Consider the following 57,671-nt stretch of genomic DNA (forward strand, 5'->3'; position numbering starts at 1 on the left):
TAGCCCATGCCGGATTCAAACCCATCGAAATCAAGGACCAGGAGCTCGCCGAGCTGCGCGGTCGTTACGTCATGCCGGGGCGGATCATCAGCTTCGGCATTGTCATGAGCAGCACCTGGCGCAACGCCAGCGGCGATTTGATCGGGGCCGCGACCTCGATGCAGATCCAGGCTGCAACCGTCAAACCGGAATTCTATGTCTCGACCATCAAGGAGTCGGGCAACGGCAGCACCCCCACCTTGGGCACCGGCACTGTCATCGGTGGCGCCGGCCTCAACAGCAGCCAGGGTGTGACGCAAAGCGTACGCGCCGCCGGCGACGGCAATACCGCCAACAACAACGTCGCGATCAACGTCAGCGAAGCCAGTCAGGCCCCGGCACTGGTGCCGTCGCAGGGCCAGGCGCTCATCGCCGGGCAGACCATCAGCGGCAGCAACGGCGCCGGCAGTGTCGCGGTTTCGGCCAATGGCGGTGGCGTGCAAATGGCCATTCAGGCCAGCGGCAATCAAGGCACGGCGCTGCAACAGGTCGCCCAGGGCGGGCTGCTGCAGAACACCCGTTTGCTGGGCAGCGCCAACGTGGTCAACAACCTTACGCAACTCAACGTCGTACTTAACAATAACGGCAGAAGCGCCGGTGCACTGGATTGCAACCTGACCCAACTCGGGGCCCTACGCAATATCGGATATTGAACTACGCTGAGTCTCGATCATTGGGCTTAAAGGGACGGCTTATTCATGTATCGATCAGTATCACTGCGTGCTGCAGTGTGTTTGAGTACCCTTCTCCCGGCGGCAATGCTGCAAGCAGCACCCGACGCCGATGTAGAAGCCCTGAAACGGGAACTTCTGGAACTGAGACAACGATACGAACAACAACAACAAGCGCTGGCGGTACTTGAACAACGGGTCCGCCAGGTAGAAGAAACACCCGCCGCCCCACCGCCAAAACGGCTGGCCAAATCGCCGTCCGACATGAAAGGCAATCGCGTCGCCGGAGCCGCCACAGGCACCGGTGCGGCCGCTGCATCGGGAGGCGCCGCCGGGGGCAGTGGCGCTTCTTACGGTCAATCGCTGGCTGACGATTCGCAACCGGCGCAAAGTGTTTCCAACCTGTACGACGAGGCCAGCGGCTTTTTCGGTGGCGGCAAGTTCAGTTTCGAAACCGGTGTCACCTATTCACGCTATGACACCCGCCAGTTGATCCTGAACGGGTTCCTTGCGCTGGATTCGATCTTCCTGGGCAACATCAACCTCGACCGGATCAAGGCTGACACCTGGACCCTGGACCTCACCGGCCGCTACAACTTCGACAACCGCTGGCAGTTCGACCTGAACGTGCCGGTGGTGTATCGCGAGTCGACGTATCAGTCCGGCGGCGGCAACCAGGGCGCGGCTGGCGTAACAACAGAAGAAACCGTGACCAAGGATCCAACCATCGGCGACGTCAACTTCGGTATCGCCTACAAGTTCCTCGACGAGTCGGTCAACACCCCGGACGCCGTCGTCACCTTGCGCGTCAAGGCGCCGACCGGCAAAGACCCGTTCGGCATCAAACTGCGCCAGACCGACGCCAACTCCAACCTGTTCGTCCCCGACACCCTGCCCACCGGCAACGGCGTCTGGTCGATCACGCCGGGCATCTCGCTGGTCAAGACGTTTGACCCGGCGGTGCTGTTCGGCAGCCTCTCCTACACTCACAACCTGGAGGAGTCGTTTGACGACATCAGCTCTACGGTCAATCAGAAAAACCCGGGCAAAGTGCGCATCGGCGACAGCTTCCAGATCGGCGCCGGTATCGCCTTCGCGCTTAACGAGAAGATGAGTATGTCGTTCTCGGTCTCCGACCTGGTGCAACGCAAGAGCAAGCTGAAACAGGACGGCGGCGATTGGGAATCGGTGGTGTCCAGTGATGCCAACGCCGGTTACTTCAACGTCGGCATGACGATTGCTGCAACCGACAATCTGACGATCGTGCCGAACCTGTCGATCGGCATGACCGATGATGCGCCGGACTTTTCGTTCAGCCTGAAATTCCCGTATTACTTCTAAGCAAAAGCAAAAGATCGCAGCCTTCGGCGGCTCCTACAGTCTGGATTGAGTGAATCCATGTACGAGCCGCCGAAGGCTGCGATCTTTTGATCTTCAGGCTCTTTGCTCGCGACCATTCATCGGAAACAGGTCTGCACCTGTCAGATCTGACAGGTGCGCTTTTTGCCTAAATAACTTCTGATAGCTCGAGCGTCTGGTCGCCCGCGGCCAGCCCATATTCAGGAGCATCGCCATGGATATTCTTACCACCGCCAATTTGTATCCGCCCCGTATTCCCTCGGCCACCAACCTCGAAACGCCGGAGCATTATCACGGCGGCATCGCCATTGATTCCATTGAAAAGGGAGTATTGAAAATCGTCGTGGACGCCTGGCTGAACATGGCCCTTGACGATAAATGTGAGCTGTATTGGGATGACGATGATAACCCGGTGGATTTTACTGTAATCGATGATCTCAGCACTCAAAAAGTGGAGTTTTACGTCCCCGTCGGATTCATCACCAATGGCTCCGCCAAAGTGTTTTATCGAGTCACTCGTTTTCCTCAGGAACCGGTCAAATCCACTGAGCTACTGATGTGGGTGAAGCTCACCCGGCCCGCAGATGTTGACGACGACGGCGAACCGGGGCACTCCGGCCTCAGCTACACCTTGGTCCCGGATCCGTCGAACGGAGTCGATAGCGAGATGGCCAAGGGAGGGATCCGAATGTACATCGATCACTACCGATACATCGCCACCTACGACCAAATCATTGGCAAGTGGGGAGACCAGGTCGTGTTTTTCTATCCGGTGACGCAGCAGCAGATTGATGATCCGCACAACAATCGGATCTTCGTCACCTTCACCGAGGACGTCATCAGGAAACAGGGTAGCGGCCGCGATATACCGGTGTCCTTCCGCGTGGTTGACCGTGTAGGCAATCTAACTGACCCAAAAGATCCTTGGGCGCGGCTCACTGAAGTCCACGTCGACCTGAGCATCAGCCGCCTGCCAGCACCAACAATCTGGGTCAACAACCAAAACGTCACCACCATCGACCTGAAGGTGCTGGGCACGAGCGATGCTGCTGCCCGGGTGTACTTCACAGCCCCGGACTACCAGCCCGGTGACAAGGTTGTCTTGACCTGGGCTGGCACGACATCAGCGGGAGCGCCCGTCATCGTCGGTCCTTTGGAAAAAACCATCGACAGCGTGCCCGGCCACCACGACTTCCCGATCCCGAACGGCAAGATCGCAGCAATCGCCAACGGTTCGGCCAAGATCGACTATCAGCTGCTAAGCGCCAACGTGCCCGCGCGCCCGTCCAATAACGTTGTCGTCACGGTCACTGGCGAAGTCAGTCAGTTGAAACCGCCAACGGTTGTCGAGGCGCCGGATTACAAACTTGACCCGAACCGGCATCAGAATGGATTTACCGTGGTGTTTGACACCGCCGCGTTTGGCGCAAATCACGAGGTGAACCTGGAAATCGCCGGCAGACCCGGCGCCGGCTCAGTACCTCCCCAGCAAAAACCGGTGGCGGGACAGTCGAAAGTGCAATTCGACATTGATTTCTCCGTCACGGGGGCAAATCTGCAGCGCAGTGTGGAGTTGATATACAGCCTGATCGTTAATGGACAGCCGACGCCTGTGCAGAGTGTGACGTTGATGATTGGTGAGTTGCTGCAGTCGAGCATGCCAATGCCGAAGCTTGAGGGGTTTGATGACGAAGTGCTGGATGTTGGGTTGATCAAGGATGATACGAAGGTGCTGTGCGGAGCTTGGCCGTTTCAGTGCGCCGGGTGTCCGATTTGGTTGGAGTATGTGGAGACGTTTGCGGGTGGTGGGGAGCGGGTGAAGCGGCAGTTTGTGGGGGCAGCGAATGATCAGGGGGTGGGGTTAAGTTATCTGGCTGAGGTGGAGTGGTTGCGGGGGTGTAAGGCGGATTCGAGGTTGGTTGTTGTTTTGAAGGTGGGGTTGTATGCGGGGGCGGTTGAGAGTGAGGCGGTTGGGTGTCGGGTGAGGAGTTATGGGGTTAAGGCTGGGTTGGATGATTTGACTACGTTTGAGAACTATGACTGGAATCATTGGGCACAAAGTACTGATTACAGACTATCAAATATCGTTCTTTCTTCAGGCGAGTACTACTTGGAAACAATATTTGCGAGCGGGTACAAATTCGGCATATACCTTTCCAAATGCTTTCAAGGCATCGAGACGGGCACTCAGCTTGAATTCAGTTTCAACTTCAGATCAGCAGCTTCGACACAATGTTTTCTTGCTCAAAACAATGTAAGAGAGTATTTCGATTTACCTGCTAGCGGGTCATGGCAACCAATGACACTCCGCTTTCGCTCGGCGGCGTCCTCTACGCCGAAGACACTTATGCTGCTTATGTTCGGGAATGCAACCCAAAGTTTATCTATCAAAAACATTAGACTAAAAAAATATGATTAGAACTTTAATTATGGATTAGCGGCGGATTGAAACACTCACCTAATCTGATGCTTATGCAACAACCGATAAAAAGTAGGCCGCGAAACCCCTAAAACTTTCGCGGCCACACTCAAATTATCACTATGCCGATTCAACACATCACACAACGCTTGGCGTTCCGCTCGGGTCTTGTAATCCTCCAGCGTGCCCATCGGCGTGGCGATCGAATGCTGGCTGATCAACCCCAAGTCCCGCGCCTCGATCTGCCTCCCCTCCGCCAACACCAACCCGCGTCTGACCCGGTTGGCCAGCTCGCGCACATTCCCCGGCCAGTCGTGCTTGCCCATCGCGATCAGCGCATCCTCGCTAAAACTACGAGGCCGGCGCCCGGTTTCGTGGCTGTAGAAGTGCGAAAAGTGGTTGGCCAGCATCGACAGGTCGCCATGGCGTTCACGCAATGGCGCGGTCACCACTTGCAGAACGTTGAGCCGGTAATACAGGTCTTCACGAAAACGCTTCTTCTCGATTGCCGCTTCCAGGTCGACGTGGGTTGCGGCCAGAACGCGGACGTCCACCGGGATCGGCTGACTGCCGCCTACCCGCTCGATGTGTTTCTCCTGAAGAAAGCGCAGCAGATTGGCCTGGAGTTCCAGCGGCAGGTCGCCGATTTCATCGAGGAACAATGTGCCGCCATTGGCCGCTTCGATGCGTCCGACCTTGCGCTGATGAGCGCCAGTGAACGCGCCTTTCTCGTGACCAAACAGTTCGGATTGAATCAAATGTTCTGGAATTGCCCCGCAGTTGATCGCTACAAACGGTTTGTTGTGACGCTGGGATTGTCGGTGCAGGGTGCGCGCGACCAGCTCTTTGCCGGTGCCGCTTTCGCCGCGAATCAGCACGGGCGATTCGGTCGGGGCCAGTTTGCTCAACAGTTTGCGCAGTTCGCGGATCGGCTTGCTGTCGCCGAGCAGTTCGTGCTCCGGCTGATCAACATGGATTGTGCCCTGCCCGCGCAGGCGCGCCATGCCGAAGGCGCGGCCGAGGGTGACCTGGACGCGGGAGACGTCGAACGGCAAGGTGTGGAAGTCGAAGAACCATTCACAAACGAAGTCACCGACGTTCTGTAAGCGCAGGACTTCCTGATTGAGCACGGCAATCCATTCGGTGCCGCTGCGGCTGATCAGTTCTTTGACCGCTTCTGGACGTTCCAGGTGGTAAGGCTGCAAGCGTAGCAGGCCGACGTCACAGGCGCGGGATGCGGCGTTCTCCAGATTACAGCTGTCGACATCCCAACCGACGGCGCGCAATCCGGGCAACAGGCGATGGCAGTCGTCGCAGGGATCGACCACCAGTAAACGTCTCGACGCAGGCGCTTCGCTCATGACTGTTCCTTGGCGCCAAATTTGATAAATGATCGTAAAAACAGTCATTTGGCAGACCCGGTTGTAACACTAGCAAGATTTTGACGGGGGCTTGTACCGATTGCTTATAGGGCGGTTATTAAAAGAGTTATAAGAACGTTGGTTGTTAGTTAGCTATCGACTATTTGCGCTGAGTCAAAGAGCGGCCCCTCACCCTAGCCCTCTCCCGAGGGAGAGGGGACTGACCGCGGTGTTTACGCGAGGTCAGCCGATCTGAAAGACCGAGCCGAACTCGAGTTTGAAAAGCCCTCAACTCGGCTCCCTCTCCTCGGGGAGAGGGCTGGGGTGAGGGGTGAATTCAGCGCGGTGTTCGGACATGTGCAGGATTAACGAAACGAACTTACGTTATGTAAAGAACCTGAAATTTCTTTGTTTCATGTGTGACCTACCCCCCTGTTGCGTGCATCAGTACAAGTAACCCGCCGCACGGTAAGCCCAACCGACGGCACATCACTTGATTGGGCGCCAATAGAGAGACGACCCCATGACTGCCCCGCTGCGTATCAACGAAGCACTTTTGATTGCCAACCACGCCTTCAAGCCTTTTCAATGCGTGGCCTGGGCGCCACAAGACGGCAATGGCGAACTGAGCCTGACCGTCGTCGACCGCACCAACTCACACATCGGTCGCAAACAGATCCCGAGCAGCGCCTACTCTGACCCGGCGCAACTCGAACAACTGCTGCAACAGGCCCGCGCCGAGCTGAGCGAAGACGGCCACAAGTTGCAATCGTGGTCGATGCCACACTGATAATCGAACAAGGGCGGATGACATAAAGTCATCCGCCCTTTTCTTATGGGAAAACCGTTAGTTAGCGGTTCAGGTCTTGCCTGAATGCTTGGCTCGCTTGCGACTGGTTCAACAAGACACTGTTCTGGCACAGTGCGACCGTCGTTCTGTTGATTCGTCCAGTTGTACTTCTCGCGGTTCAGGGATTGAATGTTTCGCTCGTGCAGTCAGCCTCCCAATCACTGGGATATCGGCTACTCGCAAGGAGACGCGTGCATGTCGACCCTGAACACTTATGCGCTGCCCACGGTATGGAACAACCCCGGTTCGCTCGACTCGACCTTCGCCATTGGCGGTGTTGCGCAGGTGTACTTTGCCGGTAGCCTGTCCAGCCAGACACAACATGTCGCGCTCGATCCGCAGGGTCGGATTCTGGTCGCCGCCAAGGTCGGTACATCCAAGGGAAGTCGTTTTGGCCTGGCGCGGCTGCTGGGCGATGGTTCGGCGGATTTGTCGTTCGGCATTCAGGGCAGCGTGATCGGCAGTTTCGTCGAGGGTTTCGAAGCCAAGGCCGGCAAGGTTCAGGTGCTAGCCGACGGCAAGATTCTGCTGGCCGGCCTGCATTATGAAGATACCCAACGCACCCTGCCCGCCCTGGCCCTGTTCGATGCCAACGGCCAGCCAGACCGATTCTTCGGCGATGACGGTTTCCAGGTGGTGCGACTGCCCGGCGAGCTGTCCATGGGCACCCGCGACAACTGGTTGCCGCCGGGCGTGCCTGGCGTCGAAGCCTGTGACTTTGTGGTGCAGGAAGACGGTCGCATTGTGCTGATCGCCAACCATCATTTCAGCCTCGCCGACCACGCAGGGATGCTGATTCGTCTGCAGCCTGACGGCCAACTGGACGAATCCTTCAACGGGCGCGGCTTCGTCATGGTTCGCCACCTGCTGCTCAACACCTGGCTGAGCACCCTGTTGTTGAAGGCGGATGGGCGAATTGTCGTCGCAGGTTCCATCGACTTTCCGCAGCAAGGGCTGCTGGCGGTTTACCAGTCCGATGGGCGTCTGGACGGGCGTTTTGCCGTGGACGGTTTCATGGCGTTCAGGGCTCACGGCAACAGCGCTCAGGTCAGCCAGATCATCGAGTCCGCCGACAGGCTCTATTGCTTCGGCAGCAGCCGCGATCCAATCCGCTGTCTGACGTTTGTCCTGCACGGCAACGGTCGACCGGACCTGCACTGTCACCATGGTCAACCACAGGTGGTGGACATCGGCTCCAGCGGTTGCCAATGGAACGCCGCCCGGTTGATGAGCGACGGCCGCATCGTTGCCGTAGGCGCGACCATCGGCGGGGTTGAAGCCGACTTCATGGTCGCCCGTTATCAAGCTGACGGCAGCCTCGATCCAGCGTTCGGCCAGGGCCACGGTTGGTTGCGCACGCGACTGGGGCGAAGTCTCGATACAGCCAATTCTCTGGCCGTACAAACTGACGGGGCTATCGTGGTGGGGGGCTATTCACTGGATGGCAACTACCGGGCGATGGTTGCGCGCTATCTGAATCCATAGTCGGCATGCACGCGGACCTTTACCGTCCGTCGGTTATATAGCTGCACCTGTAATTTCTGACAGTTGACGGTCGCTCCCATCGGACATCAGATAACGGGGCGCGCAGATGGCTGCGTGTACAACCGAAAAAGGGAATTTCAGAATGTCTGATCAAGAGAAGTTATCTGCACCGCTGACGCCTGCCGATGCTACGACCCACTCCGCGACAGCCAATGCTCCCGTGATACGCGAGGTCACCAACGGTAAAGGCGAATCCATACCGAACGGCGGCATCAGCAATGACAGCAAGCTGAAGATCAGCGGCTCGGCCCATCCGGGAGAACTTGTCTATGTATCGGATACGGGGCAACTGGCTGGCGTGGTAAGTGCTGATGTCCAAGGCAACTTCATCGTGGCGCTGGCCAAGTTGCAAACGGGTCGGCATATGTACACAGCGAGGAATGCCGCCGGGGCCGTTTCGCTTCCATGGTTAATCACAGTCTCCGACGATGTGCAGAACGCGCCGGTAATTGAAACGGTATACGAACCTGACGGACAATTCGTCCCCCGCGGTCAGAGAACATTCAGTAACGAACTGGACTTCATTGGCTACGGCACACCTGGCCGAATCGTTGAGCTATTGAACAACAGTACAGTGGTTCGACTGCTGAATATCGATTCAGACGGGTATTGGAACGCCAATGTCTCAGGCCTTCAACCGGGTATTCAGCGCTTCGTCGCGAGGGACCCCAACGGGCACGAGTCAAGTTCGTGGCAGGTTGAGGTAATCAAACCGACGGCGTTGACGATCAAGTTTGTTCTCGGTCAAGAGCGGTTTCAGGAGATCGGTAATCAGGGCGTCACGACTGACAGATCCGTCACAATTACCGGCACGGGCATTCCTGGCGAGACGGGATGGATTGTCGACAACCAAAACAACCTTGTTAATTTTGTCGTCGACGAACATGGCGTTTACAGCGCAACTATCACGGATCTGGCCGTAAGCCATGTGCACACTTTCCGCTGTAAATCCGATTCGGGCCGACTGTCTGCGCCTTGGGCTATAAGAGTGACCTCGTCAGAAATCTAAGCGCCGAGGTCACTGCATCCACGCCGCAATATCAGGGACCCACGACGTCACGGCGCCGCGGGTCTTCTGTACAGCAACCGCCAGGGATCGGATGCGCTTGATTGTTATCAAGCAATTGCATTCTCAAACCTTGATCTTCCTTGAAACATCCGGCAACTTTCGCGCTTCTAAATAAAAGGAGCAGCCGATGTCCGGTTCAATCGCCCAGGCGTTCGCGCACAACTTCCTCGGGCAATCGCCACGCTGGTACAAGGCGACCATCGTCGGTTTTCTCATTCTCAACGCCGTGGTGCTATTCACCATCGGCCCGGTCGCCGCAGGCTGGTTGCTGGTGATCGAATTCATCTTCACCCTAGCCATGGCGCTCAAGTGTTATCCGTTGATGCCCGGCGGCCTGCTGTTGATTGAAGCGTTGCTGTTGAAGATGACCACGCCGCAAGCGCTGTACGATGAGTTGCTGCACAACTTTCCGGTGATCCTGCTGCTGATGTTCATGGTTGCCGGCATCTACTTCATGAAAGATCTGCTGCTGTTTCTATTCTCGCGGCTGCTGTTGGGCGTGCGCTCGAAAGCGATTCTGGCGCTGATGTTCTGCTTCTTGTCGGCGTTCCTCTCTGCGTTCCTTGATGCGCTGACCGTGACGGCGGTGATCATCAGTGCGGCTGTCGGCTTTTACTCGGTGTATCACCGGGTCGCGTCTGGCAATGATCCACGTAAGGACAGCGAATTCGCTGACGATGAGCATTTACCGTCGCGACACCATGAGGACTTGAATCAATTCCGCGCTTTCCTGCGCAGCCTGTTGATGCACGGCGCGGTCGGCACGGCGCTCGGTGGCGTCTGCACCTTGGTCGGTGAGCCGCAGAACCTGTTGATCGGCCATGAGATGGGCTGGCATTTCGGCGAGTTCTTCCAGAAGGTAGCCCCGGTGTCGCTGCCGGTACTGGTCGCGGGTCTGGTTACTTGCGTGCTGTTGGAGAAGCTGCGCTGGTTCGGATACGGCACGCTGCTGCCGGACAACGTCCGCGCTGTGTTGGCCAACTACGCTGCCGAGGACAACGCCAAACGCACGCCTCGTCAGACGGCGGCGCTGCTGGTGCAAGGCGCGGCGGCACTGATTCTGATTGGTTGCCTGGCGTTTCACCTGGCTGAGGTCGGCCTGATCGGATTGATGGTGATCATATTGATCACCGCGTTTACCGGCATCACCGACGAGCATCGCCTGGGCAGCGCGTTCAAGGACGCCATGCCGTTTACCGCGCTGCTGGTGGTGTTTTTTGCCGTAGTGGCAGTCATTCACGATCAGCATCTGTTCGTTCCACTCATCGAGTGGGTCTTGGCGCTGCCGATGGATCAACAGCCGGGCATGTTGTTCATCGCCAATGGTCTGCTCTCGGCGATCAGCGACAACGTATTTGTCGCGACCATTTACATCACTGAGGTGAAACAGGCTTTTCTGGCCGGGCACATGACTCGCGAGCACTTCGAAACGCTGGCGATTGCGATCAACACCGGCACCAATCTGCCGAGTGTGGCGACACCGAATGGTCAGGCAGCGTTTCTGTTCCTGCTGACCTCAGCGATCGCGCCGCTGGTACGTTTGTCGTACGGGCGCATGGTGTGGATGGCGGTGCCGTATACCGTGGTGATGGGTTTGTTGGGCTGGTATGCGGTGAGCTATTGGCTCTAAGCAACACTGAATAAACCTGTGGGTTACCGGGGTTTGCACGCGCCGCGAAAACCTGTGGGAGCGAGCCTGCTCGCGAAGAGGTCGTGTCAGGCAACGAATCTGTTGAATGACACACCGCCTTCGCGAGCAGGCTCGCTCCCACATTGGTTTTGGTGTTGGGTCAGTGCGTGAGGATATATTTCTTGATCGCCAGGACCACACCGTCTTCGGTGTTTGACGCTGTAACGACATCGGCCTGACGCTTCACCGCCTCTTCCGCCTGCCCCATGGCAATCGACAAACCTGCGCATTTGAACATCGCCGGGTCGTTGCCGCCGTCGCCGATGACAGCGGTTTGCTCAAGCGGCACACCGAGGTATTCGGCAATCGTTGTCAACGCGGTGCCTTTGTTGGCCTCAAGCGCAGTAACGTCGAGATACACCGGCTGCGAGCGCGACACTTGCGCCATGCCGTTGACCTTGGGCAACAGCTGCGCCTCCAGCTCAATCAACAAATCTGTGTTGTTGCTGGTGGCGACGATCTTGTCGATGCGCTCCAGATACGGTTCAAAACTCTCGACCACCACTGGCGGGTAACCGAGGCCACTTTGCTCACGCGGGACCATCGGCCCGTGCGGGTCCTTGAGCAGCCAGTCGCCGCCACTGAACACCCAGATTTCCACCTCCGGTTGATCGGCAAACAGTGCCAGAGCAATCAGCGCGGTCGTGGCCGGCAGATAATGCGCGGCCAACAGTGTGCCGTCCGGTTTAACGATGGTGCCGCCATTGAACGCCGCTGTCGGCAGATCAACGCCTAGCGCCTCAATCTGCTGCAACATGGCTTTCGGCGGGCGGCCGCTGGCGAGGCTGAACAGCACGCCGGCCTCGCGCAACGAGCGAACGGCGTCGATGGTGCGTTGATTCAGTGTGTGATCCGGCAATAACAGCGTGCCGTCCATGTCGCTGAGCAGAAAACGTATCGGTTGCTTTGCCAAATCACTCATCCCAGGCTGTGCCAGACGCGACCATCGCGAGTCAGCAGATCTTCGGCAGCTTGCGGGCCATCTTCGCCGGCCGCATACGTTTCGACGCTGGCATCCTGCTGCCAGGCATCAAGGAAAGGCTGCACGGCTCGCCAGCCGTTCTCGATGTTGTCGGCACGCTGGAACAGTGTCTGATCGCCGGTCAGGCAGTCGTAGATCAAGGTTTCGTAGCCAGTCGACGGCTGCATCTCGAAAAAATCCTTGTAGGCAAAGCCCAGTTCGATGTTGGCCATGTTCAGCGCCGGCCCCGGGCGCTTGGCCAGGAGGTCGAACCACATGCCTTCATTTGGCTGGATCTGAATACGCAGATAAGTCGGCTGCAACTCGTCGACTTCGGTGTCGCGGAACTGCGCGTACGGCGCCGGTTTGAAGCAGATGACGATCTCGGTGTCGCGCACGCTCATGCGCTTGCCGGTGCGCAGATAGAACGGCACGCCGACCCAGCGCCAGTTATCGATCATCACCTTGAGCGCCACGTAGGTTTCCGTGGTGCTGTCGGGCGACACGTTGGCTTCTTCGCGATAACCCTTCAACGGCTGGCCGCGCTCGCCAGCGCTGTACTGGCCGCGCACCGAGTTGGCCCGGGCTTCTTCCGTCGACCAGGGACGAATCGCCCCCACCACTTTGGCTTTCTCGCCGCGCACCGCGTCAGCGCCGAAAGCAGCCGGCGGCTCCATCGCGACCATGGCCAGCAGCTGGAACAGGTGATTGGGCACCATGTCGCGCAGTGCGCCGGTGTGTTCGTAAAAACTGCCACGGGTTTCGACACCGACGGTTTCCGCCGCGGTGATTTGCACGTGGTCGATGTAATGGTTGTTCCAGAACGCTTCGAACAGGCTGTTGGAGAACCGGCTGACCAGGATGTTCTGCACGGTTTCCTTGCCCAGATAGTGGTCGATGCGATAGATCTGCTTCTCGCTCATGACCTTGAGCAGACAAGCGTTCAGGGCTTCGGCGGTGTGCAGGTCGGAGCCGAACGGCTTCTCGATCACCACCCTTCTGAACGCTTCCGGGGTTTCTTCAAGCAAACCGGCGCTGCCGAGACGGCGCACCACTTCACTGAAGAAGCGCGGCGCGGTGGCCAGATAGAACACCGCATTGCCAGTGCCGCTGTCGGCGATTTTCGCCGCCAGGGCTGAATAAGTGCTGTCGTCGAGGAAATCGCCCTGGACGTAGCTGATGCCTTTGGCGAGCTTGGCCCACAAGACCGGATCAAGCATCTGATCGCCCTTGCCGACCTTCGCCGCCACTTCGGTGCGGATGAAGTCTTCGAGCTTTTGCGCGAAGGCTTCATCGGTAATGGCGTTGTGATCAACGCCGACGATCCGCAGATTCTCGTCGAGCAGGCCGTCGCGACTGAGGTTGTACAGCGCCGGCATGAGCAAGCGCTTGACCAGGTCGCCGTGGGCACCGAACAAAAAAAGCGTGGTCGGTGGTGCGGGTTCTGCCTTGGATTTTCTGCGGATCGTACGGGTCATTTTTTCGCGGTCTCCACGTGGCCGCCGAAGCCGAAGCGTTGTGCCGACAGGATCTTGTCACCAAAGGTGCCCTGCCCGCGCGAGCGGTAACGGGAGAACAGCGAGTTGGACAGCACCGGTACTGGCACTGCTTGCTCCATGGCCGCTTCGATGGTCCATTGACCCTCGCCACTGTCGGCGACCGAGCCGGAGAAACCGTCAAGCTTCGGATCGCTGGCCAGCGCATCGGCAGTCAGGTCCAGCAGCCACGACGAAACCACGCTGCCACGACGCCAGACCTCAGCGATATCGGCCACGTTCAGATCAAATCGCTGATCTTCCGGCAGGCGTTCGCTGGATTTGGTCTTGAGAATGTCGAAGCCCTCGGCAAACGCGGCCATCATGCCGTACTCGATGCCGTTGTGAATCATCTTCACGAAGTGCCCGGCACCGGCGGGACCGGCGTGGATGTAGCCGTGCTCGGCACGGTGGTCATCGGACTTGCGATCCCTGGTGCGCGGAATGTCGCCCATGCCGGGCGCCAGTGCGGCAAACAGCGGGTCGAGACGCTGCACGGTTTCAGCGTCGCCACCGATCATCATGCAATAACCACGTTCCAGGCCCCAGACGCCGCCGGAGGTGCCAACGTCGATGTAGTGCAGGCCCTTCTCGTTCAGCGTCTTTGCGCGGCGAATGTCGTCCTTGTAGTTGGTGTTGCCGCCGTCGATGATCGTATCGCCGGGTTCAAGCAGTTCGCTCAGGGTGTTGATGGTGTCTTCGGTCGGTGCGCCGGCCGGCAGCATGACCCAGACAGCGCGCGGCTTGTCGAGGCCGGCAACCAGTGCAGGCAAGTCGGCGACGCCGGTGGAGCCCTCGGCGACCAGGTTATCGATGAAAGCGGTATTGCGGTCGTAAACAACGGTGGTGTGCCCGTTGAGCATCAGACGTCGCGCAATATTGCCGCCCATGCGGCCCAGTCCAATAATCCCGAGTTGCATGTGCTGATGCTCCTTACTACAAATAAATGTGTGTCATTGGTTATAGCCCAACGCGACTGATGGAGGTTAGTCCAGAGCGTTGCGATGAAGTTTCCGGGCATTGTGCCCGATCCAGAGTGATAACGCCCCGAATCCTGCCGAAGACACACCGACCATGAAAAATAAAAAAGTTCCCTTCCAGGGCAAAAGAAATCAAAATTGGCGCCGATAGTAAGTCAAGCGCCTCAAAACGAGGAGTGACTTACAGTTGATGCACGCCATTTGCGAGGTGAGCAATGGGCACAGTACACACAGCAATGCCGCCACAAACCCTCTACGTTACGGTCCGTCGCGATGAATTGCGCCAGTTGAAAGACGAGCGCGACCAGTTGAAGCACGAATTGGCGCAATTGCGCGCATTGACCCAAGGCTCGCAGCCGCAACCGCGTCCGGTTGTGCAGCGCGCACCCCACGCCTGATCCCCGCCTGCTTCGGGAACGGCCCCCGTCGTTCCCGACACGTTGCACCTCTGACCGCCCGATACTCATCAAACGCGGCGCTTAACAAATCTTTCACATGCCCTTGGGGATACTCCGCCCCATTCTGGCCGTACCTGCGCGTACGGCCTCTGTTCGTCGGTGTCATGGAAGCGTTCCGGCGTGGGATTGATGATTGAGCTGGAGCACTGAATGGCATTGTTCAAACGCAGCAAAACGACTGCGACGGGTTTTGACTGGGCTGGATTTATCTGGCTGTTCGTTTTCTTCTGGTACTTCTCGGGTATCACCCAACTGCTGATCCAGCTGACCGGCACATCCGGCTTCACCGGATTCCGCCAAGCCTTCGTCATGAGCGCGCTGTGGCTGGCGCCGATGCTGCTGTTCCCCAAACAGACCCGCCTGCTCGCCGCCATCATCGGCGTGGTGCTGTGGGCCTGCTCGATGGCCAGCCTCGGCTACTTCTTCATTTATCAGCAGGAATTCTCGCAGAGCGTCATCTTCATCATGTTCGAATCGAACGTGTCGGAAGCCGGCGAGTACATGACGCAGTATTTCGCCTGGTGGATGATCCCGGCGTTCCTCGCCCATACCGCGTTCGCTTACTTTTTATGGACGCGTCTGCGCCCGGTTTACATGCCACGTGGTCGCGCGCTGGTAGCGGCGACGGCAATTGTCGTCGCCGTGGTCGGCTATCCGCTGGTCAAGCAAACCATGCGCATGGGCACCTTCGCCCAAGGCTTCGAGAAATTCGAAACCCGTATCGAGCCCGCCGTCCCTTGGCAGATGGCTGTGGCCTATCACCGCTATCAGGAAACCCTCGCCGACATGCAAGGCATGCTCGACAGTGCGAGCAAGATCCCGCCGCTGAAAAACCTCAAGGACGCCTCGGCGGGGCAACCGGCGACTTTGGTGCTGGTGATCGGTGAGTCGACCAACCGTCAACGCATGAGTCTCTACGGATACCCGCGCAACACCACGCCGGAACTGGACAAGCTCAAGGATCAACTGGCGATCTTCGACAACGTCATCACTCCGCGCCCCTACACCATCGAAGCGTTGCAGCAAGTGCTGACCTTCGCCGATGAGCAGAACCCGGATCTGTACCTGTCGACGCCATCGCTGGTCAGCGTGATGAAACAGGCCGGTTACAAGACCTTCTGGATCACCAACCAGCAGACCATGACCAAGCGCAACACCATGCTCACGACTTTCTCCGAACAGGCTGACGAGCAGGTGTACCTGAACAACAACCGCAACCAGAACGCCGCGCAGTACGACGGTGACGTTATCGAGCCGTTCAACAAGGCCCTGACTGATCCGGCTGAACGCAAACTTATCGTCGTGCACCTGCTCGGTACGCACATGAGCTACCAGTACCGCTATCCGCCGACGTTCGACAAGTTCCAGGATCGCCAGGGTGTCCCTGCCGGAGTGCGCGATGACCAATTGCCGACTTACAACAGCTACGACAACGCGGTGCTGTACAACGATTTCGTGGTTTCAAGCCTGATCAAGGACTACGCCAAATCCGACCCGAACGGCTTTTTGCTGTACCTGTCCGACCACGGCGAAGACGTCTTTGACTCGGCCGGCCACAGCACCTTGGGCCGCAACGAGAACAAACCGACCGCGCCGATGTACACCATCCCGTTCATGGCCTGGGCCTCGCCGAAGTGGAAGCAAAACCACGACTGGAATTTCGCTGGCGACCTCAGCCGCCCGTACAGTAGCTCGCAGTTCATCCACACCTGGGCGGATCTGGTCGGATTGAGCTCGGATGAACTGGATCGCAGCAAGAGTCTGGTCAGCGACAGCTTTGTGCCGCGCAAACTGCTGATTGGTGATCCGTATCAGACGGCGAAACGGTCACTGATCGATTTCAGCTTGATGAAACCCAAACAGCCTGCCTCGGCAGAGGTGGCGAAGAAGTAAGACGACAAAGGGCCTGCGAGGGCCCTTTTTTGTGCCTGCTGATTGGTGTGCTGCTGCGGTAATCCGCTCTGAAATACCCAGCAATAGTTGCCCTGAACCAGCGTTAACCCATTGTTAATGGCGGCGACACAGACTCTTTTCTGCGGTCTGCTTCACGGACGAACCGACTCCCACTTGTTCAGTAGGAGGCACCATGAAAACCACCACTATCATCCTCACCACTCTGCTCGCCCTCGGCTCCACCAGCGCCTTCGCTGAAGGTGGTGCCGAACGTATGCGTTATTACTACGACAACTTCCCAGTCCAGCACGCGCAAAGCGAGCAAAAGGCCGACTCCAGTGCGAAAGAAATTCGCGTCCCTGCTGACCAGACGGCGCAGGTGACCGAGTCTTATCGCGACTGAGCTTTACCGAGCAACCGATGGACCTTCCGTGGCTCCGCTCTGGCCCGGGAGATGACAGTTAGGCGCCCTGCTTGGGGCGCCTTTTTTTATGTTGGTGATTTGCGGTGAGAAGCCTTCAGGCCTGAAAATCCTTTATCCAGAACAACATCCGCCCGTGATCTGGATTGAACATCCCCGGTGCAAAGCCGAATTTGCGATACGAACCCTGCGCCACCGCATTGCCTTCCAGCACTTCCAGGGTGATCTTGCAGCAACCGCGCTGACGGGCGATGTCTTCTACCTTCTGCAGCATTTTCTGACTGAGCCCCAGGCCGCGAAATTTGCCGACCACGGCGACATCGTGGACGTTGACCAGCGGTTTGCAAGCGAAGGTCGAGAAGCCTTCGAAACAGTTAACCAGCCCGGCCGGTTCGCCGCCGACGAAGGCCAGCACACTGAAAGCATGCGGGCGGCGGGCGAGTTCTTCGGGCAGGCGTTGCAGCAGTTCGGGCGCGATCGGGTGACCACCGCCCATGGGATCTTCGGCGTAGTGGTTGAGCACGATGCCGATGGCTTCGGCGTGCACCGGGTTGCTGTAACTGGCCTGAAGCACAAGTATTTCTGCGAAATCCATTTCCATCCCCGATAAACAAAAAGCCCCGGCACGCAAGGTGCTTGCTGGAAGGCCTGGGGACATTAGCTTGGGTGTGCCGGAGAGGGCAACTTGAAAAGCTGAAGATCAAAAGATCGCAGCCTCGTTGCACTCGTCAGCTCCTACGGTCCGATATGTGTAGGAGTTGACGAGTGCAACGAGGCTGCGATCTTTCGCGGTCAGTGGCCCCAGATGAGCTCTTCGGTCCAGCCAAGTTCGGCGAAGTCTTCAGCACGCAATGCGCTTTCGCCGACACAGAAAAATTCATCCAGTTGCGGTGGCTTCACCGTCGTGCCGCTGAGCATGGCATGCACCTGGCCGCGATGATGGATCTGGTGTTCGAACAGGTGCGAGAGCATGCGCAGTCGACTTTCATGTTGCGGTGTGTCGCGGGCGATGGTGACGATTCTCGGCAGATCGGCATCGCGCAGTTGCTCGCAATAAGCAATCAGCCGGCGATCGACGCGGGCCTGTTCTGCACGCAGCGCCGCAGCATCGGTAAAAGGCTCGTCTGCATTGAAGAATACGTAGCAATCCGGGTGCGGCTCGTCCCCGCGCAATTCGCGCTCCAGCGCGTCGACGTAGAACCAGTCGCAAGTGAGGATGTGATTAAGCGTGAGGCGGATGCCGGGGAAAAAGCTCACCCGTGGCGCGGCCAACTCAGTGGCGTCGAGCCGGGTCCAGGCCTTGGCCAGGCGGTGGTTGGCCCAGGCGTTCTGGTAAGCCATGGTCAGCAAATGATGGGACAACGGTTGACTCATGTCGGCGCCCTCTTTTTTCAGGCTTCAGCGAAGCGCTGCAATTGCATCTCCTGCAAACGGCTGAGGGTGCGGCGGAACGGGAATTCCAGATAACCCTCGGTGTACAAGGCCTCCATCGGTACAGCCGCCTCGACGTACAGCGGCACCTTGCGGTCGTAGCATTCGTCGACCAGCGCGATAAAGCGGCGAACGCCGTCGTCGTGCACCGATAACTGCGGCAGTTCGCGGTCGCCGGCGACCACGCGCTCAGGACCGTCTTCGGTACCGCGTGCAATACGTCCTTCGCGTTTTTGTGCGCTGAGGTTCGGCACTTCGCTCAACAGAATAGCCCGGTAGCGATCACACAGGGCAATGAAGTCCATGGCGGAGAAAGGTTGCTCGCACAGATCGCTGTAGCGGCACCACAGCACGGATTCGCTGGCTTGCACCACGTTGAGCGTGCGGTGGCCCACGGCCACTGGCTCCTCGCTGACAGTCTCATCTGCAGCCAGCGATTTGAACACGGCCTCCAGTGCGCTCAGTAAATCATCCGCGCGAAAAAAATAACGCTGCTCGATCGTGCCCGGATGCAAGCGATGATCCTCGGCGCCATTCACCGCGACCACGGTCATATGCGCCTTGATCGCCGCAATCGCCGGCGTGAAACGGTCGCGGTTGAAGCCGTCGGCGTATAGATCATCGGGCGGCAGATTGGAGGTGCAGACGATCACCACACCTTCATCGAACATCACCTGAAACAGCCGGCCGAGAATAATCGCGTCGCCGATGTCATTGACGAACAGTTCATCGAAGCACAGCACGCGCACTTCGTCGGCCAGCTCTTTCGCCAAGGCGCGCAACGGATCGGCGATGCCACTGAGTTGAAACGAACGCTGATGCACCCAGCCCATGAAGTGATGAAAGTGTTGACGCCGCGCCGGCACGCGCAGGCTCTGATAGAACTGATCCATCAGCCAGGTCTTGCCACGACCGACCGGCCCCCACAGGTACACGCCGCTGACCGAACGGGCGCCGGCGTGCAAGGCTTCATGGCATTTTTGCAAGGCCCAGACTGCGTGCTCCTGGGCTTCATCCTGGATGAAACCCTTGTGGTCGACCGCGTATTGCCAGGCACTGAGGGGGGAGTCGAAAGTCATGCGCGGTAGTATGCCACGGGCGATTGGCCATTGTTGATTAACGCGCGTGGACGATCACTGTGGGAGCGAGCCTGCTCGCGAAGGCGGCTCGTCAGTGACCGAGATGCAGACTGAGCCGCCGCTTTCTCGAGCAGTCTCGCTCCCACAGAGCCCAAAAACCTGACCTTTCAGGCAGTTATTGCTCGTTGCCCTCGCCGCCCGCTTGCGGCATTCTGCGCACCCATTTTCTGACCCGGCCCCGCCTTGCGGCGCGCACCTCACCATGACCGCCTCTGAAAAAACCCCGCGCAACAATGACCTGATCTACGGCCTCAACGACCGTCCGCACCTCACCGCCACGGTGTTCGCCGCGTTGCAGCACGTGCTGGCGAGTTTCGTCGGCATCATCACCCCGACCCTGATCATGGGCGGCGCCCTCGGTCTGCACAGTGAAATCCCCTACCTGATCAGCATGGCGCTGTTCGTCTCCGGCCTCGGCACCTTTGTCCAGGCCAAGCGCTTCGGTCCGGTGGGTTCCGGTCTGCTTTGTCTGCAAGGCACCAGTTTCTCCTTTATCAGTGTGATTCTCAGCGCCGGGTTCATGGTCAAGGCGCGCGGCGGCGGCACTGATGAAATCCTCTCGACGATCTTCGGCGTGTGCTTCTTCGCCGCGTTCATCGAAGTGGTGCTCAGCCAGTTCATCGGCAAACTGCGCATGCTGATCACGCCGGTGGTGACCGGCACGATCATCACGCTGATGGGCCTGTCGCTGATCAAAGTGGCGATGACCGACATCGCCGGCGGCTTCGGTGCGCCAGATCTTGGCGCGGCCAGCCATGTGTTTCTCGCGGCGCTGGTGATCGGCACCATCGTTGTGCTGAACCGTGTCGACGTGCCGTTTCTGCGCCTGGGCGCGATCGTCATCGGCCTGACCCTCGGCTACGTGGTGGCCTGGCTGATGGGCACGGTGGATTTCGCTTCGATGCCCGAGGTGCCGCTGGTCAGCGTGCCGGTGCCGTTCAAGTACGGTTTCAACTTCGATTGGGTGGCGTTCGTGCCGGTGGCGGTGATTTTCCTCGTGTCGCCACTGGAAGCTGCCGGTGACCTGACCGCCAACTCAATGATCTCGCGACAACCGGTGAAAGGCCCGCTGTACATCCGCCGAATCAAATCCGGCCTGCTCGCCGATGGTCTCAACTCGGCCATGGCGGCAGTGTTCAACAGCATGCCGATGGTGACCTTTGCGCAGAACAACGGCGTGATCCAGTTGACCGGGGTGGCCAGCCGTTACGTGGCGTTTTTTATCGCCGGGCTGCTGGTGTTGCTCGGTTTGTTCCCGATGATCGGCGCGGTGCTGCAATTGATGCCGAAACCGGTGCTGGGCGGCGCCGAGCTGGTGATGTTCGGCACCGTCGCCGTGGCCGGAATCAAGATCCTCGCCGAGGCCGGCCTGCATCGACGCAACATGCTGATCGTGGCGATCTCGCTGGGCATGGGCCTGGGCATCGCAGCGGTGCCGGAAGTCCTGCGCGAACTGCCGCAAGCGCTGCGCAACATCTTCGAATCGCCAATCACTGTCGGTGCGTTGTGCGCTATCGTGCTGAACATCTTCCTGCCGGAAGAATTCATCGAGCTGGAAGAAGATGATTTCGACCCGGAAGCTTCGATTCTGCAGGTCATGGAAAACCCCGACGTCGCCGCCAAAGGTGAACCCGGCCAAGCGGCGGCTGTCGCACAGTTGAACCGCTGACGTCACGCCTCGAAAAAAAGGGCTGCACCGGCGACGGGTCAGCCCTTTTTTTGTCGAGAGATTTTTATGCGCCGCGTCCACGCCGTCATCCTGTCGCTTCTGCTGTTGTCGCTCAGCGCCTGCGCACTGTTTCCCAACCGCGATCCGGTGAACATCAACGTGGTCGGCCTCGAACCGTTGCCCAGTCAGGAGCTGGAAGTACGCTTCGCGATCAAGCTGCGCGTGCAGAACCCCAATGAAACGGCGATCGATTACAACGGCATCGCCCTGGATCTGGAGGTCAATGGTCATTCGCTGGCTTCGGGTGTGAGCGATCAGAGCGGCTCGATCCCGCGTTTCTCTGAAGCCATTGTCACGGTACCGGTCAGCGTCTCGGCGTTCTCGTTCCTGCGCCAGACCTTGGGCCTGAGCCAGACGCAAAGCCTCGATAACCTGCCCTACGTGCTGCGCGGCAAACTCGCCGGTGGACTGTTTGGCACGATGCGCTTTACCGACAGCGGCAAGTTGAGCCTGCCCAAGGCGAGCGCGGCGACCTGGTAGTCAGCGGTCTCAATCGGCAGAACAACACACAACCCCTGTGGGAGCGAGCCTGCTCGCGAAGGCGGTGCTTCAGGCAACTGCGATATTCATGGTGCCTACGTCTTCGCGAGCAGGCTCGCTCCCACAGGTTCTCTACAAGTTTCAAGGTCAGGAGTTGAACCGCACCCCCGGCTTCGCGCGCTCATCAACGGTCAACTCGAACACATCCGGCCGCGCATAGTGGCCGACCACATCGTAGTCATACCGCGCGCGGATCAGTTCATCGGTGTCGATCTGCGCCGTAAGCAAGCCCGCTCCCCCACGCAACGGTCCAGCCAGCACATCGCCCATCGGTCCGACGATCACGCTGCCACCGGCAATCAACGGCCGATCACTTGGCCAATTGGCAATCTCCACACCCAAATCATCCGGCGAGGCCTGCACCTGACAAGCACTGACCACGAAGCAGCGGCCTTCATGGGCGATGTGGCGCATGCTGACCTGCCACATCTCACGCTCGTCCACGGTCGGCGCGCACCAGACCTCTACGCCCTTGGCATACATCGCCGTGCGCAGCAGCGGCATCATGTTTTCCCAGCAGACCACCGCGCCAAGCTTGCCGACCTGGGTGTCGAACACTGGCAGCGTCGAGCCGTCACCCTTGCCCCAGATCAGTCGCTCGGTGCCGGTGGGCATGAGCTTACGGTGTTTGCCAATCAGCCCGGCCTGCGGATCGAAATACAGCACCGTGCAATACAACGTGCTGCCGGCGCGCTCGATCACGCCGATCACCAGATTGGCCCCGGTGCGCGCTGACAATCCGGCCAGGGCGTCGGTTTCGGCGCCGGGCACATCAATGGCGTTGGCAAAATACCGCGCAAAGGCCTCACGCCCCTCGGGCAGTCGATAGCCCAACTGGGTGCCGAAACCCTCGCCTTTCGGGTAACCACCGAGCAAGGCTTCCGGCATCACCACCAGCGCAGCACCGGATTCGCTGATTTCGTCTTCCCAGCTCAGGATCTGTTCAAGGGTTTCGTCTTTGCCACCAGGCAAGGCGCCGATCTGCAACGCCGCCACTATGGATTTGGCCATCGTGTTTACTCCATCAGGTTCAGGTGTTGCCGATTCTCCAGCGTCACGCGATCATGAATAAAGCCCTGCCCACTGCTGAATGATATGAGCCAAATGAATATCGCCGACATCGACCTCAACCTGCTGAAAGTCTTCGAAGCGCTGCACGAGGAATCCAGCGCCAGCCGCGCCGCCCTGCGTCTTGGCGTAACGCAGTCGGCGGTCAGCGCGGCGTTGCGTCGCTTGCGGGAGGTGTATGGCGATCAGTTGTTCGTGCGCACCGGGCGTGGTCTGGCGCCGACGCTGCAAGCCAATCAGCTGAAACCGGTGATCAGCGATGCCCTGAACAAATGCCGGCAAAGTCTGGCCATGCTTGATCCTGCGGCCAATCAATACGACGGTCGCTCGGTAGCGATCGGTCTGTCAGATGATTTTGAAATTGCCTACGGCCGCCGCCTGATAGAGGAAATCGCCCGTCGTGCGCCGAAGCTGCGGCTGATCTTTCGCCAGACCCATAGCCAGATCGTCGCTCGCGCGTTGATGGAGCGCAGCATTGACCTGGCGATCACTGCCGGAGGATTTGCCGAGCGCCTGCTCAGTCGTCAGGTTTTGGGCGAAGGCGGCTATGCGTGTCTGGTAGACGCAGCCAGTCTCGCCCCGGGCCAACAGCAGATCGCGTTGCAGGAGTTCGTTGAACGCGAGCACATTCTGGTGTCGTCGGGCGGTTTTATCGGCATTACCGACGAAGGATTGGCGGCAGTGGGTTTGAGCCGCCGGGTCTGCGCGTCGACCACGCATTTTGCTGCACTGCCGTTTTTGCTCAAGGGCAGTCAGGCGGTGGCGACGATCCCGGCCCACGCCGCCGCAAGTATCGCGGCGCTGAGCGGGCTGGCGTTGCTGCCCTGCCCTCTGGCTCTGCCGCGCTACCCGGTGGAGCTGGGCTGGCGTACCAGCACACAGATCGATCCGGTGCTGGTCAAGGTTCGTGAGGCGATTGCCGCCACGTTCAGCCAGGGGTGAAACGGATTATTTGTTCGCCGCCATCAGGCGATTGACTTCACTGCGCACCATGTTGGCGAACTCCGGCGGCGACATGCCGTCCAGCTCGGCGCGGACCCACTCGGCCCATTTGCCCTTGCGCTTGGAGCGCTCCCCAAACAGGCGCGCGGCTTCGCCTTTGGCTTTGCCCAGATTGTTCTGCCAGAGTTCGAACAGACGGGATTTCTCGTCTTCCAGCGCTGCGCGCTCTGCGAGGGATTTGTCGGCCAGATTGAAACTCATGGGGATATATCCTGCTGCGTAAAATGGCGACATCTTACACGCTCGACACAAATCTCCGGTGCAGGTTTTTCCCTTGTCCACGAATGACATGCAACTTTTCGCCTGCCGCTACACTCCATTGGTCACTGTCCATTCACCTGCAAGGAGTCACCCAATGGCCCGTAAAACCGCCTCGCAAGCTGCCGAAGAGCAAATCAAGGATCAAGCTTTCAGCGAGCTTCAGGCTCTGATCGAAGAATCGGACAAACTGCTCAAGAGCAGCGCTTCACTGGTAGGCGAAGAAGCAGAAACGCTGCGCGCACAAATCGCCCAGAAGCTGCAGCTGGCACTGGATTCGGTGTCCAGCGTGCGCGACCGTACCAAACCCGCCGTTGAAGCCACCGAGAACTACATCGGTGGCCACCCTTGGCAAACCGTGGCAGTCTCCGCCGGTTTCGGCCTGGTGGTGGGCCTGCTGCTCGGTCGTCGCTGAGTCAGGCGCACAGAAAAAGGCGAACCTCAGGGTTCGCTTTTTTTATGCCCACCGCTTTGCTTTTCCATTACTGAATTCACCTCGGTATCCCAAGTCGGCGTACCTCGCCCAAACCACGCGGTCAGTCCCCTCTCCCCCCGGGAGAGGGCTAGGGTGAGGGGCTTTTGACCTTGTCACTGCAATCGTCAGAACAACAAGAGACTCACTCCCCCGCCAATTGCCGCAACTGCCCCAACGTCTGCTCATCCAGCGCAATCCCTTGCACCATCGACCGACTGCGCTGCAAATGCCGCCGATCCCCCGGCAAACGCTTGAGCCCGACTCCGTGCATCTGCCGCACCAGTTCCTCGCTGCGCTGGGCGAAGTTCTGCCCCGCCGCTTTGCTCGGATCGATGACGATCAACAGCTGACCGGTCCATGGCGTCTTCGCGCCAGGATGGTTGGACCAGTCAAACTCGAATGAGAAATTGCCGCCGGTCAATGCCGCCGCCAGCAACTCGACCATCATCGACAGCGCCGAGCCTTTGTGCCCGCCGAACGGCAACAATGCGCCGCCTTCCAGAATCGCCTTGGGGTCCTGGGTCGGTTGGCCGAGGCTGTCCACCCCCATGCCGACCGGGAGTTTTTCACCTTTGCGCGCGGCGATCTGCACATCGCCATGGGCGATGGCGCTGGTGGCAAGGTCGAACACAATCGGCGCGGCGTTGGCCCTTGGCGCGGCGAAGGCAATCGGATTGGTGCCGAACAATGGCCGATCAGCGCCATGGGGCACCACGCAGGTCATGCTGTTGACCACGCTCAGCGCGACCAGACCTTCGTCGGCGAAGGGCTCGACATCCGGCCACAAAGCGGCGAAATGATGCGAGTTGCGTATCGCCAGCACCGCGATCCCGGCATGACGCGCCTTCTCGATCAGCAAAGGTCGGGCCGCTGCCAACGCTGGCTGGGCAAAACCGTTGCCGGCGTCAACCCGGACAAACCCCGGCGCGACGTCTTCAACCTGGGGCACCGCATGGCCATTGACCCAACCACTTTTCAGCGTCGAGACATAACCGGGGATGCGAAACACGCCATGACTGTGAGCGCCGTCGCGTTCGGCGTTGGCGCAGTTGGCGGCCAGCACCCGGGCGACTTCGCTGGACGTGCCGTGGCGCAGAAAAATCGTTTCAAGCAGTTGCGTCAGTGCCTCGAGGGACACTGTGGACGAAGCATGATCGTGTGGCGCAGACATCTGAAGCTCCAGAATGATTATTGGAGGGAACAACAGCGTACGGTCGATTTTGCCCACCGATTAACCGCGCCCGAGCTGCCAGCTGTCAACCCTTCGATTGATGGGCATCCGCTGGCGCGCCGTGATGCACATTTCACTGTCAGCGTGTGCGGTAACTATCTACCGCAAGTGCTCCAGCCTGCGCATCTACTGTTGAGTTCCAGCCCGATGGCGCCCGTTCAGAGTTGCAATGATGTCCACCCCGACTGCCCCGCTGTTGTTTCCAGTGATATTCGATTCACCCGGCCTGCACGTTGACCTCGGCCCAGCACACGGTCTCAACAGCAAAGACTTCGACTGGCTTGCCCATGCGCAACTGGCGACGCAATCGCTGCGCAACAAGCAGACCCCGCCGATGCTGGCCGAACGCATCCTGCTCAACGCCGACAAGCAACAGGCCGTGCCGCTGGCGGGCAGCTTCATGCTCAGCGCAGGGCCGGATGACAACGGCGTGTTTCTCTATACGCCCTACGATGGCCTGAAAAAATTCGCTGACCGCCAAGCACTGACGGACGCACTGCAGACACGCCTCGACAATGCCGGGGAAGCTGATGATCTGCTGGCTTTCCTCTCGGTTTCGCTGCGCAAGGAACTGGTGGAAAAACGCGGGATTACCCTGACCTGCGAAACCATCGAAGGTGATGTGTTCGAGGACCAGCAAGCGGCAATCGGCGAATCCCTGGACAGGTGCGCCCGTGACCTGCTGGACGAGCTCAAACGCCTGCCATCCCTTGCAACGTTGCTGGAAAAGATTCTCGATGAACTGCTCGAACCACATTTTGCCGCGTTGCAACAGTCGCTTACCCGGGTCGGTTTCTATTCGGCGACCTCCTCTGAGGGCAAACAGTGGGTCGACTCGCTATCGCTGACTCAAGCGCTGCTGCTGCACTTTCATCGCCAGGGCTGGCCGCACGGTCAGACCGTGGAATTTACCCATCCCGCTCGTTCGGTAAGCGAGGACGATCAGTCTGCCTGGACAAATGCGATCAAGTCCGCATCGGGAAAGTTGACCATGCTGTTGTTTCGGCAGCTTGAGATCTACTGGAATGGCGCTTCATTCGAGGGTTCGCCCAGACGTACTTTCTTCAGCCAGACGCTACAGGATCAAGCGCGAGCGGATCTGATGATCAAGCGCGAAACGCAGATCCTCACCGCCAGCGAGTTCGACGCCCTGCACAGCCTGGTACGTGAGCCAACCGTTGCGGTACGGCGGCCAACGTTCGAAACCGTGTGCCTGAGCGAAGAGACAGCCTGTGTCGAGCTGGCCGGCTCGCTGATGATCAATCATGACAAGGCTTATCTCTATACGCCCAGCCAGGGCCTGCAGGTGCTCACCGACTACGCCGACCTCAAACAGACACTGACCGCCAAGCTGAGGGCTGCCGGGCACGAAGATGAACTCTACGGGCTGATGAATCTGCAAGAGCGCAATCGTTACCTCGGCTTCGCTAACGCCCAGGTATCTGGCGAAAACATCGGCGGTGAGATCATGACGACGCTGTTCGAGGCGATCCTCACCAAGCAACGTCAGAACATTGAATTCGTTCTGCAGCGTTTTCGCCAGAGCGCGCGCAGCACCGACGTCCATGCGCTCTTCGACAAGGCGTTGGATATCCGCTCGATGATTCATGAACGGTTGCTCAAGCTCGACGTCAATCAGCGCTGGAGCACGCGGCCGCTATTTACCAGTACGCCGCCATCGTCACTCGTGCAGGCGGACAAGGCTGCGCAGCAGGCGACTCGTCTGGGGCGAACGCTGGATAATCTGACCAGCCACTTCAAAGATCAGCCGACCGGTAACGGCGCCGAACAGCGCGCTTTTCTCGAAGGCATTCTGTGGAAACTGGCGCAGGCGTTCGAAGATGGCCTGCGTGGTGAGGCGTACATGCGCAGTCTCAGCGGCTCATGGCTGGAGGCGGAACGCAAGATCGTCGACACCGTGTTCGATTCCAGGCATCCCACACGCAGGGACCGTCACTCACTCAATGGTTTTCGCCCCGATGCCTGGTCCCTCACCCTCAATGGTCCCAAGTTCAAAGGTGCGCTGCCGCTCGCTCACTGCGTGCTGCTGACCGAGCGCGGCGGCATGGACGTAAAACATTCAGGGCGCGCCATCCTCTGGACACCGGCCATGGGGCTGGAACTGTTCGACGATATCGACAGTGTGCAAAAGCAACTGCAACAAAGGCTGGACGACAATAACCAGAGTTACGCGCTGCTGGAAAATCTGCCAAAGGCGCAACATCGATTCGACCAGCAATACACCTTGGGCGAGTTTCAATTGATTGACGGCAGTGTCTCCCGAGACCGCATGCAATCGGCCATTGAGCAGTTCCTCGCTGAATGCGCAGTGCTGCGAGTGTGTATCAAGGAACCGAAGACATTGGCGACGTTCCTTGGTGAAATGAAAAACGCTGTCATCGATACCAATCTGCAACGCGCGATTGATCTTGCACGAACTCTTTCGCGTCATCTGGACTATCCCGACTGGTTGCGCATGGCCTCGGCGACGGAGCAACGCACGCAACTCGCTCTGCTGGATGAACTGCGGCACGCGTTCATCGATGGCAAGGATTTCCTCGATGACGTCCCGGCGCTGGCCACTCATATCGAGCAGACCCTCAAGACACTGCTCGACGCCCGATTTCCAGGCAACGGGCTCAAGCCACAGGACATCCGGATTACCCCCAACCTGACACTGGCAGGCCCTGCCTGCAACCTGCTGGAGTTTGCCTTGCATCACTACAACGTCGTGCAGGGCACCGGTTTCAAAGTCGCATCGACAACAGCCACAGCATTGCCAAAGGATTTTGCCCAGTCCGCGGTACGGCAATTACTGCAATCTCTTGACGTCACCACCACCTACACGGAGAAAGTGACCGAAGCGCTGTCCGCCGACAGCGCGTCCGCACGTGCCAGCAAAAAGCGTTTTTTACGCCAATTACCCTGGCAATTGATGCAACACGCCCACTCGATGAAATTGCAACAGCAGCTTTCGGATACCGGTTATGACTACATTTGCCAGGTCCTCGACATGCCGGACGGGATAGCGCGGGCTATGGTCGAGGGTGCCGATGCCATCGCTTGTCCGCTATCGTTGATCAAGACTGCAGGCGCTGATTGCGTTGACGCGCTCGGATTGTATGTCCTCGGTCCGGGCGCAGGGCGAACAGGCCCCCGGGTTATCTATGCGCCTTACTCCAGGTATGTATTTCGCGAGTTCGAAAACGAAGCGCAGTTGATCGAAGCACTGAATACCCCCGGGCACTTCCAGGATTTGATCATCCGGCGTCTGCCTGAGGCCCAGCAGGCGGTCTTCAAGAGTCTGTTGAAAACAACGATTGGTAAAAAAAGTGAAATCACCCTTCATGACACGCCCATCAATGACAACCTGCTTGAACGGTTTCACCAGGATACTCTGAGCCTTCTGCCGCAACTGCTGCGTAGCCAGCCACAGATCAACGCCCAAGCGGATTGGGAAGCGGTGAAGTCTCTGTTCAGTCACGGCGTGCGTCTGGTGCCACATTTGCTACCGGGCAAACTCGCATCCGTTTTTTTCCTCTGGCGAAGCTACCAGGACTTCAAGGCGTCCGCCGAAGGCCTTCAGGATCACCACTGGGCAAACGCCCTGAAAAGCTTCATCGCAGGGGCCATTACACTCTTCAGCCTGGGACGTCTGTCCTGGGAAAGCGAGGCAGAAACGGTCAGTTCCGAATTCGCCGCAGAGGCGCACGCACCAGCCTCTACAGCCACGACGGTGCAAGTAGCCTCTCGCTGGGCAAAAGTGCCACCCGTCACCCCCGCTCGTATCGATTTGCAAACCTTTGAAACCAGCACTGCGCTGCAAAGCCTCAAGCTCGATGCCAATAAGCTGGTCTACGGAGATTCTTCGACGACGCAGAAATACGCCGCCATTGCCGGCAAGGTGTATCCGGCGGTGCAGATCGAAAAAGCCTGGTATTTGCGCAAAGAAGACGGCAGCCAGGGGCCGTCACTCGAGGAGAAGAATTCCCGTCTGGTCGTTGCGAGCACCAGCCAGCCGGTTTATCGCTGCCGATCAAAACAACGTGACGCCGCTCAACACGAAGTGGAGGAAAACCGTTCAATCGAGATGTACGTTCAAGCGAGAGGCATGACCCAGATCAACCGTCGCTATCCCGCCAGAGCGTTTGTGATACAGCAAGCCGTAAATCGTGCCAGGGAATACGCGGTCAATTGTCTGCATAACTACGTTACACGGCGCGACAACTTCGAGGGCAAACGATTGGAGACGGTATTAAAGAATTTCTTCGAGGTGACTGACATAACGCCCTCGCTGCTCAGCAAGCTCGAGAAGGTGATAATTCCTGTTTGCCAGGAACTGACGAACCCTAAAGATGATTTGCTCTACACCGAACGCTTTTTGGCGGGTCTGAACGCGAAAGGTCGGGCGAATGTCGTTGCATTCGTTTTCAAACAGGACAAACAAAAAATAATTCATCTCACTGAGGTATTTTTCAATCCCGGAATGGACAGATACACCGCCCATTTGCCTCCTCGGTTCAATGTCGATTCTCACGCACGTGCTGTAACGCTTATCCATGAGCTCTCGCATCTGGTTTGCGACAGCGATGATCTTGAGGTCGTGCAAGCCATGGCGCCTTATCTGGACCTCATCGATACGACGACGGACGCGGGGAAACATGCCAAGGAATCCCTTGAGCGTCATCGCAGCTTGTTGTCGCGCTACGGCCAGCACTTGTTTGCAGTGAAGACCGGCCATCAGGTCTGGACCGACCTGGATCAGATGCCGACGCATGCAGGGAATTACAACAAAATACTCAGCCTTACCAAAACCACAAACCTTGCCGATGCACGCCTGGCGTTTTGCAGCTCTCAGTCTGCGGATGCGCGGATTGACGTCATGCTCGCCAACGCCGACTCGATCGCGTTGCTTATCAGCGAAATGGGCCGCCAGCTCGACCCGCTTCCCGCCCTTTCATCATTGAGTTCGAGTTCGGATCAGGCAGGATCCTCGCAAGCGCTGCCGTGAAGACAAAAAAATGCGCTGACGTCGCGCCAGCGCATTGCTCAACACAAGAATCAGTGAGTGCTTAAAGTGGGTTAGTCCTTCTGGTCCCGCAGCACATTGCCGGAAGCGCCATCAATGCGAAATTCGTAAACAGCGCCGTCGGCCTTGCGCCCTTCGCCTTCCCAGTAGCCGTCATTGTCGGCGCCGATCTCATAGACCTCGACATAACCGGCTTTGGTCTTGGCGACCTCAATGGCTTTCTCGATGGTGATCCAGCCTGCGCCCGGCTTGTCCGCCAGAGCGGCACCGGCGCTGAGCAAACCAGCAGTGGCGATCAGGGCTGCGAATGTCTTTTTGATCATTTTTTCACTCCATTTATGGATAGTAGGCAGTTGCTTCCTGTTTTTTTGGGCGCCACAGGGAAAAATAAGTTCCACGTTGATGGGTAAATGCCATGACGGATGTTCTCGGCAGCCTGCCGGCGAGGTTAGAATGAGCGAAATCAGGACGAGTCAATGACCCAAGACACTCTCTCGGAAGCCGAATACGATGCGATCACCGATGCCGCCGCGCACTGGTGCATGCGTTTGCACGCCGCTGACTGCACGGACGAGGAGCGTCGCGCATTTGAAATCTGGCACGCTGCGCATCCTTTGCACGCTTTCGAATACGAAGCCATGCAGGAGATCTGGGAGGTCGCCGGAGATTTGCCTCGAACCGAGCCCGAAGCACTCGCGGCGCAGCGCAAACCCTTGCGTTCGTGGCGCAAGTTCGCAGTCATTGCCGGTGCCTGCGCCCTCGCCTTGCCGCTCGCGGCTTACAGCGGCTGGAGTATGGGCTGGGTGCCCAACAGTTATCAGCATTACGCCGCCGCCGACACTGTGCGTCAGATCACCCTGAGTGACGGCAGCCAACTCGAACTCAACCTGCACACCGACCTGACCTTCAGCAACTACAAACATGAACGTCGCGTAACCCTGAACAAGGGCGAGGCGTTTTTTAATGTCAGCCATGACGCGTCTCATCCGTTTGTGGTTCGCGCCGGCGACGGCAAAATCCGCGTGACCGGTACGCGGTTCAATGTGTGGATGTACGAGGACCAGGTGCGGGTCAATCTGGTCGAAGGTTCGGTGTTGGTCAGCAGCAATCGCGATCTGCCGGGCGACGGCCTGCGTTTGAGTCCATCGATGCAGGCACGCTACCGACATGGCGATTACGCACCGCAAATCAGCCAGACCTACCCCGGCGATACCTCGCTGGCGTGGCGCAGCGGCCGACTGATACTGGACAACCTTGCGCTGCACGACGCCCTGCCTTTGATCAACCGTTACCTCGACAAGCCGTTGATGCTGGCCGACACCAGTACCGGCGCGATCCGCGTGGGCGGTGTCTACAACATCAAAGAGATGAACAACCTCGCCAACAGCCTGCCCAAAGTGCTGCCGGTCTACCTGACCCGGAACAAGGAAGGCAATCCGGTGATCAATTCGATGCCGCAACGCCCGCCGAAAAGCTGAAGGCCGCGTCCCTTGCGGGAGGCGGCCTTCATTTGTTTCAGGGGGTGACTGTTTACTGCGCTGCCACCTTCCCTGCCTGATCCTGCTTGATCGTCTGCACCTGATATTGCGGATCCGCCTGGATCTGCTGTTCGGTGAACGGCAGGACACTCCACTGTTTCTTCGAAAACGCTGCAGTCTGATCCCGCGAGTACATTGACATCGGATCACTGGATAACGAGAACGCCAGCAGCCCTTGGGCATGCGGGCCTTTTTCGTCGAAGCTCACCACTTGCAGATAGCTGGTGCCGCTGACCACTTCAAGTTTGCCATCCTCACGGGGCACGCTCTGCATCGCGTTGTAAATGCCCAGCGTCCCCAGCCCGCCATGAATCGGCGTTTGCTGCCCGCCACTGCTGACTACCTGGATGTCACCCCAGCGCGTGTCGGGTTTCAGGCCCATTTTGCCGACCCGCTCGACCGACGCCAGCATCGCTTCACGCAGTGCTTTGGCGACGGCAGGCTGCTCGATGGCCAGGCCGCGAGGAGTGTTTTGCGCATCTGCCGGATTGAATGCAACACGCCAGATATCGGCTGATTCAAGCAGCGCCTGCATGATGTTCTGAAAATGCACCAGACCGAGCCCGGAATCCAGATTGGCGCGGCCGTCCCACGCCTTGAGGCTGGCGCACGCAGACTTGAGTGACGCGGTATCGCTGCCCAGGTCGGCGCCGCAGAACTTCAGCAGATCGGGCATGACCTGCGTGGCCAGATAGACCTGATCGTCCATGACCATGCGCTGCAGATCCTTGATCGCCAGTGGGCCTTTTTTGCTCAGCTCACCCAAACGATCAAGCGCGAACCGTGAGCGCAGGCCCAGCGGTTGTCCTTCCTGACTGATCAGCGGTGAATAGCCGGTGAGCGGTTGAGCCGGATTGGCCAGCCATGCCGAGTCGTTGGAGTGCTGAACGAAATCCCTGCGCAGCAATTGCGGCAACTGGCTGGAGGCGAAGATGCCCTGCTGCGCGGCTTGCGGATCGACATCCCAGGCACAGCCGCTGTTGGCACCGTCCAGGACAATCATGCGCAGACCGAGGCGTGGGTCGCTGCACTTGGCCAGTTTTTCCGCGCTGACATTCGGCACCACCGACAGGTTCATGTAAAGCGTCTGGCCCTTGTCATCCACCGCCAGAGTATTGACCCACGGGATGCCCTGAATCTTGTGCACTGCGTCTTGCAAATCCTTGAGACTGCCGGCCCGGTTCATTGCGTACCACTGTTTGAGCACGCGATCGTTGTCGAGGTTGGCATCGCGCAAGCTGTAGGCGTATTGCTTGTCCCAGTCGAGCTTGCCCGGCCATTGCACGATCGGACCGAACTGCGAGCTGTAGATGTCGCGCGCAACCGGTACGACCTGTCCGTCAGCCTGCTTGACCTGCACGGTAACCGTCTGTTTGCTCAGTGGCAGCGACTTGCCGTCGAGCAGGTAGCGGGTCGGATCCTTTGGATCGAGTTGCAGGCGATACAAGGTGAAGTGTTTCGACGAGTCGACAGTGTGGGTCCAGGCCAGATGCTGGTTGAAACCGATGTTGATCATTGGCAGACCCGGCAAAGCCGCGCCCATCACATCGAGCTTGCCGGGGATGGTCAGGTGCATCTGATAGAAACGCATGCCGCCGACCCACGGGAAATGCGGGTTGGCCAGCAACATGCCACGGCCGTTGAACGAACGCTCGCTGCCGACTGCCACGGCATTGCTGCCGCGATCCAGGGCGAAACGTTGCTGGCGGGCGTCGGCCAACTGGAACGCCTCGGCATCGTGCTTGACCTGTGCGGTGGCTTGCGGCGGCGTGGCGCCGGCCAGAGCCTCGGCGAACTGCCCTACCCCGCCTTCCACCAACAGGCGCCGCGTCAGTTTGACCAGATCCTCGGCACTGATACCACGTACCCACTCGCCCTGGCATTGCTGCGGCAATCCTTGCTGGCGCCGTTCGGCCAGATAGCGGTTGTATCCGGCGGCATAACCCTCGACCAGCTCGCGGATCTGCGTCGGTTGCGCCTGCCAGAAGGTTTCGACCGCTTCTGGAGTGTTGAGCCAGGTGAAAAACACATCACTGACGCGGTTTTCCCGTTGTTCGACAGTGAACTGCTCCGGGCCGAAGTAGCGTGAGCGCTCGCCGTTGACCGTGACAATCTCGTTGGCCAGCAAGCACAGGTTGTCCTGGGCGTAGGCGTAACCGATGCCGAAGCCCAGCCCGCGTTCGTTCTCGGCACGAATGTGCGGCACGCCGAAACTGGTGCGGCGAATGTCCGCGCTGGTTTGTGCATCCGGACTGAGTGCATGGGCCGACAGGCTCAGTCCGAACAAGGTGCTGGCGAGGGCCAGCCCGGTGAGTTGCCTGGAAATAATCACGCTTGCTCCTGATCGAAAGGTCGATTGCCCCTGCGTCCACGCGCAATGAGCCTGTCGAAGAAACGAAGCTGAGGAAAAAAATTTAGCGGGCAATCCTTCGGGACGAGGCCGGCATCACAAGGCCGAGACGAATTTGCGACGAAATTTCTACATCTTTTCTTTCATGATTTGTCGTGCTGAAACGTCTTGTTTAGAGAGCGCAACAAAACCTTTCCCGATCTGGCTCTGAAAAGGAGTAATCGCATGTACAACTCGCAACTACCATCGGACGGTAGCCAGACGCCACAAGGCGTATCCATGAGTTCGCACAACGGCAATTTCACCCAGCGCGGCGAGCGTCCGGGCAATGAGCGCATTCGTGTGCTACTGAAGAGTTTCGGCCTGCGCACCAGCCTGATTCGCCTGAAAGTCATCGACGCCCTGCTGGTGGCGGCACAAAGCAATCGCCGCCTGGGCGTACGTGGCGTGCACAGCCAGTTGCTCGATCTGGACGTGCCGTTGTCGTTTCTCAGCGTGCGCGAAGTACTGAAACGCTTGTGCGCCGAAGGCGTGATCACCTTCAACGCCGACAAGAGTTACAGCCTGCATCCACAGGCTGCGGCGGTCCTCAACCACGAATGAGGCACCGGGTGCTCGCCGTTACGGCTTGACCTTGCGGCGCATCACGCCATTGATCACCACCACAACCACCGCCACGCCGATCGCGACATTCTGGAAAGTTTTCTCGGTGATCATGCCGGCGTTTTGCAGCCAGGACAGGCCCAGCATGATCGCCAGTACGGACAGGGCGATCAGAATCGAATAAATCAAGCGTTGCTTCTGGGTCATTGCGGTTTCCTGAAACGTTGGAATGTATGCGTTTGCAAGCCATACGCTTGCCGAATTACGGGGACGTGCCGGGGCGAACGGAGTGCCATGTTACAGCTGCGGAAGATTTTTCGCTGCATGGCCGCCCAACCCGGAAGCGCGGCCCGCCCGGTCGATTTACCGCAAACAATGCCCGCCCTGTCGCGGGCATTGTTGTTTCTGCCGCAATGGCAGCCAGGTAAACATGTTTGCCTTCCGCCCGCCCTTTAAACATGCCGTAAGTTTTTGAAATCTGCTGACGCAGCAAACGGCTAGGTCGGCTGTGCGTCTGCGCCTAGGCTCTGCGAACTTCCTACCACTCTTAAAACAGGGATGTTCATGCAGAGAACACTTATAGATATCGGCCCCAGGCAGGTTGCGGGTTTCTGTCTGGCGCTGACCGCTTTCGAACTGCTCACTTACATGGCCAGCGACGTGATCATGCCAGCGATGCTGGACGTCACTACCGACCTCGAAGCGGACGCGCGGCATGTACCCCATGCATTCAATCTTTATCTGTTGGGTGGCGTCTGCCTGCAATGGCTACTGGGTCCCTTGTCCGATCAATTCGGGCGAAGGCCACTGTTATTGATCGGTAGTGCGCTGTTCGGTGTGTCGTGCGCGGCAGCTTTCAGCACCGACAGCATTGAAGCGTTCAACCTGTTGCGTCTGTTGCAGGGCATGGGGCTGGGATTCGTCGTCGCCGTGAGCTACCCGGCATTGCAGGAGGTTTTTTGCGAAGCCGACGCCGTCAGGCTGATGGCGTTGCTCGGCAATGTTGCGTTGTTATCGCCGTTGCTCGGGCCGCTGCTTGGCATCCTGCTGCTGGAATGGCTGAGCTGGCGGGAAATTTTTCTGCTGCTGGGATGCACAGCAGCGCTGGTCTGGCTCGGCCTGTTGCTGTGGATGCCGGAAACCGTGGGCGTCGAGCGCCGCGACGGTCAACAAACTCGCCGGGTGCCCTTCTCCTGGCGCCTCACTTGTCGGCGCTACGGTGCGCTGTTGGGCAATCCGCGTTTCCTCTGTGCCAGCCTGGCGCTCGGCCTGATGAGTCTGCCGCTGATCGCCTGGATAGGCCTGGCGCCATTGCTGCTGGTGCGGGTGCTGGACATGCCGCCGCTGGAATATGGCCTGTGGCAGATACCGGTGTTCTCGGCAGTCATCGCCGGCAATCTGATTCTCGACCGCTTGCTGCAGACTCATTCGCTGACGCAATTGATTCAACTGGCGCTCTGGCCGTTCTGTCTGGGCCTTCTGTTTCTGGCCGCGTGCGCATTGCTCGGTGCGGGGCTTGGACCGGTGGTGGCGAGTCTGTCGCTGTACGCCGTCGGGCTGGGCATGAGCAATGCGGCGGTGTATCGCCTGGCGCTGTTTTCCAGTGACGACAGCAAAGGCCTGGTATCGGCGCTGACCGGCATGATTTCGATCGCCGTCATGGGCCTTGGCGGTTCGCTGATTGCTGCCATCGGTGGCGGCAGCCGTCTTGAATACTTCGCTCTCTGGGCCGCATTCGGCGGGCTGATGTGCCTGCCCATGGTTTACCGGCTCCTGCAAACCACCACCGCTGATGTGGCCTCGCCTCAATAAGGAACATGGATGACTCACCTACCCTATGCCGACGCGCTGTGCGCGTTGACGCAACCCTATTGCGCGGATTCAGTCCCGCCCGCTCTGTTTGATCGGGCGATGGCTGAAATCACCCGCTTTCATTGTGAGCACACTCCGGGTTACGCCCATTGGCTCAACGCCCATGGACTGGCACCGCAAGAGCTCGACAGCCTTGATGACTGGTCGCGTCTGCCGCCGATCTTTGCCAGTTTCTTCAAGCAACACCTGCTGCTGAGCAGCACGGGGACGAACGCTTTGGAACTGACTTCGTCGGGCACCAGCGGGCAGAAAAGCCGGATGCGTTACGACGAACGCAGCCTGGCTCGGGCGCAGTTCATGGTTGCGCAGATCTTTCGCCATTACGCCTGGGACACTCCAGATAGTCCGTGCAACTACCTGCTGTTGAGCTACGAACCCGAAGGACGCATCACCTTGGGCACCTCGTTTACCGACCAGTTTCTCTGTCGGTTTGCCCCGGTCAATCGCGTGGTCTACGCCTTGCGTAACACTGGTCGCGGCCATCAGTTCGATGGATTCGGCGTGATCGCCGCCTTGCAGTCTTTCGCTGAAGAAGGTTTGCCGGTACGGATTTTCGGCTTCCCGGCGTTTCTCTGGCAGACCCTGCAACGCATGCAGGCTACCGCTGTGCAGGACGTGCAATTGCCCGCCGGTTCGCTGGCCTTTTTTGGCGGTGGCTGGAAAACCCAGGCCGCGGAGGAAATTCCCAAACAACAGTTTTACGCCCATATCCATCGGCAACTGGGCATCGAACCGGCCCGCTGCCGCGACGGTTACGGTGCTGTCGAGCACGCGGTGCCTTACATCGAATGCGCCCGTCACCGCTTTCATGTGCCGGTGTATTCGCGAGTGCTGATTCGCGATCCGGCGGATCTTTCCCTGCTGCCCTATGGCCAACAAGGCCTGCTCGGCTTCGTCTCGCCTTACATCTCATCGAGCCCGGCCCACGCCGTGGTCATGAGCGACCTTGCCACGCTGCACCCGGGCGCAAGTTGCGGCTGTGGATTGACCAGCGACTGGTTCGAACTGCACGGCCGCGCCGGGACCACAGCGGGCAGAAGCTGCGCAATGGCCGCCGCCGAATTACTGGGAAGTCACTGATATGTATTTGATCAATGGACAACTGCACCACGCTTATAGCCTCGACCAAGCGCTGCAAGACCTACAACAGGCGTTGCCGCAACACTTGGCGAGGGCACTCGACAGCCGCACAGTCATCGATGCAGTCGCGGGATTTGCCCGGCAACTGCATGACGCGCACTCGGATCTGCCCCTCGACAACGAGCAGCGGCAGGCCCTGATCGATTTCTGTCAACCCGAAGCGCTAGCCTACAAACGCGAGCGGGAATTGGGCGCCGAAGCCGATTGCCTGCGTCGTTTCGATTATCGCCAGCCACGCTTCGAAGCCTGGCATCCGCTCGGTCTGGTGGTGCACATCACTCCGGCCAACGCGCCGCTGCTGGCCTTTTGCGCGGTGGTGGAAAGTCTGCTCGCCGGCAACGTCAACTGGTTGCGCCCCAGCCGCAGCGATCAAGGCCTGACGGCGCAACTGTTGCGCGCGTTGGTCGACTGCGATGCCAGCGGACAACTGGCCGGACATGTGGCGGTGATTCCAGCGAGCACCGAGCAGATCGGCAAGCTGTGCAAACCCGCGAACGGGGTTGCAGCGTGGGGTGGCGAAGCGGCCCTGCAAGCGATTCGGCAACAGTTGGTGCCGGGTTGTCGCTGGATCGATTGGGGGCACCGCATCAGCTTCGTCTATCTCACCCCGGAATCGTCTACGCCGGAGGCGCTTGATGCCGTCGCCGACGAAGTCTGCCGACTGGATCAGCAGGCCTGCTCCAGCCCGCAATGGCTGCTGGTGGACAGCGATGATCCGCAGGTTTTGTGCGATATCGGTGAACGCCTGGCGCAGGCCCTGCAACGACGCGCCGCGCAATGGCCGGCTCTGGTACCGACAATCCAGGAAGCCTCGCAAATTACCACGCACACGCAGATGGCCCGCCTCGGCCAGAGTTTCGCCGGTCACACCGGGCAAGTCTGGAACGGCCCGGGCTGGCGGGTGATGTGGACCCATGATCGGCAACTCGCGCCTTCACCGCTGTTTCGCAGCGTACTGCTGCACCCGCTGCCGCAAGCGCTGCTCACTGCCGCCCTGTTGCCGTGGCGCAACGTCCTGCAAAGCTGCGCGCTGATGTGTGCGCAATCGCGCATTGCCGAGCTTACTCATGCGCTGATCGCCGCCGGGGTCACGCGTATCGCACCGATCGGCAGCATTCACGACGGTTACGCCGGCGAACCCCATGACGGCGTCTATGCGCTGCAACGTTTGAGTCGGCGGGTATCGGTGAGTCTGGCGGCCACGCAGCTGCCGAATCAGGCCAGTCTCGATTCACCGCCACTCGCGGCGAAATCGTGCGCTGCAATCATGAACAAAGAGGCCTTCGTCGCCCAGCCCATCAACAATCAGGCGCAGTTGTATTTCCGCTCCGGAGGCAGCAGCGGCACCCCTGCTCTGGCCGGCTACAGCTATCGCGATTTCGATCGGCAGATGCGCGCAACCGCTGACGGCCTGTTCGCCGCTGGTCTTGATCCGGCGCGGGATCGGGTCATGAACCTGTTCTTCTGTGGCGGGCTGTACGGCGGTTTTCTCAGTTTCAGCAAAGCGCTGGAATTGCTTGAGGTGACGCACCTGCCCATGGCCGCCCCTACAGATGACGACTACCGCGAGATTGCCCAACTGATCATCGACCAACGGGTCAACGTGCTGGTGGGAATGCCCGCCACACTGCATCGCCTGTTTTTGAACGAGCAGCAGCGGCTGCGCGCTTATGGCGGGGTTGAAAAAGTCTTTCTGGGTGGCGAGCACCTGAGCGAGCAGAACCGTGCATTACTGCGCAGTTGTGGCGTCGCGAGCATTCGCTCGGCGATCTATGGCAGCGTCGATGCCGGCCCGCTAGGCCATGCCTGCAAGGCTTCGGCGGATGGGGTTTTCCATCTGATGAACGCAATCCAGCACTTGGAAATCGTCGCGTTCGATGAGGATGTGCCGGTGATCGACGATCAAGTGGGACGGCTGCTGGTGACCTCGCTCGCCCGTGAAGGGGGCCAGCGCGTGCAGCGTTATGAGATTGGCGACACCGGGCGCTGGCTGCCGGGCGTCTGCGCCTGCGGGCTGAAGTCGCCACGCTTCGAGCTGTTGCAACGCCACGGCAAGCTGTTGCGCATCGGCACTGACTTCATCTCCCTGAGCGAATTGGCGTCGCGGCTGCAAGTGCCGTTTCAGTTGCAGCTGGACCACAGCGCTGACGGCGTCGAGCGCATGCAACTGCACTGTGAACTTGCCGCCGACATCGCTAAACACCGTCTCGCCGATTACCTGACCCTGATGACCGTGGTCGACAGCGGATTGCTGGTGCTGCAGATCGAACAATGCCCGCCCGAGCACTTCGTTCAAAACAGACACAGCGGCAAGACGCCGCTGGTCATTGACTCCCGCCGCTGACGCTTGCCGTGAGCTGGCTCATTCGAATCAAGAAGAACACACCGTGAAAACAACCGACCCGATTAGCGAATTGACGGGTTTTGCCCGCAAGCATTCGCCCTACTACAGGAACAGCCTCGCCGATATTCCCGAGGCAATAAGCTCGCTGCGCGAACTGCCACTACTTGATCCGGCAGACTTCTGGAAAGACAGCGCGGATCTGATGCAATGGCCGGTTCTGACGGCCCCCATTGCCCACGCCCTGGTGTTCAAGACCGGTGGATCAACCGGCGGCGGCAGGCTCTCCGTGTACGCCCGCACGGAATGGCAACGCACAGTGGAAGCTTTCGGCCGCAGTCTGAGCGAGCAATTCAGCCCCGGCGACCGTGTCGCCAATCTGTTCTTCGCTGGCGACCTCTACGCCAGTTTTCTGTTTATCCACGATTCACTGGCCCATGTGGAAACGGCTATTACCGAGTTTCCGTTTACCGGCGAAGTCGACCCGCCAATGCTGGCCGATGCCATCGTGCAACACCGGATCAACGTGTTGGCTGGCGTGCCTGCGCAACTTTTGACCTTCGCCAGTTGGCTCCAACAACGCGGCCTTGAGCTGCCCTTGGTTGATACCGTGCTTTACGGCGGGGAGAGCCTGTTTGCCTCGCAACGCCAGCTCCTTGAGCAAGTGCTGCCAAACGCGCGCCTTGCCTCGATCGGCTACGCCAGCGTCGATGGCGGATTCATTGGTGCCAGTCATCCTGACTGCATCGAAGGAGAACATCGCACACCTGACGGTCACGTGCTGTTGGAGATTGTCGATCAGCACAGCGGCGCAACGATCGAGGCCTGCGATCAAACCGGTCTGCTGGTGCTGACCAATCTGCATCGCCGTTTGATGCCGCTGATCCGCTATCCCGTCGGAGATCTCGCGTGCTGGCGCGAACCGCCGGGCACTGCACGACGCAAATTCGCCCTGAGAGGACGCAGCGGCAATAGCCAGCGGGTGCGGGTCGGCATTCTGTCGCTGATGACCGATGAAATCAGCGAAAGCGTACGGAGCATCACTGGCAGCGACGATTGGCAATTGCTGATCGAACAAGCCAACAGCGCAGATGTGTTGACGTTGAAATACGCAGTCATGGAACGATCGGCGCTCATCGACGAGAAACTTGAGGCCCGCTTGATCGAACTGTACCCGCCGATCGCGCAACTGCGGGGTGAGCGGTTATTGGAGCTGCGCATCCAGAGTTGCCGGTTTGAGGACTTGGCGCGCCATCCTCGCGCAGGAAAAAGCCTGCGGATCGTCGACTTGCGCTGCTATGGCCCGGACGAGAGGGAGGTGCGTGATGGAGTCGTTGATTCTGCGCAATTACCGTGACACCGACGCCAAGGCCGTCAGCCAGCTGTTTCGCGAGGTCTACGGTGATCATTACGTGCAAACCGACGTTTACATGCCCTGCCTGATCAATCAGAACCACGCCGACAAACGCTGGCATTCACTGGTTGCAGTGGAGGGTGAGCGGGTTCTTGGCCATGCCACTTTGTATCGGCAGAGCGAAAGCTCGCACGATGCCGAACTGGCCTTGAGCGTCGTACATCCCGATACCCGTGGAAAGAACATTGCCACGCGGCTGGGCGGACAACTGCTGACTCATGCGCAGGCGTTGGGTTGTCGCAGCGTATCGATCAAACAGGTCACCCATCACCCTTACACCCAACGCATGGCTATCAACCTCGGTTTTCACAACACTGGATTGTTGCCGGACTATGTCCGCTCACCCTTTGGTTGTAAAAAACCGGAGTCGATCGTATTGGGTGTACGTGCTATCGATGGCTATCAACGGCCATTGCCAGAACAGGCATGGCCAGCCAGTTGCCGCCCCTTGATGGTGCGTCTGAGCGCTGTGTTCGGCGTCGGGGCTGATGCAGGACGCTGGCGCGGAGCTTCGGTTCAGGTCCAGCAGCACGGCAGCCGCCATGAAATGTGGCTGGAAAAACTCAATCCGGAACTGCTCGACCAGTTGCGATCACTGCCCGGGCATTGGCTGGTTTCGATTCGTCTACAGCTTTCGCGACAGTTTGCCGTGGATCTGCACAGTCTGAATGCCATCGGTTTTGCTTTCACCGGCCTGGCGCCTGCGCAAGACAATCGAGGAGGCTGGCTGACGTTGTTTCATCGCGGCTACCGCAAGCGCAAGCTGACATTGCATTGCCCGCACATGCAGCAGTTGCATGACCAAGCACAACGTCACATCACTCGGCAAGCCGTGCCGGCGGCGTAAACAGCATGAGCCCGCACACGGATGAGCGGGCATCATCAGCAGACGTTACGCCTTTGCCTTCAGGCCTTTGTCGGACGGAACTGCCGCATTGCCTTCGCCATAGGTCTTGAGATTCTGCAGGACGTAAATGGCTTTTTTGAATTCGGGAATCAGGCTCTTGCCGTAGTAATTGCCATTGAGACTGTTGGTCTGGATGGCATCGAGTTGCGTGGCGAAATATTCCAGCGCGTTGAACTTCGCCTCCGGGTCTTTCTGCACGCCGAAACGGTCGAATTTGTCGCCGGCATTGAGCAAGGTGATCGAGGTGATCTCGGAAATCAGGCCGCGCCCGCGCAGGAACTCGCTGAGGTTGCCCAACTGCTTTACGGAGACGTTGGCCGGGTCGAAGCCCTTGATCTGCTTGCGCAAACCCTGCTTATCCATCTCCGCCACATTCAGCGCATTCGGATCATTGCCGACCAGCGTCAGCATCTGCTGCACCTTGACGCTCTGCGAAACCTGCTTTTTCGCGCCGGTATCACGAACCATTACGCCTGCCTTGCTTTCCCAGGCGCCGGTATAGCCGATCGTCATGCGGGGATTCCTTGTGCAATGAGCATGAAATGTCCTTGTTCCAACCAATTGAATGGGCGCGAGTATCGGCCGCTTCGCCTGATCCAACCAACCCTTTTGTGCGCTTTTTTACAAATCTCGTACATTCATGACACCGAGCTTTAGGCCCGCAAACATTGCTTCAGAGCCGTCATCAGGATGTAACAAATGTGGCGATTGCTGGAGATGTACCAATCCCGATACCAACCGGTCATCGCCCTGAGTTCTTTCGGCACGCAAGTACCTAAAGCTTCCGCCGGGAACGACGATACGCTGTGATACCCGCCCTGTTTTATTCCTGCCCTCCAACAAAAAGCCGCTCAAGGATCAGTTCCATGCCCGCACTGCGCACTATTCAGGCTCGCTACACGCTGTTTCTGATTCTGTTCATCCTGTTGTTGTCCGTGCTGACCGTGGTCGGCATCAGCCAACTGGTCGCACCGACCCTGCGCGATACCGAAGAGAAGGTCGTGCTCAACCGCATCGCCGAAGTCGCCGTGCAGATTCAGGGCGAACTGAACAAGGTGCAGGCGCAGCAACGCAGCATCACCCAGACCATCCCCCTGCTCGACAGCGCCGCCATCGACGTGGTGCTGCCAGGGCTGGTGGATCAGTACGGCGAACTGAAAGTCTTTGGCGGCGGTATCTGGCCATTGCCCGGCCAGCGCGAAGCCGGGCGCAACAAGTTCAGCACCTTCTGGCACCGGGATGCCTCGGGTCAGCTCAAGGTCAATACGTTCTGGAACAGCGACGCCGCACCGAACTACTACGACCAGAGCTGGCACAAGGGCGGCATGGCCACCCCGCGCGGTCAGTGCGCGTGGGCCGCTGCCTATAAGGACGACGCCAGTGCCGAGCCGCGCACCAATTGCGCCATGGCCATCTACAAGAACGGCAGTGCCTGGGGCGTTTCGACCATCGACGTGACCCTGGGCTTCTTCAACGACCTGGTGGCGCGCAAGGAAAAAGACCTCAACGCCGAAATGCTCATCGTCGAGGCTGACGGCAAGATCATCAGTAACAGTTCGCGCATCAGCGGCCCGATCGTGTTGAAGAACATCAGCGAACTGGCGGCCAGCTCGACCTTCATCAATCAGATCAAGACCGGCCTGCAGAACCGCGATAAAGCGCAACGCGTCGAGTTCGACAACAACGGTGAAGACGCCACATTCTTCATGCGCCCTATCGAGGGCACACCGTGGTTCCTCGCCACTGCCCTGCCGACCAAAATGCTCACCGCCCAGCGTGACGATGTGCTCAACAGTCTCAGCCTGATCCAGATTCCGCTGGTGATCCTGCTGGTGCTGTTGCAGGTTTACGCGATTCGCAAACTGGTACAGCGCATGAAGGCTCTGAAAGCCAACATCAATTCACTGTCCAGCGGTGACGCCGACCTGACCCGCCGCATCACCATTCGCGCTGAGGACGAACTGGGCGCCATCGGCCATTCGGTCAACACCTTCATCGTCTATTTGCAGAACATGATCGGCGAAGTCACCCAGGCCACCGGTGCCATGGCGTCCAGCCTCGACAATCTGCAGCGCACTTCGGCGCACACCAGCCAGATTCTGCTGCGTCACGCCTCGGAAACCGACCAGACTGTCACCGCCATTACCGAAATGAGCTCCACCGCTGAAAGCGTGGCGCAGAATGCCGCTGAAACCGCTGCGTTCACCCAGCGCGCCAATGAAAACGCCGATCGCTCGCGCGTCGTGGTGGGTGAAGCGACCAACAGCGTGGTCGCGCTGATCGACGAAGTGGCCAGTGCTACACACAAAGTTGAAAACATGCAGCAGGACGCCCAGCGCATTACCGAAATCCTCGGTGTTATCGGTGCGATTGCCGGGCAGACCAACCTGCTCGCCCTCAACGCCGCGATCGAAGCGGCCCGGGCCGGTGAACAGGGTCGTGGCTTTGCGGTGGTAGCGGATGAAGTCCGCGCCCTCGCCGCCCGCACTCAGGCCAGCACTTCGGAAATCAACGAGATGTTGACCCGTCTGACCCAAGGCGTCAGTTCCTCGGTCAGTGCCATGGAAAACACCCAGGCCAGTTGCCAGTCCGCCGCTGACGCCACCGCTCGAGTCAACTCGGGGCTGGACGAAATGGCCGGTTCGGTCAGCCACATCAACAGCCTCAGCACGCAGATCGCCACCGCCGCCGAACAGCAAAGCGCAGTGACCGAAGAGATCAACCGCAGCATGGTGCAGATCCGCCACATGGTCGATGAACTGGTGCAGAGCGGCCAGGCCAGCGAGCTGAATACCCGCCAGTTGCTCGAAGCCAATAGCCGTGTGAGCGCGATCATGGGGCGGTTCAAGGTCAGTTAAGCCAACCGCGACCACGGGGATTTTGGCCTTTACGCCAATCCCCTGTGGGAGCGAGCCTGCTCGCGAAAGCGATTTTTCCGGCACCTGGATTTGCGTCTGATCCAGCGCATTCGCGAGCAGGCTCCCTCCTACAATGGTTCGGCTGTCTTGTAGCAACTGGAAACACTCAGTTGATGCCGGGATGGAAAAACCGGTCAAAATGCGTTCTTGCTGACCTTCACCGAGTCGAGAGCCCATTCCCATGCGAAGCCAACTGCGTCTGCTCGCCCTGAGCGCCCTGTTCATCTCCTCCCTGGCGCAAGCCGCCGAACTGATCCCGATCGAAGTGCACCGCGATGCCAATTGCGGCTGCTGCAAAAAGTGGATCAGCCATCTCGAAGCCAATGGCTTCAAAGTCGAAGATCACGTCGAAAGCGACATGAGCAGCTTTAAACAGCAGCACGGCGTACCACCGCGTCTGGCGTCCTGCCACACGGCGATCATCAATGGCAAATTCGTCGAAGGCCATGTGCCGGCCGATCAGGTGCTTGCGTTGAGCAAGCGCGACGATCTGCTGGGTGTGGCTGCGCCGGGCATGCCAATGGGCTCGCCGGGCATGGAAATGGACGGCATGAGCGATGCGTACCAAGTGATCGGCCTGAAGAAGGACGGCGCTGACGTGGTAGTGGCGGACTACCCGGCCCGTTGATGGGGGCAGCCTACTTCGGCCTGTTCTTTGCTGCGTTTGGCGCGGCGACGTTGTTGCCATTGCAGTCCGAGGCGCTGCTGGTCGGCCTGATCGTCAGCGAGCGTTACTGGCTGTGGGGTTTGCTCGCGGTAGCGACGCTGGGCAACGTGCTCGGTTCACTGGTCAACTGGTGGCTGGGCCGTAGCATCGAGCGCTTTCAGGATCGACGCTGGTTCCCGGTCAGCCCCAAGCATATGGCCAAGGCGCGCAAGCACTATGAGCGCTATGGGCATTGGTCGCTGCTGCTCAGTTGGCTGCCGGTGATCGGCGATCCGCTGACCTTGATAGCAGGCGTCATGCGCGAACCGCTCGGGCGCTTTCTGTTGATCGTCACCCTGGCCAAAGGCGCGCGCTATGGCGTGCTGGCCTTGCTGACACTGGGCTGGCTCGGTTGAACCAACCCTTCCTGTGATTGCCTTTGTTTAACGTCGGCGTAATCCCGACCTTCCAGAGTCGGCCAATTTTCAAGGAGTTAGTGCTTATGTCCGTCACGCTTTCCCGCTGGCTGCCCGGCCTCGTCCTCAGCGCTGCCCTGCCATTAATGGCGCACGCAGCCACTGAAACCGCCCCCGCCGAAGGGCCTGCCTATGGCCCGGAGCTGCAAGGCTTCCAATATCCCTACACGCTTAAACACTTCGCCTTCGAATCCCAGGGTCAGAAACTGCAAATGGGTTACATGGACGTCGCCGCCAATGGCAAGGCCAACGGCCGCACCGTGGTGCTGATGCACGGCAAGAATTTCTGCGCGGCGACCTGGGACAGTTCGATCAAGGCCTTGAGCGACGCCGGCTACCGCGTGATTGCGCCGGATCAGATCGGCTTCTGCACCTCCAGCAAACCCGAGCACTATCAGTACAGCTTCCAGCAACTGGCGACCAATACCCAGCAATTGCTCAAGGCGTTGGGCATTCAGAAAGCCACTGTGCTCGGCCACTCCACCGGCGGCATGCTCGCCACCCGTTATGCGCTGCTGTTCCCGGAGCAGGTCGATCAATTGGCGATGGTCAACCCGATCGGTCTGGAAGACTGGAAAGCCCTCGGCGTTCCGTATCGCACCGTCGATCAGTGGTATCAGCGTGAGTTGAAGGTCACGGCCAAGGGCATTCGCGACTATGAGCGCACCACTTATTACGATGGCCGCTGGAAGCCCGAATTCGATCGCTGGGTCGACATGCTCGCCGGTCTGAGCAAAGGTCCGGGCAAGACCCAGGTCGCGTGGAACTCGGCGCTGATCTACGACATGATCTTCACCCAGCCGGTGTACTACGAGTTCAAGGACCTGAAGATGCCAACCCTGCTGCTGATCGGCACCTCCGACACCACGGCCATCGGCAAGGACCTCGCACCGCCGGAAGTGAAAGCGAAAATCGGCCACTACGAGGTGCTTGGCAAACAGGTCGCCAAGCTGATTCCGCAGTCGACGCTGATCGAATTCCCGGGCATGGGTCATGCGCCGCAAATGGAAGAACCGGAAAAATTCCATCAGGCGCTGCTCGGCTGGCTGGGCAAGACTCCTTCCGCTCCATGATGAGGTAAGCCGATGACGGTGCAGATTGCAGTGATCGATGACTGGCAGGACGTGGCACGCGACGTGGTCGACTGGTCCGTGCTGGAGAGCATCGGTGAAGTGACCTTTGTGCATGATTACCCGGCCGACAACGCGACACTGGCCGAGCGCCTCGGTAAGTACGAGGTGATCTGCGTCATGCGCGAACGCACGCGTTTCGACGCCGACTTGCTCGGACTCTTGCCCAATCTGAAGTTGCTGGTCACCGGCGGCATGCGCAATGCCGCGCTGGACATGCCGGCCGCAGCGGCGCTGGGCATCAAGGTCTGCGGCACCGACAGTTACAAACACGCCGCGCCGGAACTGACCTGGGCGCTGGTCATGGCGGCCACCCGTGATCTGGTGAAGGAAGCCAATGCCTTGCGCGCCGGCCGGTGGCAACAGGGCCTCGGCGGCGATCTGCATGGCAAGACCTTGGGAATCCTGGGTTTGGGCAGCATCGGCCAGCGGGTCGCGCAGTTCGGCCAGGTGTTCGGCATGCGGGTGATTGCCTGGAGCGAAAACCTCACCGCCGAACGCGCTGAACAGGCCGGCGTGACGTACGTCAGCAAGCAGCAACTGTTCGAGCAGGCCGACGTGCTGTCCGTGCATCTGGTGCTCAGCGAACGCAGTCGCGGTCTGGTCGATGCCCAGGCGCTGGACTGGATGAAACCGACCGCATTGCTGGTCAACACCGCACGCGGGCCGATCGTCGATGAAACCGCGTTGATCAAGGCGCTACAGAAACGGCGAATTGCCGGGGCAGCGCTGGACGTGTTCGAGCAAGAGCCTTTGCCGGACCTGCACCCGTTTCGCACGCTGGACAATGTCCTCGCTACCCCCCATGCGGGATATGTCAGTCGGCAGAATTACGAGCAGTTCTTCCGGCAGATGATCGAGGATATTCAGGGTTGGGCAGCTGGGGAGCCGGTGCGTCTGTTGAATTGACTCTTTGACTCGAGAGTCGTAGTGCTTCAACCGGCCCCTTCGCGAGCAAGCTCGCTCCCACATTGGAATGCATTCATCCTTTGGGAGCGAGCTTGCTCGCGAAGGGTCCAACTCGCCACCCCCTCCTCAACGCCACCGCACCAAATCGGTGCGCGCAGCCCATCCCCTAGCACAAAACCGTGACTACCCAGTCACCGTTTTGGCCCACTCCGACCGAAAAACATGCCCTTCGTCGGAGCGTTTCCCCTCCTGAACCCTCGCTAACATCCCGACACAACCGATTGTCGAACAATTTACCCATTTGCACCGACCCGCTCTAGGATCTGGCCTAGACTCATTTTTCAGTGGCCAAACCACTCGGTCATACCGACGAAAAAAAGTCGAAACTTTTGCTTCACGCCACAGGTCATCAGAACAACTGGGCGAAAGCGACTGGTGTAATCCTTGCAACGGCCTCACCACCCATTCTGCTTGCGCGTGTTGGGTCAGCATTTGCTCACCGATGCGTGGCGCCTTTGCGCCCGGCCACAGGACTTGGCCATGAAACAGCTTGTTCGAGACAAGAATCAGATCACACACGGGAGATACATATGATCAGTGCGGCATTGGATATTCAGGGAGAGCGTGCTCACCAGTCGCTTGGAGAATCGAGCACCATCAGTGTTCCCGGCAGCCGACAGATCAACGTACCCGGCACCAAGACGCTTGCTCCGGTAGCAAGCCAGAATCCCAACAAGAAAAAAGTGTTGTTTGTGACTTCGGAAATCGCCGATCTGGTCAAGACCGGCGGCCTCGGTGACGTCTCCGCCGCCCTGCCCCGCGCGATGGCCCACTTGCATGACGTGCGGGTGCTGATCCCCGGTTATCCGCAAGTGGTGCACAGCGAAAACCCGATTCACATCATCGGCGAGCTGGGTGGCCACGCCGCGCTGCCACCTTGCAAGATCGGTCGTATGGACATGCCCGATGGTCTGGTGATCTACGTGTTGATCTGCCCTGAACTCTACGAGCGTGAAGGTGGCCCTTACGGCGCCAACAACGGTCGCGACTGGCCGGACAACCATATCCGCTTCGCCCGTCTCGGCCTGGCCGCTGCCGACATCGCCGCCAATCTTGCGCAAATTCACTGGCGCCCGGATCTGGTGCACGCCCATGACTGGCCGGCTGGCCTCGCGCCCGCTTACATGCACTGGCGCGGGCAGCGCACGCCGACCCTGTTCACCATTCACAACCTTGCCTACCAGGGCGTGACCAGCCTTGGTTCCTGCCCGGAGCTGGGGATTCCCACCCATGCCCTGCAACAGGAAGGCATGGAGTTCTACGGCAAGATGTCGTTCCTCAAGGCCGGCATGGCCTATTCGAGCCACATCACCACGGTCAGCGCCACTTACGCGCAGGAAATCACCACCCCGGACTTCGGCTGCGGCCTCGACGGTTTCCTTGCCGCCAAGACCCAGCAAGGCCTGCTCAGCGGCATCCCGAACGGCATCGACGAGAGCTGGGATTCGGCGACCGACCCGCATCTATTTGCCCCGTTCGCCATCGGCGACTGGGAAGGCAAAGCGGTCAACGCCGCCCACGTCCGTGAGCTGTTCGGCCTGAATGACTCTACCGGCCCACTGTTCGCCGTGGTTTCGCGCCTGGTCTATCAGAAAGGTCTCGACCTCACCGAAGCGGTGTCCGAGTTCATCGTGCAGAACGGTGGTCAGATCGCGATCATCGGTCGCGGCGAGCCGGAAGAAGAGCAAGCCATGCGTGAACTGGCCCTGCGCTTTCCTGGCCAGATCGGCGTGCGCATCGGCTTCAACGAAACCGATGCCCGACGCATGTTCGCCGGCAGCGATTTCCTCTTGATGCCATCGCGTTACGAGCCTTGCGGCTTGAGCCAGATGTACGCCCAGCGTTTCGGCTCGCTGCCGGTCGCGCGCAACACCGGCGGTCTGGCCGACACCATTGAAAACGGCGTCACCGGCTTCCTCTTCGATGAGTCCACCGTTGATAGCTATAAAGAAGCCCTGAGCCGCGCGTTCAAGGTCTTCGCCTTCCCGGAACTGCTCAATGCCATGCGCTGCCGCGCCATGGCTGCACCGTTCAACTGGAGCAAAGCGGTTGAACCGTACGCCGAACTTTACGAACAACTGGTCGCCAAGGCGTTGGGTAAAGCCAGCCACAAATAACCAGGGAGTTGCAGAAAATGCCGTCAAGGACCCAAGAAACCTGGCCCCACGGCGCGATCATGCTGGATGCCGAGCACACGCAATTTGCGTTGTGGGCGCCTGACGCGTTCTACGTCAGTGTGGAACTGGAAGATGGAAAATCGTTGCCCATGCTGCCTCAGGGCGACGGTTGGTTTGTAATCAAGGCCAATTGCCCGGCGGGCAGTCGCTACCGTTACTGCATCGATGGCGAACTGGAGGTGCCGGACCCGGCCTCCAGGGCGCAGGATGGTGACCTCGACCGCCACAGTGTGGTGGTCAATCCCCATGCCTACCAATGGCGGCACACGACCTGGAATGGTCGGCCGTGGAATGAAGCGGTGATTTACGAGCTGCACGTCGGTGCGCTCGGTGGTTTTGCCGAAGTCGAACAGCATCTGGCGCGGCTAGTGGCGCTGGGCATCACCGCCATCGAATTGATGCCGCTGGCGCAGTTCCCCGGTGATCGCAACTGGGGTTATGACGGAGTGCTGCCCTATGCACCTCAAGCCTCCTACGGCACACCGGAACAACTCAAACACCTGATCGACACCGCCCACGGCCATGGCCTGGCGGTGGTTCTCGACGTCGTCTACAACCACTTCGGCCCCGACGGCAACTATCTGCATCGTTACGCCAAGGGTTTTTTCCGCGAGGACAAGCACACCCCCTGGGGCGCAGCGATCGATTTCCGCCGTCCGGAAGTGCGTGAGTTCTTCATCGAAAACGCGTTGATGTGGCTGCTTGAATACCGCTTCGACGGCCTGCGTCTGGATGCGGTGCACGCGATTGAAGATCCCGACTTCCTCAGCGATCTGGCCCGACGCATTCGCCAGCAGATCGACCCGACCCGGCACGTCTGGCTGACCGTCGAGAACGAGCTGAACCAGTCGAGCCTGCTGGAAAACGATTACGACGCGCAGTGGAACGACGACGGTCATAACGCCCTGCACGTGCTGCTGACCGGCGAAACCGACGCCTATTACGCCGACTATGCCGCGCAGCCCACCGAGCAACTGGTGCGCTGTCTGAGTCAGGGCTTCGTGTTCCAGGGCCACATCACTCGCCATGGCGAACCTCGCGGCGAGCCGAGCGAACATCTGCCCTCCACTGCTTTCGTGCTGTTCCTGCAGAACCATGACCAGATCGGCAACCGTGCCTTTGGCGAACGCCTGCATCAGCTCGCCGACCCGCGTGCGGTACAAGCGGCGACGGTGTTGTTGCTGCTGTCGCCGATGATTCCGCTGATGTTCATGGGCGACGAGTTTGCCGCCGAGCAACCGTTCCTGTTTTTCACCAGCCACCACGGTGAACTTGCGGAACTGGTGCGTGAAGGTCGGCGCAACGAGTTCGCCGCATTCAGTGCCTTTACCGATCCGCACAAGCGCGAACAGATCCCCGATCCGAATGCCGAAAGCACTTTCCACGCTTCGCAGCCGCGATTGTCCGGCAGCGGCACGCCATTGCAACAGCAGACCCAAGAGCTGTATCGGCAGCTGCTGAAGTTGCGGCACCAATACATCATTCCCAACCTCTCCGGGACCCAGGCTCTGGGCGCGCAGATGCTCGGCCATGGCGCGGTCAGCGCACGCTGGCGGCTGGGCAACGGCAGTGAGCTGCGAATTGACCTGAACCTCAGTGACACGCCAGTGGTCAACCCTGCACAGACTGATACCGAGTGGTTGTTTCAACAGCCAGCCGCGATCGAACTGTCGGACCCGAACCAACTGCCGGCGTACACCGCGCTCGTCAGCCTCACGGCCGCACCCGTTATGCACCCCCTGGATGGAGAGCGCCTATGAGCGATGCGCAACTGGAAATACTCGCCAGTCGAGCCGGCCTTGCCGTCGACTGGATCGACGCCAACGGGCGTCAGCAAAAAGTCGCTCCTGCTGTGTTGCGCAATGTCCTGATCGGACTCGGCCACCCCGCCAGCACCGCGCAAGAAATCGATGCCAGCCTGCTGGAATTGCAAGAAGTCCAGCAAGACCGCCATTTGCCACCCCTGCTGACCTGCGACGTGGGCATCGCCCTCGACCTTAGTCGCTATTTCTCACCGGAAACCCCCTGCGAAATCCATCTTGAAGACGGTTCGCAGATGAATCTGAAGCTGGACAACGAAGCCATGTTGCCCGGCTTGATTCCGGTCGGTTACCAGCAAGTGCATATCGCCGATCAGTATTTCACGCTCGCCGTGGCGCCTGAACGCTGCTTCAGCGTCGCCGATGCGGTCGATAGCCCGATCCCGCGCGCTTGGGGTCTGAGCGCCCAGTTGTATTCGCTACGCCGTCCGGGTGACGGTGGTTTTGGCGATACGCAGGCGCTGGAGGAACTGGTTCGTGTAGCGGGTGAACGCGGCGCCGATGCGCTGGCGATCAGTCCGATGCACGCGATGTTCAGCGCCGACAATGGCCGCTACAGCCCTTATTCGCCGTCCAGCCGCTTGTTTCTCAATTCACTGTATGCCGCGCCGGGGAGCATTCTCGGCGAACGCGCGTTGCGTGATGCAATTGATGCCAGTGGCCTGGCCGCGCAGTTCGAGCAGCTGGAAAATCTCAAGCTGATCGACTGGCCGACCGCTGCCGAAGCCAAGCAGAAACTGCTGCAAGCGTTGTATGACGGTTTCGTCGCTGGTGAGCATCCGCTGCACGCCGACTTCGCCAGTTTCCGCCATGCCGGTGGCGAAGCGCTGGAAAACCATTGCCGCTTTGAAGCCATTCAGGAAATGCGCGCCGCCCGTGGCGAAAGCCTCGACTGGCGCGAATGGCCGGAGCACTGGCACGACCCACGCGGCGCGGCGCTCGGCGCGTTTGCCGAGGAATATGCCGAGCGCATCGGTTATTTCGCCTTCTGCCAATGGCTGATCCATCGCTGCCTCGAGCGTGCGCAAACTGCTGCGCGCAGTGCCGGCATGGGCATTGGCCTGATCGCCGACCTCGCGGTCGGTGCTGACGGTGCCGGCAGTCAGGCCTGGAGTTTTCAGGATGAATTGCTCGCCTCGCTGACCGTAGGCGCGCCGCCGGACATCCTCAATCGCAGCGGCCAGGGCTGGGGCATTTCCGCATTCTCGCCGGAAGGGCTGATCCGCAACGGTTTCCGTGCCTTCATCGACATGCTGCGCGCCAACTTCGCCCACGCCGGAGGCCTGCGCATCGACCATGTCATGGGCCTGCAACGCCTGTGGGTGATTCCCAACGGCGCCGCCCCGGCGGATGGCGCCTATCTGTATTACCCGTTCGACGACATGCTGCGCCTGCTGACCCTGGAATCCCATCGGCATCAGGCCATCGTGCTCGGCGAAGACCTCGGCACCGTGCCGGAAGGCCTGCGGGAAAAACTCGCCGCGCGCTCGATTCTGGGCATGCGCGTGCTGTTGTTCGAACAGGACAATACCCGTTTCAAACCGATTCTCGACTGGCCGGATGATGCCCTGGCGACCACCAGCACCCATGACCTGCCGACACTTAATGGTTGGTGGCATGGTCGTGACATTGACTGGAACGCACGCCTCGGTCTGGTCGATGCCAATGGCGAAATCGACTGGCGCCGGCACCGTGAGCGTGAACGCGAAGGCCTGCGCGATGCGCTGCGCCAGGATCCGCAGAACTTCCGCGAAGAGTCCCACGAAGCCGATCAAGTGGTCGATGCCAGTGTGCGTTTCCTCGGCCACACCCGCGCGCCGCTGGTGCTGCTGCCGCTGGAAGATGCCTTGGGTATTGATGAACAGCCGAATCTGCCTGGCACCACCGATTCACATCCGAACTGGTCGCGACGTTTGCCCGGTCCCAGCGAAGCGTTGCTGGACGGCCCCGATGCCGCCCGCCGCCTGGAACTGCTGGCCTGCGCGCGCCTTCAAGCCTCTGAGCGTGACCAATGAATCAACAGCAAATCCAGCCACTGCGCGCCACCTTGCGCCTGCAATTTCATAAGGGTTTTACCCTCGAACAAGCGGTGCCACTGGTGCCGTACTTTGCCCGACTCGGCATCAGCCATATCTACGCCTCGCCATTGCTGGCGGCGCGCGCCGGTTCCATGCATGGCTACGACGTGGTCGACCCGACCCAGGTCAATCCGGAGCTGGGCGGCGAGCCGGCATTGCGCCAACTGGTCAGCACCCTGCGTGAACACAACATGGGGCTGATTCTCGACATCGTTTCCAACCACATGGCCGTGGGCGGCAATGACAACCCGTGGTGGCTCGACCTGCTGGAATGGGGACGCCTGAGTCCGTATGGCGAATTCTTCGACATTCAGTGGCACTCGCCGGACCCGTTGATGGAAGGCCAGTTGCTGCTGCCGTTCCTTGGCAGTGATTACGGCGTGGCGTTGCAGGAAGGCACGCTGAAGCTCAAATTCAACGCGCAGACCGGGACTTTTTACGTCGAGCATTACGACCACCACTTCCCGATCTGCCCGAACAACTATGGCGAGCTGCTCAAGTCCGACGACACGCTGAAGTCTCTGGCAGATCGCTTCAGCACACTCAGCTACCAGACCGACGCACATTCGCTGGCGATGCCACTCAAGCAAGAGTTGCGCGAGCTGGCAAGCGATCCGCGTGTTCTGGCCACCATCGAAAGCAATGTCGCCCAATACGATTCGACCACCGACGAGGGCTTCCACAAGCTCCACGAGTTGCTCGAGCGGCAAAGCTATCGCCTGGCCAGTTGGCGCACGGCGGCGGACGACATCAACTGGCGGCGCTTCTTCGACATCAACGAGCTTGGCGGCCTGCGCGTCGAGCGTCCGGCGGTGTTCGAAGCGACCCACGGCAAAATCTTCCAATTAGTCGAAGAAGGTCTGGTCGACGGCTTGCGCATCGACCACATCGACGGCCTCGCCGACCCGCGTGGCTACTGCCGCAAATTGCGCCGTCGCCTTGATCACTTGGCGCCGGGACGTCACCTGCCCATCTATGTCGAGAAGATCCTCGGCGAGGGCGAAACCCTGCGCCGCGACTGGAGCGTCGACGGCACCACCGGTTACGAGTTCATGAACCAGCTGTCGCTGCTGCAACACGACCCGGACGGCGAACGTGTGCTCGGCGAACTCTGGCAGCGCCGCACCGAGCGCCCGGCAGCGTTCATGGAAGAAGCGCAACTGGCCCGCCAGCAGATCCTCAATGGTTCGCTGGCCAGCGACTTTGAAAGTGTCGCGCAGGCCCTGCATCAAGTCGCGCGGGATGACCTGATGACCCGCGACCTGACCTTGGGCGCCATTCGCCGCGTGCTGCATGCGTTGATCGTGCACTTCCCGGTTTATCGCACTTACATCAGCGCCATGGGCCGGTCCGAGCAGGACGAAGCGATTTTCCAGCACGCCATGGACGGTGCGCGGCAAACCCTCAGCGAAGCCGACTGGCCAGTGCTCGACTCGGTCGCCAGCTGGCTCGGCGGCACGCCTTGGCGCCGCAAGCCACGGGGGCGCTCGCGCAAGATCCTCAAGCATGCGTGCGTGCGTTTCCAGCAACTGACTTCGCCGGCAGCTGCCAAAGCCGTCGAAGATACCGCGCTGTATCGCTCGGCGGTGCTGCTGTCGCGCAATGATGTCGGTTACAACACCGAGCAATTCAGCGCGCCCGTCAGCGAGTTCCACGAAGTCAATCAACAGCGCATGGCCGAGTTTCCTGACAACTTGCTCGCGACTGCCACCCATGACCATAAGCGCGGCGAAGACACCCGCGCCCGGCTGGCCGTACTCAGCGAGCGCAGCCATTGGTACGCCGATCAGGTCGAACTGTGGCGCGCCCTCGCCCGCCCGGTGCGCATCGAAGATGACGCGCCTTCCGCTGGCGACGAACTGATCCTCTATCAGGCATTGCTCGGCAGTTGGCCGCTGGACCTGCAGGACGACGACAAGGCCGGTTTCGCCGATTACGCCAAGCGCATCTGGCAATGGCAGCAGAAAGCCCTGCGTGAAGCCAAGCTGCAAAGCAGCTGGAGCGCGCCGAATGAAGCGTATGAAAACGCAGCACAGGCGTTCACGGAAAAGCTGTTGACCGGTGAAGAAGGCGAGTTGCTGCGTGCGGCGCTGAGCAAGACCGTCAACAGCATCGCCGCTGCCGGCGCGCTCAACGGGC

44 protein-coding genes and 2 pseudogenes (2 of these 46 cut by a window edge) are annotated in these 57,671 nt (G+C 59.5%); 32 read left to right on the top strand and 14 right to left on the bottom strand.

Annotation, left to right across the window (positions count from 1 at the left end; all coding sequences use genetic code 11):
* The 3 genes from AB4N47_RS10235 to AB4N47_RS10245 all read left to right on the top strand — a co-directional run.
* On the top strand, positions 1 to 692 hold the 3' portion of the coding sequence (locus tag AB4N47_RS10235; protein ID WP_073474520.1) for a hypothetical protein. It extends 55 nt beyond the left edge of the window; 692 of the gene's 747 nt are visible here — the last part of the coding sequence; its start codon lies beyond the left edge, outside the window; the stop codon is at positions 690 to 692.
* 45 nt (positions 693 to 737) lie between these two features.
* Positions 738 to 2,051 (top strand): hypothetical protein, encoded by a 1,314-nt coding sequence (locus tag AB4N47_RS10240; protein WP_341637573.1) that lies wholly within the window; start codon positions 738 to 740, stop codon positions 2,049 to 2,051.
* Positions 2,052 to 2,283: 232 nt separating this feature from the next.
* On the top strand, positions 2,284 to 4,488 hold the full coding sequence (locus tag AB4N47_RS10245; RefSeq protein WP_341637574.1) for a hypothetical protein: 2,205 nt from the start codon (positions 2,284 to 2,286) through the stop codon (positions 4,486 to 4,488).
* Positions 4,489 to 4,523: 35 nt separating this feature from the next.
* Here AB4N47_RS10245 and AB4N47_RS10250 read toward each other — a convergent pair whose 3' ends face one another.
* Entirely contained in the window at positions 4,524 to 5,849 is a 1,326-nt protein-coding gene (locus AB4N47_RS10250; RefSeq protein WP_016774678.1) for a sigma-54 dependent transcriptional regulator, read from the bottom strand.
* A gap of 523 nt (positions 5,850 to 6,372) precedes the next feature.
* Here AB4N47_RS10250 and AB4N47_RS10255 point away from each other — a divergent pair.
* The 4 genes from AB4N47_RS10255 to nhaB all read left to right on the top strand — a co-directional run bounded on the left by AB4N47_RS10255 (position 6,373) and on the right by nhaB (position 10,943).
* Positions 6,373 to 6,639 carry a hypothetical protein gene (locus AB4N47_RS10255; RefSeq protein ID WP_016774677.1) on the top strand — a complete coding sequence of 89 codons (267 nt, stop codon included), beginning with the start codon at positions 6,373 to 6,375 and terminating at the stop codon, positions 6,637 to 6,639.
* A 255-nt stretch (positions 6,640 to 6,894) separates the two neighbouring features.
* Positions 6,895 to 8,184: an NHL repeat-containing protein gene (locus tag AB4N47_RS10260; RefSeq protein WP_341637575.1), complete on the top strand. Its 1,290-nt coding sequence runs from the start codon at positions 6,895 to 6,897 to the stop codon at positions 8,182 to 8,184.
* 142 nt (positions 8,185 to 8,326) lie between these two features.
* Entirely contained in the window at positions 8,327 to 9,253 is a 927-nt protein-coding gene (locus AB4N47_RS10265; protein ID WP_341637576.1) for an Ig-like domain-containing protein, read from the top strand.
* A gap of 187 nt (positions 9,254 to 9,440) precedes the next feature.
* Complete coding sequence (nhaB, locus tag AB4N47_RS10270; protein ID WP_341637577.1) at positions 9,441 to 10,943, top strand: sodium/proton antiporter NhaB; 1,503 nt, start codon at positions 9,441 to 9,443, stop codon at positions 10,941 to 10,943.
* Positions 10,944 to 11,103: 160 nt separating this feature from the next.
* Here nhaB and AB4N47_RS10275 read toward each other — a convergent pair whose 3' ends face one another.
* Genes AB4N47_RS10275 through gnd form a run of 3 tightly spaced genes read right to left on the bottom strand, consistent with a single transcriptional unit; the run spans position 11,104 to position 14,419 of the window.
* Complete coding sequence (locus AB4N47_RS10275; RefSeq protein ID WP_341637578.1) at positions 11,104 to 11,925, bottom strand: HAD family hydrolase; 822 nt, start codon at positions 11,923 to 11,925, stop codon at positions 11,104 to 11,106.
* Positions 11,922 to 13,442, bottom strand: a complete 1,521-nt coding sequence (zwf, locus tag AB4N47_RS10280) for a glucose-6-phosphate dehydrogenase (protein WP_341637579.1) — start codon at positions 13,440 to 13,442, stop codon at positions 11,922 to 11,924. The genes AB4N47_RS10275 and zwf overlap by 4 nt, the downstream gene beginning before the upstream one ends.
* The gene (gene gnd, locus AB4N47_RS10285; RefSeq protein WP_042609899.1) at positions 13,439 to 14,419 is read right to left on the bottom strand and encodes a phosphogluconate dehydrogenase (NAD(+)-dependent, decarboxylating); all 981 of its coding nucleotides are present in this window, start codon (positions 14,417 to 14,419) and stop codon (positions 13,439 to 13,441) included. The genes zwf and gnd overlap by 4 nt, the downstream gene beginning before the upstream one ends.
* Positions 14,420 to 14,694: 275 nt before the next feature.
* On the opposite strand from gnd, the gene AB4N47_RS10290 reads away from it, so the two are divergent.
* The 3 genes from AB4N47_RS10290 (at position 14,695) to AB4N47_RS10300 (ending at position 17,233) form a co-directional block, all read left to right on the top strand.
* Positions 14,695 to 14,877 (top strand): DUF6026 family protein, encoded by a 183-nt coding sequence (locus AB4N47_RS10290; protein WP_341637580.1) that lies wholly within the window; start codon positions 14,695 to 14,697, stop codon positions 14,875 to 14,877.
* 210 nt (positions 14,878 to 15,087) lie between these two features.
* Entirely contained in the window at positions 15,088 to 16,830 is a 1,743-nt protein-coding gene (locus AB4N47_RS10295) for a phosphoethanolamine transferase CptA (protein WP_341637581.1), read from the top strand.
* A gap of 193 nt (positions 16,831 to 17,023) precedes the next feature.
* Positions 17,024 to 17,233, top strand: a complete 210-nt coding sequence (locus AB4N47_RS10300) for a hypothetical protein (RefSeq protein ID WP_122507310.1) — start codon at positions 17,024 to 17,026, stop codon at positions 17,231 to 17,233.
* Between the two features lie 115 nt (positions 17,234 to 17,348).
* Here the strand turns inward: AB4N47_RS10300 and AB4N47_RS10305 are convergent, their stop codons facing one another.
* The 3 genes from AB4N47_RS10305 to zapE all read right to left on the bottom strand — a co-directional run bounded on the left by AB4N47_RS10305 (position 17,349) and on the right by zapE (position 19,761).
* The gene (locus AB4N47_RS10305; RefSeq protein ID WP_341637582.1) at positions 17,349 to 17,846 is read right to left on the bottom strand and encodes a GNAT family N-acetyltransferase; all 498 of its coding nucleotides are present in this window, start codon (positions 17,844 to 17,846) and stop codon (positions 17,349 to 17,351) included.
* 197 nt (positions 17,847 to 18,043) lie between these two features.
* Positions 18,044 to 18,625 (bottom strand): DinB family protein, encoded by a 582-nt coding sequence (locus tag AB4N47_RS10310; protein WP_341637583.1) that lies wholly within the window; start codon positions 18,623 to 18,625, stop codon positions 18,044 to 18,046.
* Between the two features lie 17 nt (positions 18,626 to 18,642).
* Positions 18,643 to 19,761 (bottom strand): cell division protein ZapE, encoded by a 1,119-nt coding sequence (zapE, locus tag AB4N47_RS10315; protein ID WP_341637584.1) that lies wholly within the window; start codon positions 19,759 to 19,761, stop codon positions 18,643 to 18,645.
* 262 nt (positions 19,762 to 20,023) lie between these two features.
* Between zapE and AB4N47_RS10320 the strand changes: the two genes are divergently transcribed.
* Both AB4N47_RS10320 and AB4N47_RS10325 read left to right on the top strand, forming a co-directional pair.
* Positions 20,024 to 21,490, top strand: a complete 1,467-nt coding sequence (locus tag AB4N47_RS10320) for a nucleobase:cation symporter-2 family protein (protein ID WP_341637585.1) — start codon at positions 20,024 to 20,026, stop codon at positions 21,488 to 21,490.
* Between the two features lie 66 nt (positions 21,491 to 21,556).
* Positions 21,557 to 22,030, top strand: a complete 474-nt coding sequence (locus AB4N47_RS10325) for an LEA/WHy family protein (RefSeq protein WP_073474543.1) — start codon at positions 21,557 to 21,559, stop codon at positions 22,028 to 22,030.
* 147 nt (positions 22,031 to 22,177) lie between these two features.
* Here AB4N47_RS10325 and AB4N47_RS10330 read toward each other — a convergent pair whose 3' ends face one another.
* Positions 22,178 to 23,101, bottom strand: a complete 924-nt coding sequence (locus AB4N47_RS10330) for a carbon-nitrogen hydrolase family protein (protein WP_341637586.1) — start codon at positions 23,099 to 23,101, stop codon at positions 22,178 to 22,180.
* Positions 23,102 to 23,185: 84 nt separating this feature from the next.
* Here AB4N47_RS10330 and AB4N47_RS10335 point away from each other — a divergent pair, with 84 nt between their 5' ends.
* Entirely contained in the window at positions 23,186 to 24,100 is a 915-nt protein-coding gene (locus AB4N47_RS10335) for a LysR family transcriptional regulator (protein ID WP_341637587.1), read from the top strand.
* A gap of 6 nt (positions 24,101 to 24,106) precedes the next feature.
* On the opposite strand, the gene AB4N47_RS10340 is transcribed toward AB4N47_RS10335, so the two are convergent.
* Positions 24,107 to 24,361, bottom strand: a complete 255-nt coding sequence (locus AB4N47_RS10340; protein ID WP_003224595.1) for a hypothetical protein — start codon at positions 24,359 to 24,361, stop codon at positions 24,107 to 24,109.
* Positions 24,362 to 24,515: 154 nt separating this feature from the next.
* On the opposite strand from AB4N47_RS10340, the gene AB4N47_RS10345 reads away from it, so the two are divergent.
* On the top strand, positions 24,516 to 24,833 hold the full coding sequence (locus AB4N47_RS10345) for an ElaB/YgaM/YqjD family protein (protein ID WP_024012897.1): 318 nt from the start codon (positions 24,516 to 24,518) through the stop codon (positions 24,831 to 24,833).
* A 202-nt stretch (positions 24,834 to 25,035) separates the two neighbouring features.
* On the opposite strand, the gene AB4N47_RS10350 is transcribed toward AB4N47_RS10345, so the two are convergent.
* Positions 25,036 to 26,064: an Ldh family oxidoreductase gene (locus tag AB4N47_RS10350; RefSeq protein ID WP_341637588.1), complete on the bottom strand. Its 1,029-nt coding sequence runs from the start codon at positions 26,062 to 26,064 to the stop codon at positions 25,036 to 25,038.
* 232 nt (positions 26,065 to 26,296) lie between these two features.
* On the opposite strand from AB4N47_RS10350, the gene AB4N47_RS10355 reads away from it, so the two are divergent.
* Complete coding sequence (locus AB4N47_RS10355; RefSeq protein WP_460154499.1) at positions 26,297 to 31,135, top strand: dermonecrotic toxin domain-containing protein; 4,839 nt, start codon at positions 26,297 to 26,299, stop codon at positions 31,133 to 31,135.
* A gap of 71 nt (positions 31,136 to 31,206) precedes the next feature.
* On the opposite strand, the gene AB4N47_RS10360 is transcribed toward AB4N47_RS10355, so the two are convergent.
* The gene (locus AB4N47_RS10360; protein ID WP_341637590.1) at positions 31,207 to 31,476 is read right to left on the bottom strand and encodes a PepSY domain-containing protein; all 270 of its coding nucleotides are present in this window, start codon (positions 31,474 to 31,476) and stop codon (positions 31,207 to 31,209) included.
* Between the two features lie 153 nt (positions 31,477 to 31,629).
* On the opposite strand from AB4N47_RS10360, the gene AB4N47_RS10365 reads away from it, so the two are divergent.
* Positions 31,630 to 32,631 carry a FecR family protein gene (locus AB4N47_RS10365; RefSeq protein ID WP_341637591.1) on the top strand — a complete coding sequence of 334 codons (1,002 nt, stop codon included), beginning with the start codon at positions 31,630 to 31,632 and terminating at the stop codon, positions 32,629 to 32,631.
* 52 nt (positions 32,632 to 32,683) lie between these two features.
* Here AB4N47_RS10365 and pvdQ read toward each other — a convergent pair whose 3' ends face one another.
* Positions 32,684 to 35,023, bottom strand: coding sequence for a bifunctional acylase PvdQ (gene pvdQ, locus AB4N47_RS10370; RefSeq protein ID WP_341637592.1), 2,340 nt, complete (start codon positions 35,021 to 35,023; stop codon positions 32,684 to 32,686).
* A gap of 243 nt (positions 35,024 to 35,266) precedes the next feature.
* On the opposite strand from pvdQ, the gene AB4N47_RS10375 reads away from it, so the two are divergent.
* Positions 35,267 to 35,644: a fe2+ zn2+ uptake regulation protein gene (locus AB4N47_RS10375; protein ID WP_341637593.1), complete on the top strand. Its 378-nt coding sequence runs from the start codon at positions 35,267 to 35,269 to the stop codon at positions 35,642 to 35,644.
* An 18-nt stretch (positions 35,645 to 35,662) separates the two neighbouring features.
* On the opposite strand, the gene AB4N47_RS10380 is transcribed toward AB4N47_RS10375, so the two are convergent.
* The gene (locus AB4N47_RS10380) at positions 35,663 to 35,851 is read right to left on the bottom strand and encodes a hypothetical protein (RefSeq protein WP_460154500.1); all 189 of its coding nucleotides are present in this window, start codon (positions 35,849 to 35,851) and stop codon (positions 35,663 to 35,665) included.
* 357 nt (positions 35,852 to 36,208) lie between these two features.
* Here AB4N47_RS10380 and AB4N47_RS10385 point away from each other — a divergent pair, with 357 nt between their 5' ends.
* From AB4N47_RS10385 to AB4N47_RS10405, 5 genes are read left to right on the top strand one after another with little or no spacing between them, the layout of a single operon-like run.
* Positions 36,209 to 37,456: an MFS transporter gene (locus tag AB4N47_RS10385; RefSeq protein WP_341637594.1), complete on the top strand. Its 1,248-nt coding sequence runs from the start codon at positions 36,209 to 36,211 to the stop codon at positions 37,454 to 37,456.
* 9 nt (positions 37,457 to 37,465) lie between these two features.
* The gene (locus AB4N47_RS10390; RefSeq protein WP_341637595.1) at positions 37,466 to 38,596 is read left to right on the top strand and encodes a LuxE/PaaK family acyltransferase; all 1,131 of its coding nucleotides are present in this window, start codon (positions 37,466 to 37,468) and stop codon (positions 38,594 to 38,596) included.
* Position 38,597: 1 nt separating this feature from the next.
* Positions 38,598 to 41,000: an acyl-CoA reductase gene (locus AB4N47_RS10395; protein ID WP_341637596.1), complete on the top strand. Its 2,403-nt coding sequence runs from the start codon at positions 38,598 to 38,600 to the stop codon at positions 40,998 to 41,000.
* A gap of 43 nt (positions 41,001 to 41,043) precedes the next feature.
* Positions 41,044 to 42,354 carry a phenylacetate--CoA ligase family protein gene (locus AB4N47_RS10400; RefSeq protein WP_341637597.1) on the top strand — a complete coding sequence of 437 codons (1,311 nt, stop codon included), beginning with the start codon at positions 41,044 to 41,046 and terminating at the stop codon, positions 42,352 to 42,354.
* Positions 42,323 to 43,258, top strand: coding sequence for a GNAT family N-acetyltransferase (locus AB4N47_RS10405; RefSeq protein WP_341637598.1), 936 nt, complete (start codon positions 42,323 to 42,325; stop codon positions 43,256 to 43,258). Before AB4N47_RS10400 ends, AB4N47_RS10405 begins: the two co-directional genes overlap by 32 nt.
* A 45-nt stretch (positions 43,259 to 43,303) precedes the next feature.
* Here the strand turns inward: AB4N47_RS10405 and AB4N47_RS10410 are convergent, their stop codons facing one another.
* Complete coding sequence (locus AB4N47_RS10410; RefSeq protein ID WP_024012886.1) at positions 43,304 to 43,831, bottom strand: hypothetical protein; 528 nt, start codon at positions 43,829 to 43,831, stop codon at positions 43,304 to 43,306.
* Positions 43,832 to 44,184: 353 nt separating this feature from the next.
* On the opposite strand from AB4N47_RS10410, the pseudogene AB4N47_RS10415 reads away from it, so the two are divergent.
* The 10 genes and pseudogenes from AB4N47_RS10415 to AB4N47_RS10460 all read left to right on the top strand — a co-directional run.
* Positions 44,185 to 45,315, top strand: a pseudogene (locus AB4N47_RS10415) (HAMP domain-containing protein); the annotation flags it as partial.
* 333 nt (positions 45,316 to 45,648) lie between these two features.
* Positions 45,649 to 46,176 (top strand): annotated as a pseudogene (locus tag AB4N47_RS10420) (methyl-accepting chemotaxis protein); the annotation flags it as partial.
* Between the two features lie 241 nt (positions 46,177 to 46,417).
* Positions 46,418 to 46,864, top strand: coding sequence for a DUF411 domain-containing protein (locus AB4N47_RS10425; RefSeq protein WP_041480975.1), 447 nt, complete (start codon positions 46,418 to 46,420; stop codon positions 46,862 to 46,864).
* Positions 46,864 to 47,298, top strand: coding sequence for a YqaA family protein (locus tag AB4N47_RS10430; RefSeq protein ID WP_341637600.1), 435 nt, complete (start codon positions 46,864 to 46,866; stop codon positions 47,296 to 47,298). The genes AB4N47_RS10425 and AB4N47_RS10430 overlap by 1 nt, the downstream gene beginning before the upstream one ends.
* A gap of 86 nt (positions 47,299 to 47,384) precedes the next feature.
* Positions 47,385 to 48,431 carry an alpha/beta fold hydrolase gene (locus AB4N47_RS10435; RefSeq protein WP_110603361.1) on the top strand — a complete coding sequence of 349 codons (1,047 nt, stop codon included), beginning with the start codon at positions 47,385 to 47,387 and terminating at the stop codon, positions 48,429 to 48,431.
* A gap of 12 nt (positions 48,432 to 48,443) precedes the next feature.
* Complete coding sequence (locus AB4N47_RS10440) at positions 48,444 to 49,397, top strand: D-2-hydroxyacid dehydrogenase family protein (protein WP_341637601.1); 954 nt, start codon at positions 48,444 to 48,446, stop codon at positions 49,395 to 49,397.
* A 590-nt stretch (positions 49,398 to 49,987) separates the two neighbouring features.
* Entirely contained in the window at positions 49,988 to 51,574 is a 1,587-nt protein-coding gene (gene glgA, locus AB4N47_RS10445) for a glycogen synthase GlgA (protein WP_016774645.1), read from the top strand.
* Between the two features lie 17 nt (positions 51,575 to 51,591).
* Positions 51,592 to 53,394 carry a malto-oligosyltrehalose trehalohydrolase gene (gene treZ / locus AB4N47_RS10450; protein WP_341637602.1) on the top strand — a complete coding sequence of 601 codons (1,803 nt, stop codon included), beginning with the start codon at positions 51,592 to 51,594 and terminating at the stop codon, positions 53,392 to 53,394.
* Entirely contained in the window at positions 53,391 to 55,469 is a 2,079-nt protein-coding gene (gene malQ / locus AB4N47_RS10455; RefSeq protein WP_341637603.1) for a 4-alpha-glucanotransferase, read from the top strand. The genes treZ and malQ overlap by 4 nt, the downstream gene beginning before the upstream one ends.
* Positions 55,466 to 57,671 carry the 5' portion of a malto-oligosyltrehalose synthase gene (locus AB4N47_RS10460; RefSeq protein WP_341637604.1) on the top strand. It continues 569 nt past the right edge of the window, so 2,206 of the gene's 2,775 nt are visible here — the first part of the coding sequence; the start codon lies at positions 55,466 to 55,468; its stop codon lies off the right edge, out of view. Before malQ ends, AB4N47_RS10460 begins: the two co-directional genes overlap by 4 nt.

This window comes from Pseudomonas sp. S3_G06, from assembly GCF_054667565.1.

Coding starts and splice junctions, on each gene's coding strand:
- AB4N47_RS10425 (WP_041480975.1), top strand. CDS start 46,418: ATGCGAAGCCAACTGCGTCTGCTCGCCCTGAGCGCCCTGTTCATCTCC.
- AB4N47_RS10345 (WP_024012897.1), top strand. CDS start 24,516: ATGGCCCGTAAAACCGCCTCGCAAGCTGCCGAAGAGCAAATCAAGGAT.
- AB4N47_RS10395 (WP_341637596.1), top strand. CDS start 38,598: ATGTATTTGATCAATGGACAACTGCACCACGCTTATAGCCTCGACCAA.
- AB4N47_RS10380 (WP_460154500.1), bottom strand. CDS start 35,851: ATGACCCAGAAGCAACGCTTGATTTATTCGATTCTGATCGCCCTGTCC.
- gnd (WP_042609899.1), bottom strand. CDS start 14,419: ATGCAACTCGGGATTATTGGACTGGGCCGCATGGGCGGCAATATTGCG.
- zapE (WP_341637584.1), bottom strand. CDS start 19,761: ATGACTTTCGACTCCCCCCTCAGTGCCTGGCAATACGCGGTCGACCAC.
- AB4N47_RS10260 (WP_341637575.1), top strand. CDS start 6,895: ATGTCGACCCTGAACACTTATGCGCTGCCCACGGTATGGAACAACCCC.
- AB4N47_RS10390 (WP_341637595.1), top strand. CDS start 37,466: ATGACTCACCTACCCTATGCCGACGCGCTGTGCGCGTTGACGCAACCC.
- AB4N47_RS10410 (WP_024012886.1), bottom strand. CDS start 43,831: ATGACGATCGGCTATACCGGCGCCTGGGAAAGCAAGGCAGGCGTAATG.
- nhaB (WP_341637577.1), top strand. CDS start 9,441: ATGTCCGGTTCAATCGCCCAGGCGTTCGCGCACAACTTCCTCGGGCAA.
- AB4N47_RS10320 (WP_341637585.1), top strand. CDS start 20,024: ATGACCGCCTCTGAAAAAACCCCGCGCAACAATGACCTGATCTACGGC.
- AB4N47_RS10355 (WP_460154499.1), top strand. CDS start 26,297: ATGTCCACCCCGACTGCCCCGCTGTTGTTTCCAGTGATATTCGATTCA.
- AB4N47_RS10265 (WP_341637576.1), top strand. CDS start 8,327: ATGTCTGATCAAGAGAAGTTATCTGCACCGCTGACGCCTGCCGATGCT.
- glgA (WP_016774645.1), top strand. CDS start 49,988: ATGATCAGTGCGGCATTGGATATTCAGGGAGAGCGTGCTCACCAGTCG.
- AB4N47_RS10340 (WP_003224595.1), bottom strand. CDS start 24,361: ATGAGTTTCAATCTGGCCGACAAATCCCTCGCAGAGCGCGCAGCGCTG.
- AB4N47_RS10305 (WP_341637582.1), bottom strand. CDS start 17,846: ATGGATTTCGCAGAAATACTTGTGCTTCAGGCCAGTTACAGCAACCCG.
- AB4N47_RS10375 (WP_341637593.1), top strand. CDS start 35,267: ATGTACAACTCGCAACTACCATCGGACGGTAGCCAGACGCCACAAGGC.
- AB4N47_RS10360 (WP_341637590.1), bottom strand. CDS start 31,476: ATGATCAAAAAGACATTCGCAGCCCTGATCGCCACTGCTGGTTTGCTC.
- AB4N47_RS10440 (WP_341637601.1), top strand. CDS start 48,444: ATGACGGTGCAGATTGCAGTGATCGATGACTGGCAGGACGTGGCACGC.
- AB4N47_RS10330 (WP_341637586.1), bottom strand. CDS start 23,101: ATGGCCAAATCCATAGTGGCGGCGTTGCAGATCGGCGCCTTGCCTGGT.
- AB4N47_RS10405 (WP_341637598.1), top strand. CDS start 42,323: ATGGAGTCGTTGATTCTGCGCAATTACCGTGACACCGACGCCAAGGCC.
- AB4N47_RS10435 (WP_110603361.1), top strand. CDS start 47,385: ATGTCCGTCACGCTTTCCCGCTGGCTGCCCGGCCTCGTCCTCAGCGCT.
- AB4N47_RS10365 (WP_341637591.1), top strand. CDS start 31,630: ATGACCCAAGACACTCTCTCGGAAGCCGAATACGATGCGATCACCGAT.
- AB4N47_RS10250 (WP_016774678.1), bottom strand. CDS start 5,849: ATGAGCGAAGCGCCTGCGTCGAGACGTTTACTGGTGGTCGATCCCTGC.
- AB4N47_RS10290 (WP_341637580.1), top strand. CDS start 14,695: ATGGGCACAGTACACACAGCAATGCCGCCACAAACCCTCTACGTTACG.
- treZ (WP_341637602.1), top strand. CDS start 51,592: ATGCCGTCAAGGACCCAAGAAACCTGGCCCCACGGCGCGATCATGCTG.
- AB4N47_RS10275 (WP_341637578.1), bottom strand. CDS start 11,925: ATGAGTGATTTGGCAAAGCAACCGATACGTTTTCTGCTCAGCGACATG.
- AB4N47_RS10430 (WP_341637600.1), top strand. CDS start 46,864: ATGGGGGCAGCCTACTTCGGCCTGTTCTTTGCTGCGTTTGGCGCGGCG.
- AB4N47_RS10310 (WP_341637583.1), bottom strand. CDS start 18,625: ATGAGTCAACCGTTGTCCCATCATTTGCTGACCATGGCTTACCAGAAC.
- AB4N47_RS10325 (WP_073474543.1), top strand. CDS start 21,557: ATGCGCCGCGTCCACGCCGTCATCCTGTCGCTTCTGCTGTTGTCGCTC.
- AB4N47_RS10295 (WP_341637581.1), top strand. CDS start 15,088: ATGGCATTGTTCAAACGCAGCAAAACGACTGCGACGGGTTTTGACTGG.
- AB4N47_RS10350 (WP_341637588.1), bottom strand. CDS start 26,064: ATGTCTGCGCCACACGATCATGCTTCGTCCACAGTGTCCCTCGAGGCA.
- malQ (WP_341637603.1), top strand. CDS start 53,391: ATGAGCGATGCGCAACTGGAAATACTCGCCAGTCGAGCCGGCCTTGCC.
- AB4N47_RS10335 (WP_341637587.1), top strand. CDS start 23,186: ATGAGCCAAATGAATATCGCCGACATCGACCTCAACCTGCTGAAAGTC.
- AB4N47_RS10300 (WP_122507310.1), top strand. CDS start 17,024: ATGAAAACCACCACTATCATCCTCACCACTCTGCTCGCCCTCGGCTCC.
- AB4N47_RS10385 (WP_341637594.1), top strand. CDS start 36,209: ATGCAGAGAACACTTATAGATATCGGCCCCAGGCAGGTTGCGGGTTTC.
- AB4N47_RS10245 (WP_341637574.1), top strand. CDS start 2,284: ATGGATATTCTTACCACCGCCAATTTGTATCCGCCCCGTATTCCCTCG.
- AB4N47_RS10240 (WP_341637573.1), top strand. CDS start 738: ATGTATCGATCAGTATCACTGCGTGCTGCAGTGTGTTTGAGTACCCTT.
- zwf (WP_341637579.1), bottom strand. CDS start 13,442: ATGACCCGTACGATCCGCAGAAAATCCAAGGCAGAACCCGCACCACCG.
- AB4N47_RS10255 (WP_016774677.1), top strand. CDS start 6,373: ATGACTGCCCCGCTGCGTATCAACGAAGCACTTTTGATTGCCAACCAC.